This window comes from Paenibacillus sp. FSL W7-1279 (assembly GCF_037969845.1).
Taxonomy (GTDB): Bacteria; Bacillota; Bacilli; order Paenibacillales; family Paenibacillaceae; genus Paenibacillus_AQ.
Map to the genome: position 1 here is coordinate 1,328,187 of NZ_CP150215.1, position 57,671 is coordinate 1,385,857.

Sequence of the window (57,671 nt, forward strand, 5' to 3'; positions counted from 1 at the left end):
TCATAAATGCGTTTGTTTGCTTCGAATTGCTGACGCTGTTCCAATAAGTTCATTCGTGGCAAATCTCCTTTCAGGCTTTAATAACAACTCTATCCTAATCGAAAGTGCTGCTTTCAATCTTGCTCTATTTTTGAATGCTTTATGGTGTTTTGACATCGGAGGATCGGAGGAACTAGTCAATATACAAATAAGGAGGGATATCGCATATGTTGAAGCTTCTAGCGGCAGACGGCATTGATTCTGAAATTCAGGCTCACTGTCGACTGATCGCTTCGGTGGGCGATACGATCGGCATGCATACGCACGACTTCTTTGAATTGTTTCTTATCCTGAAGGGAAGCGTTGTGCATGTCATTAATGGCAAAAGGCAGCTGCTGCAGGAAAATACACTCGTGTTCATACGGGACCGGGACGTTCATTACTATGAGCAGACGACGGATAGCGATTGCCAATTCATCAATCTGTCGTTCAATCGAGAGGTCCTGGACGACCTGATTGCTTTCTTGGGAGAAGGGTTCCCAAGCGAAAGACTGCTTGATCCGGCTATGCCGCCGTCGACCGTGCTGTCCAAAATGGAGAAGGAATACGTGCGGTACCGGCTGGACCAGCTCAGTCTGATCCCGCAGGAGAAGAAGCTGGCCGTCAAAGCGGAGGTAAGAGCCATCTTGACCGACCTGTTCTCCAGGTACATCAAGGCCGAAGCGGATCCAATAGATCTTACCGGACAGCCGGAATGGTTTAAGGCTCTGTGCAGAGATGCGAAAGAGAAAGAGCACTTCACACGGGGAACGGCTGCGCTTGTTGAGCTGTCGGGCAAATCGCATGCCTACGTATGCAGAATGTTTAGGAAGCATCTCGGGATGTCCCCGACCCAATACATTAATGAATTGAGAATGTCCTATGCCGAGAATTTGCTGCTGAACACGGATATGGAAATCGTGGACATCAGTCTTGAGATCGGACTTGACAACGTCAGCTACTTCTACGACTTATTCAAGCGGAGGCATAATTTAACGCCGTATCGGTATCGCCAATTCGGAGCTATTCAGAGATAGTATGCTAATTTTCGGTGAGATTATAAACTTTTTTATGTATTGACGATAAAAATAGTATGTGTTATTTTCTACTTAGCATAATAACTTGTGAGACATCATGATGATCATATCTATAGGGGACGGTAGAGAAAGCAAATGTGTTTTCGACGAACGTTAGGATATAGTCTGGGGGTGAAAATGAATGCGCTTACATATGTAGCTAGGCTCATGCTTCCTCGAGCCATAGCACCAACAGAATCCGATCACAACATGTTAACAGTCAGGAGGTGTTCATTTGAAAACAACCAATAACAGGCTGGTGGCCAGAATCGTCAAGCACCGCTATCTCTACCTTATGGTGCTTCCCGGCTTTCTGACGCTGTTAATCTTTCACTATTTTCCGATGTACGGAATATTAATCGCTTTCAAAGATTTCAACGCATCCAAGGGGATTTGGGGAAGTGAGTGGGTAGGGGTAAAGTACTTCACTTCTTTTTTTAACGATCCGATGGCGTTCAGGGTATTAAAGAATACTTTGCTTCTCGGTTTGTATACTTTATTTTGGTCATTTCCGGCACCGATTATATTAGCACTGTTGTTTAATGAATTGAAAAACAAGGGCTTTAAGAAGCTTGTGCAGACGGTTTCTTATTTCCCGCATTTTATATCGGTCGTCATTGTTGCGGGGATGCTTAAGGAATTTACGGCGAGAGACGGTTTGTTTAACCATATTGTCGGCTTCTTCGGCGGAGACCCGATCATGTTTCTTCTCGAGCCTGACTATTTCCGGACCATCTTCATCTCTTCCGGCATATGGCAGGGCGTCGGGTTCGGCACGATCATCTACCTTGCTGCATTAAGCGGAATAGATCCTACGCTGTATGACGTAGCCGAGGTAGACGGCGCAGGCCGATGGAAGAAGGTTTTGCACATTACATGGCCGTCACTCAAACCGACCACCATAATTTTGCTGATTTTCGCCGTGGGGGGAATCCTCGGAAGCGATTTCCAGAAGATTATTCTGCTTTATTCGCCTGAGACTTACGAAGTAGCGGATGTCATCGGATCCTATGTTTATCGGCAAGGTATACTGGGCGCGCAATACGAGTACACGACGGCCATCGGATTATTCATGTCGGTTATTTCCTTTACGATCCTTTACTTGACCAATTGGTTAAGCCGGAAAGTATCAGATACGAGTTTGTTCTAGGTGGTGGAGTGTTGAAAAAGGCTAGCTTGGGTTCCAGAGCTTTCGATGTATTCAATGTTGTTATCATGCTATTCATCCTGATTGTCGTGCTGTATCCGATTCTGAACATTATCGCGACATCGCTAAGCGGCACGCGTTACATCTCTTCCGGGAGCGTAACCATTTGGCCCAAGGGATTTAATCTGGAAGCGTACACGACGGTATTTCAGGATCCGTACATTTTTAAAGGGTATCTAAACTCGATCATTTATGCGACCGGCTCTACGGGCATCATGCTGCTGTTTACGGCATTGATGGCTTATCCACTCACGATCCCGGGATTTGCGGGCAAGAAATTTCTTACCCTTTTCCTCATGATTACGATGTTTTTCGGCGGCGGTTTAATCCCGACCTATCTGCTTATGCGCGGTCTGAACCTGTTGGATACGGTCTGGGTCATGATTCTCCCCGGCGCGATCAGTGCTTATAATGTGTTTCTATTTCGGACCTTCTTTCTGAATATTCCTTCTGAACTGAAAGACTCCGCCTATATCGATGGAGCGAGTGATTTGGTGGTTCTTTTCAAGATCATACTGCCGTTGTCGAAAGCGCTTTTTGCAACCTTTGCTCTATTCGGTCTGGTTGGAAGCTGGAACAGTTGGTTCGAGGCTTTGATTTATCTGCGAGATCAGGATAAGTATCCGTTACAGATGGTGCTCCGAAACTACCTGTTTACCTTGGATACGACTGCGATTCAAGGACGAGTAGGCGGCGGATCCGTTGCCATCAATGCCCCGGGGGAAATGCTTGATCCGAAGGCGGTACGAATGAGCGTCATTATTATTACCATGTTTCCGATCATGTGTATTTACCCGATCTTCCAGAAGCATTTCACCAAAGGGATATTCGTCGGCTCCATCAAAGGCTAAAGCAGCGGAGCGGCGGTGCAAGCAAGCTGAGTGTGCAGTCATTGATGACAGTTAATGAATAGCAGATTTGAAGAAGAAGCGGTTAATTGTGCAAATTAGGGGGAAATGGAATGAACAAATTGGCAAAGAAGCTTGTCCTCGGATTGTCCCTACTGATGGTTTTTTCCGGATGTTCGAATAATTCCAAAAATACGGATACCCATGAAGAGAATCAAGAAGTCATGCGCTTTTCGGTCACGCTGCCTGCGAACGGTGTGGATAATCCGAACAGTCTGGTAGGCAAGGAATGGCATAAACGCATGGAAGCTTATATGGGCAAGAAGGTGGAAATTGAATATAACTATATTCCGTCTTCCGAATATGACGAGAAGGTCAAACTTATGATCGCAAGCGACGATCTGACAGATTTCTTCGTGACGCCTTTATTCTATGATACGACCGAAATGGCCGAACAAGGCCAGCTTCTCGAGTTAGGCCAGTATAAAGATTTGATGCCGAACTATATGAACTACATTGGCAAGGTAAAAAACGGGATGAAGCGGGTTACGGATGCCGACGGCAACATGTTCACCTTTAAAGAAACCTCCACGCCTAGATTCCCCGAGGATCGCGGCATGCTCATCCAGAATACGTCTGCCTACCGCTATGACGTGTTCGAGGCCAATAACATCAAAATTCCGGAAACACTCGATGAATTTTATGGGGCTGCCAAAAAACTTAAAGAGCTATACCCCGACAAATATCCCGTTGCGACAAAGTGGAACAGCTTGAGATCGTTGTTCTCCGCGAACCATATCCGGGATGAAATTTTCTGGGACGGCGAGAAATACGTATACGGGGTTCTGGAAGAAGGGTATAAAGATGCGCTGCAGTTTGCGAATAAGCTCTACGCGGAGAAGCTGTTAGATCCGGAGTACACGATTGATACAGATGATACGTTGAAAAGAAAAGCGTTGAACGGCGACAATCTCATGTGGCTGACGCAGTGGTTTACGACGCCAGCTGAGTATACGAGAACAGCGGGCGACGGCAAGATATTCGCAGTTTCGCTGTATCCCGACAATCCGAAGTACGGAAAGGCCTGGCAGGAGGTTGTAAACGGCAATACGCCTGACTTGGGCTGGGGAGCCTACGGCATAAGCTCAAAAGTGAAAAACCCTGAAGAATTGATCAAATTCATCGATTATCAGTATTCGGATGAGATGATCCAGCTCATCACTTGGGGAATTGAGGGCACGACCTATACGATCGGAGAAGAGGGTGTTCCGACCTTTGTCGACTCGCTGAAAACGGCCAAGGATCCATGGTTGGAGGGCGATAAATACGGCATGCGCGCAAGTCGGAACCATAACCCTGGATTGCAGATGGTGAGCGATGCAAGAGCGTTCGTCGATTTTGCCGCGACAGACTATACGGTATTTAACGGCAAATACGAAGAGGTGCCGATTGAGAAAGCGCAATTCCTGACGAGTCTGCCCATGCCCGAGAACGACTATGTTCCTTCTTGGTTGAGCGAGCCGTCGATTCAACTCACGGGAGATGAAAGCCAGCGGATCTCGGAGATCATGAACCCGATTAAGACGTTCGTTACGGAAGAACAGGCCAAATTCGTAGCAGGTAAGAACAGCTTCGATCATTGGCAGGCATTTATCGATAAGGTCCAAAAAATGGGGAACATTGATGAAGCGCTGAAAATTTATAATGACGCTGCACAAAGAGCTCTAGCCAACTAACAGAGATTGTCCCTCCGTTCCCGACCGCCGCCGGCGGCAGTAAGTCGCAGAGCGATAGGATTAAAGATAACGAAACCATAGGATGTGAGAAAGCTTGAGTGAAAAAAAAGAGATTTTATTTCATGCCGAAAAGCTGCTAAACAAAAGACATCAATTTATGATGACGAAGCTTTCCTCTATAGATTTTTCCGGTTTTACAACAATGGAACAACTATTCATCCATGAAATGGATGGGCGACCGTTTGAGCGCATCGCCCCGGGTCAACGGTGGGGGGAAAAGTGGGGATACGGCTGGTTCCGCTCGATGATCGTCGTTCCTCAGGAGGCTGAAGGCAAACGTCTTGTGGCCTTGCTTGATATTGGATCCGAAGCGACCGTATATATTAACGGCATTGTGAGCGGCGCAAAGGACCTTAACCATCATTACGTAACGTTAACCCGTTCGGCGCAAGCCGGCGAGCGATTCGAAATTATCGCGGAAGCGTACGCCGGCCAAACGGATTCTCAGCCGATGTTCGGAGAGTCGCAGCTCTGCATTTTTGAAGAGGAAGTCTACCAATTTTTCATCGATATGGAATGTTTGTACGATCTTCGCAATCATCTCGATGCCAAATCCCTTCGCGTTGCGGAGATTGATCGTTGTTTGACTCAGGTGTTTGCCACGATCGACCTGACCCTGCGTCAGGAATTATTGGAAGAGAACGTAAAGCAGTGCCGGCAGATGATGGAGCCGCTCTTGGCCTGCATGAACGGTTCAACGGCGCCGACCCTGTACCTTATGGGACAGTCCCACCTGGATGTCGCCTGGCTGTGGCCGATCGCGGAAACGAAGCGGAAAATTGCGCGGACCATGTCCAATCAGTTGGCGCTCATGGACGAATATCCGGAATACACTTACACCCAAAGCCAGCCGTATTTGTTCCAGGTGGTCAAGACGCTGTATCCGGAGTTGTATGGGCGCATTAAACAGGCGGTAAAGGAAGGGAGAATCATACCCGAAGGATCCATGTGGGTGGAGCCCGATACGAATTTACCCAGCGGCGAGAGTCTGATCCGCCAGGCGCTGCACGGCAAGGGGTTCTTCAAGGACGAATTCGGCGTGGACAACGAGATGCTGTGGCTGCCTGACGTATTCGGTTATTCCGGCAACCTGCCGCAAATCATGAAGGGCTGCGGGATCCATTATTTCGCGTCTACAAAATTGTTCGGTACTTATGATAATGTAGCGGACCCGTTCCCGCATAATACGTTCCTGTGGGAAGGGATCGACGGTTCGCAAATTTTGACGCATCTGATGAACTACGGCGATTACTACCCGATTCGGATCAATCCGTCGTTCTTGATCCATCAGTGGAGCGATCGTGTGCAGCTTGAGGGAATTTCTACGCGACTCACGCAGTTCGGACACGGCGACGGAGGCGGCGGCTCCAATCGGGATGATCTCGAATTTATGCGCAGGCTCGGTAATTTGGAGGGCGTTCCCAAGACGAAGCATGGCTCGCCGATCGAATTTTTTGAGGATCAGATCGAAAAAGGCATCCCTGATGCCAAATACGTAGGAGAGCTCTATTATCCCGCCCACCGCGGGACGTATACGACGCAAGCGATCATCAAAAAGCTGAACCGAAAGGCGGAAATCGGCTTCCGCGAGGCGGAGCTTTGGGGAGCTGCCGCGGAGCTGCTGGTTAATCGGAACTACCCTCACGAGGATCTGGACCGGCTATGGAAGACCCTGCTGTTGCACCAATTTCACGATATTCTGCCGGGCTCCTCCATCCATCGTGTCCATGAAGAGGCGAAGCTTGAGCTGATGGCATTGAATGAGAATGTGTACGACATGGCTACGGATACAAGGAATGCGCTCACGGACGATGATGCCTCCCGGGTTACCGTCTTTAACTCGCTATCCTGGTCGAGAAAGGAATTGGTCGCGTTGCCAGCCGGCGTTCATGGGATTGCGGACGGGAACGGAGCGGTTATGCCGGTGCAATTGTACGAAGGCGTTCGTTATGCCGAGGTAGAGGCGCCTTCCATGGGCTGGTCGACGTACAAGGCTGAAGCGGAAGCGTCGGATGCTCCAGCAGCATCGGCGGTCCTTGCAACGGAATCGAGTCTGGAGAACGAATGGATTGCACTCGAATTGAACGAACAGGGCGAGCTTACTCGTATTTTTGACAAGGAGACCGGCACGGAATGGGCGGCGGATCGCTGCAACGTCATGCGAATGTATCGGGATCAAAATTCGGATTTCGATGCGTGGGAGATCGATCGGCGCTACCGCTTGGCACCCGTCGAGCTGAATACGAGCGCCAAGGTATCCGTTACCGCGAACGGCCCGCTCTTCGCGAATATTCGGGTTGAGCGCGAACTGAACCAATCGACCCTGGTCCAGGATATCCGGCTTTGTGCCGGCAGCCGCCGGGTGGAATTTCATACGACGATTCACTGGCGCGAGAAGAACAAGCTGCTAAAAGTCGATTTCCCTGTTCGCGTTCATGCGAACGAGTCGCTGCAGGAAATTCAGTTCGGTTACGTCAAGCGGCCGAATCATGCTTCGCGTCCGCATGATGCGGATCGATACGAAGTTGTTCAGCATAAGTGGTCGGCGCTTGCAGAAGCGAATCGCGGCTTTGCGCTGCTTAACGACTGCAAATACGGGATCTCCGTCAACGACAATACTCTGAGCCTAACGCTGCTTCGGGCTCCGACGTGGCCGGATGAGACGTCCGATCAGGGGACGCATCATTTTACATATGGATTTACTTTCTGGAACGGAGCGTTCCTGGGCAGTCCTGTCGTACGGGAAGCCTATGAGATGAACTATCCTATCAGCCTCGTGTCTGGAGGAGGCCGGGAGGAGCAATCGTTGCTCTTTGTCGATCAAGCCAATGTGATCGCGGAGACGGTCAAGCTTGCCGAAGACGAATCGGGCGATTGGATCGTGCGTCTGTACGAGAGCAAGGGAGCCTCCGTAGCGTGCGGGCTTCACTTCGGCCTGTCCGTTGCGATGGTTTATGAGGCAAATATGCTGGAGGAGAGAATGGTTGAATTGCCGCACGAGGGCGGAAATGTATTGCTACAATTCGGTCCGTTCGAGGTGAAGACGATTCGGCTCCAACGGAGTGGGAGGAATAAAGGATGAAGCTGAAAGAAGGGCAACGCCTAGTCATGATCGGCGACTCGATCACGGACTGCGAACGTAAATATCCGTACGGGGAAGGGTTGTTCCAGGGCGTCGGCAAAGGGTATGCCGCACTTGTGGACGGGATGCTGCAGGCGGCATATCCCGAGCTCTCCATTCGCGTGACGAATATGGGCATCGGCGGCAATACGGTTCGGGATTTGCAGGCCAGATGGCAGACGGACGTACTGGATCTGAATCCGGATTGGTTAACGGTTATGATCGGCATCAACGATGTATGGCGGCGGTTCGACCAACCTGCTATCCCGGAGTCGCATGTGAGCCTTGAAGAATATGAACAGACCCTGGAAGAGCTGGTGCGATCGGCACTTCCCGGCTTGGAGGGACTCGTGATTATGACACCGTTCTATCTGGAGCCGAATGACCAAGATCGCATGCGCAGCCGGATGGACGAGTTCGGACGGGCTGCCAAGCGGGTTGCGGAGCGGGTAGGTGCATTGTTTGTGGATACGCAGGCTGCTTTCGCCAGCCATTTCGAATACGTGCATCCGACTGCGCTGGCGTCCGACCGGGTGCATCCGAGCTTGACGGGGCATCTGCTGCTTGCGCGCGCACTGCTGGAGGCGATCGGCTTCGATTGGTCGCGCATGCGAGTCGGATCCTGACGTCAACTGCACTTAGTTGTAGCGTTCCTACTTTATATTGTGGGGCTAGTAGAGCCAGTGCTTCCTTCATCAGCATGGAGCAGGTAATCCGCTAAATGCTTGCAGAGCTCGGTGCGAAGTTTCTTCGAAATTCGCGCCGAAGCTTACATCCGCTTATGCTTGTCGATCCGTATGTTCTGATTGAAAATGTACGTCGCTAGGTCCTTTTTTTATTGCTCGATCCGCGTATGTGTTCCTCTCCAAGTTGAGAAAGGAGGTGGTTATGGAGGCGTTTCGTACCCATGGCTGTAGAAATAGGGTTCGAACAGACGGTATCCGGTCAGCAACGATATCATTCTATCAAAATTACTAGAAGTCGGGAGGTAAGAGTTATGAAGATGAAGCAGTGGAAACGTGCGGGAATTTGGACATGCATCATACTGACGGTCATGACGGCTCCAGGCGCCGTGGTGACGGCGCAGGCTGCGGAAAGCAGCGCGGAGCCACATCTGAGCAATGCAAAGAAAACGGTTCAGGAGCCGTTCATGATCAAGATCGTGGATGCCGAGACGGGCCGGGGCATTCCTCTTGTTGAGCTGAAGACGACGAACAACATTCTGTATTACACGGACAGTGCCGGTATCGTGGCTTTCAACGAGCCCGGCCTAATGGATCAGTCGGTCTTCTTTCATTTGTCGAGCGACGGTTACGACTTCCCTGCCGACATGTTCGGCAATCGCGGGCAGGCCGTACAGATCACGCCCGGGGGCATGCTTACGATCGAGATGAACCGGGTCAACATCGCGGAACGGCTGTATCGGGTTACGGGACAGGGTATATACCGCGACAGCGTACTGCTTGGTTTGAATGCGCCGATTCAGGAGCCGCTGATCAACGGTCTGGTCATGGGACAGGATTCCGTGCAGACGATCGAGTACAACAATAAGCTGTACTGGTTCTGGGGCGATACCGACAGACCGGCTTATCCGCTGGGGAATTTCCGCGTAACGGGAGCGACTTCGAGTATGCCGCAAAACGGCGGGTTGGATCCTGACGTCGGCGTAAATCTGAACTATTTTACGAAAGACGACGGCTTCGTCAAAAGCTTGGTGCCGCCGCTGCCCGACGGCGCCGGTATAGCCTGGGTGTTCGGTTTGATGACCGCCGAGGACAGCACAGGACAGGAGCGTCTGCTCGCCGGCTACAGCACGCATAATCCCGATCTCACCGCCTTCGGCATTCTTGTCTTTAACGACAATACGAAGGAGTTTGAGCAGGTCGTCCAGTTCCCTTCCAAAGACGATTGGCGCCATCCGGGAGGCCAAGCAACCTATTATGAAGAGAACGGGTCGGGTTACTGGCTCTTTACCGAACACCGGATGCCGAATTTGCGAGTTGCCGCCAGCTATGACGCCATCATCGACTATACTCAATACGAATCGTTTACGTGCTTGACGCCGGGAACGGCATACAACGGGGCTCAAACGTCGCTGGAACGAGACGAGGACGGCAAGCTCGTATGGGGCTGGAAAAAGAACACGCCGCCGCTTACCCAAAGTCAAGAGAAGGAACTGATCCAACTAGGGCTGATCCAAGCGGATGACCCGCATTATTATCAGTTGAAAGATGCCGATACCGGCGAAGCGGTGGAAATCGCCTCAAGCTCCGTCGAATGGAACGATTACCGGCAGCGTTACGTGATGATCGGGCAGCAGCTGCAGGGCAAGACGTCGGTGCTCGGGGAAATCTGGTACGCGGAGGCTCCGGCCCCTCAAGGCCCTTGGACTACTGCCAAAAAGATCGTAACGCATGACAATTATACTTTTTACAACGTGGCCCAGCACAAAAACTTCAACAAGGAAAGCGGCCGAATTATCTATTTCGAAGGCACCTACACGAATACGTTCACGGATCATATCCCGACACCGCGGTATAACTACAATCAAGTCATGTATAAACTCGATCTGGCGAATCCGGAGTTAGGGCTAGAGCCGGTTCAAGTAACGACCGGTATATAGCGTTAGAGCGCCAGACCGTTATTGATGAACGAATAAGGACCTTTCCGTAAGCGCTGTGGGGCTTTACCGGAGAGGTCCTTTTCGACTTGAGCTTGTTCCTGCAGAACAGGCATACCTAGCTGCCGCTTCTCCATGATAAGCTGGGAGGAACGATATCTTTAACGGCGGAGTCCCCGTGGATTTCCCGATACTGCTTCGGAGTAAGATTCGTGAACTTCTTGAATGTGGCGAAAAAATGCCCTTTGGATATGAAGCCGCATTGATCTGCGATCTCCAGCACCGAGAGCTGGCTGGATATCAGTTTCTCCTTCACTCTCTCGATTCGTTCCTGAAGTATGTACTCGGACAATGACACGTTCATGATCTCTTTGAAAAGCTGCCGGATATAGCTCACGGAGAAGGAAAAATTGTCGGCTACCTGCTCGATCGACAATTGCGCATCCTGCAAGTGGTTGTCCACGTACTCTTTGATCTCCAGGACGATTTCTTCCTTGCGGCTTGAAGATTTCGGAACCTCGGTCTCGGACGCGAGCATTGTCACGATGCTCTCCAGCCATGCTTGATACTCGGACAGCGTGCTGTACCGCTCGAGTAATTGATGAATGCTGCTGATTTCGTGCAGGACGCTGGATTTGTTGAAGTTCTTGAGCAGATCGTAGGTAAAGTAGGTCAGGTTAAGCTTGCAGTCGCGATAAGGAAGTTCATGGACGTGCTTCATATGCTGACGCAGCAGAGCGAGCGCGCTCTCCGGGCGGCCGCGGCGGATCGACTTGATGATCTCGGCTGTCTCCAGCGCCTCAGACGCAGAAGGATACCCTGCCATAAACTCTTCATAATCGCTCTCCAGAAAAATTTGCTTCTCTCCGTTAAGAAATCGCAGCTTCGTCAATTCGTAGATATGATCATAGATGTTTCGGATATTGGCGCCGAAGTCATAGGCATTGCTGACTGCGGTGGTTGTATCAACGTTCAGGATACGTGCAACCTGATTCTGCGTCTCCTCCAGAAGACGTTGTAGTTGAAGCCCGCCGGATGCATGGCCCCCAACGACCAGAATGATATGGTCGCCGCCCATATCCAAGCCTTCGGCCGCATAAGAACCTGCACCAATCACTTCTTCGCTAATATTGCGTATGGCGTACTTGATCAATTTCCGGGAAGGGAAATCGTAACGTTCGCAAAAGACCGTATAGGCTTCGATCCGAAGGACGGCCAAAAACAGAGCTTCACAGGAGGCCAGTTTGGTCTTGGTCTGAATATATTCGTAGCACTTGGTACCCGGCGTACCGTGGAGCATCCACTGGGCGAGAAGCTCCGTTCGAACGAGCTCGGATTGGTTTCTCATGGATGCATGAAGCTGTTCCACATTGTTCAGAAGCATATCGATGCCGTCATTGATCCATTGGATATCCGGCCTGGCATCTGACGTGGCATTTGCGAATGCAACCTTTCCCTTCAGCTTTTCCGACAAGAAGGTGATGGAGCGCAAGGAACGGCGAGAACTCCAGAAGAACAACAAGGAGAGGAGTGCCAATAGAAGCAATGTATACGTTATCAATTTTTGCTGGAATAAGGAGATATGGCGTGTCAAAATATGATACTCGTTCGAGTAGTATACCGACCAATTTTCAGTAGTCAGCTTGGCTGTATTAACGAACCATCTCTGATGCGGGAGCCGAACTTGAAAATCGCTGTCCTGCTGCTCCCGGCTCGCTTGATATAGCTGTCCGCTCAGCGCGGGATTAGACACGCCCAATAGAAGTTGCCCGTGCTCGTCCAGAATCCGAATGTCTTGTTCCGAGGAGACCGTTTGGCCGAACAAAAGCTTCGACAGCAGCGGTTTGTCAACGAGCAGCACGAGATAGAAGTCGGACGGCTTCTTGGGGGTTGCAGGCAGAATAAGGGCCAGGGAGTCCGAGCCATCCAGCGAATGATTAAAGAAGCGCAAATATTGGGGGTGGAATGACTCCACACGCTTCAGCATGCTCTGGTCGGCGAAGGATTCATTGCGGACAATTCCGACTTTGGAATCGACGACAAGATCGAGCTTCAAATTAATTAGATAGGATCGCTGGATGAGCGGTTCGGTGGACATGAAATTGGATTGGGCGACGAGTGCAGCATGGTTGATGAGCGGATCGTTGCTTGTATTGAAGAACCAGTTCTGAATATTCTGATCGGCGTACATGCTGAGCCCGTTAGCTTTCAAATTGCCGAGAATCATTTCGGCCTTCGAAGCCAGGTTGTTGACTTCGTTCTGCGAACTGCTGCGAACCTCCAGCATGGTGTATTTTGCGAATTCCGCAGACAGTAGATAGACGAAAGGAATAATGGAACAGATCAGAACGGTGGTCAGTAAAAGAAAGGTTCGAAAATAGGTCTTCTGTAAAATAGGTTTGATCCTCATATAATGCCAGCACCCCTTGCTGATGGATTGACGGTTTAAGGGTATAACGTAACTGTTCGATAGAAGAAACGAACCGGGACCTCCTTACTCAATCATATCCTGACCCTTGTGTGAAGTCCTCATTTTGACAAAGTAGAAATTAAGATGATACCGAAAGTCCGATTACCGCACAATCCTTAAGTTGAGTACCCTTTGTGACACAATGAGGACTATTCCGAAATCCTCCTTCCATACATAATAAACACTGTCAGGATTTGGCCACATCGGACAGACCAGATCGAATGGAGGGATACTATAAATTGAGAATGTTTAGGGATCTTGTAAAGAATCGGAGCTTGTATTCGATGGCGATACCGGGAGTCATCTTTCTCGTTGTCTTCTCCTATATTCCTCTGTCCGGACATCTGCTAGCGTTCAAGGACTTTCAGATCAGCAAAGGTATATGGGGCAGTGATTGGGTGGGGCTGGATAACTTCCGCTTTTTTTTCTCCAATCGGGATTGGATTCAAGTTACGGTCAATACGGTTTATTTAAATGCGCTGTTCATTATTTTCGAGATGGTTTTTGCGCTTCTCATTGCTCTCTTCTTGAATGAGATTCGCTTGAAATGGTTTAAACGTACGATACAATCCGTCGTCTTCCTTCCTTACTTCATTTCCTGGGTTGTCGTAGGGTATATGACATTCATTCTATTCAACAACACGGACGGTCTAATTAACCGCGTGCTGAGCATGAGCGGACTTCAAGCCGTCGATTGGTACCAGACCCCGTGGGTATGGCCGATTATTCTAACCTTAACGCGAATCTGGAAGAGTGCCGGTTACTACTCGATTATTCTGATCGCTGCCATTACCGGGTTCTCCTCCGACTATTATGAGAGCGCTCGCCTGGACGGAGCCACGAGGCTGCAGCAGATGAAATACATTACGCTGCCTTTGCTGAAGCCGCAAATCATCATTCTCGTCCTCTTGGGAGTCGGACGTATCTTCTATGGTGATTTCGGTATGATCTACGGAATTATCGGGGACAACGGGATTCTATTTCCGACGACCGATGTCATCGATACATACTCCTATCGGGCGTTAAGGCAGCTGGGCAATTTTAGCATGTCATCGGCTATCGTGTTCTATCAGTCTATTATGGGGCTTATCGCCGTCGTTTCGTTTAATGCGCTGGTTCGGAAAATCGATAACGACTCCAGATTATTTTAGTTTTGAGAAATCCAATGGGAGGTGAATTCCATATGAATCGTCCGGTTGCTCTGATCACGCCCCCACGAGTTCGACGGACAAACGGGTTCTCCGATAAAATGGCGGTGTTCTTATTCGGACTGTTTTTGATTCTATTTGCACTGGTTTGTTTGTTTCCTTTTTGGCTGATGGTCATCAATTCGTTCTCCAGCACCCGAAGCTTGGCGGTGAACGGATACTCCGTATGGCCGGATGAATTTACGCTGGAGTCGTATCGCTTTCTCCTTCAGGGCAAGCAAATGTTTACCAGCTATGGCATCACCATTGCGGTAACAGCCATCGGAACCGTATTCGGCCTCGTTGTCACCGCGTTGTTTGCATACGTGCTGGCCCATCCGAAGAACCGATACGGCGGCTTCCTCTCGTTCATGACCTATGTGCCGATGGTCTTCGGCTCGGGGCTCGTCGGCTTCTATCTTCTCGTTGTTCAGTGGCTGCATCTGAAAGATACGCTATGGGCGCTTGTGCTCCCCTATGTCATGAATCCATTCTTTGCGTTTATCCTGGTCTCGTTCTATCGCTCGTTGCCTTATGAGCTGAACGAATCGGCTAATATGGACGGCGCCGGAGAGTGGACGATCTTCTTCAAAATTATCCGGCCGATCTCAACGCCGGTTATTGCGACGATCAGCTTGTTCTATGCGCTGCAATATTGGAACGATTGGTGGCTGTCGCTTCTGTTTATCGACAACAGTGATATGTACCCGCTTCAGCTGCTTCTTCGGCAGCTCATGTCGCAGATGCAGCTCACGTCGCTTAATCACGGCAATGTGCTGACGCTGCCGCCGGCGGAAGGGGTCAAGTTGGCAACGGTATGCCTGACGATCGGCCCGATTATACTCGTCTATCCAATGGTCCAGAAATATTTCGTTAAAGGTCTGACCCTCGGCTCGGTGAAAGGTTAAGATTGGGGCTCTACGCAAATGGCTGAGCGCGTTATAGACTGGCCAGCCGCTTATACATAAGTTGATAATTTGAAGGGAGTCATTTACATGGCCAAATCAAAACGCAAATTCTTGGTGACAGCGCTGCTCGGACTAGCCATCGCTTTGTCCGGGTGCTCCGGATCCGGCGGGGGCGCCTCCGCGCCGGGCGATGCCGGGGAAACCGGAGATCCGTCCTTTGAACCGGTCACTTTGGAGGTTGTCATTCCGGGGGCAAAAGGAGCTAATTATGACGAGGTGCTGGCCGAAGTCAACAAGCGATTAAAAGCCGAAATCAATACGCAGGTTAAATTTACATTTGTCGACTTTGCCGATCTAAATCAGAAGACCAACGTCATGCTGGCTTCGGGAGAGAGCGTGGATTTGATGTTTGATGCCCCGTGGCTGCATTTGGACACGATGGCTTCCCAGGGCTATTACGAAGAATTAAGCGAACTGCTGGACCAATACGGCCCTAATGTGAAAAAGACGAGGCCGCAACAAATGTGGGACGCGAACAAAATTAACGGTAATATCTACGGCGTTCCCTTAGGAAGCGCCTATACCCAACAGAGGTCGATCTTCATCCGAAAGGACCTGAGGGAGCAGTTAAACTTGCCGCCCGTAAAGACGTATGAAGATCTAAAAGCTTATCTCTACGCCGTTCGTGACAGTAACTCCGGCATCACGCCGCTCCTCGCGGGCGCAGACGACGTCACCTACAGCTGGGTCAACTGGCTGATCCGGGACGATACCAGCGTCAACATTCGTCCAACGAATTTTGCTGGCGCCAGCTTGATGCTGTATTACAAGGGCAACGATGGCAAGGTCTACAACTTCTTTGAAACCCAGGAACCAAAGATCTGGTCGGGCATCCAGGATGTCCGCAAGCTGTTCGTTGACAAAGTCATGTCGCAGGATGTCTTGACGAATAAAAGCGGTCCGGGGGACATGCAGCTCCAGAACAAAGTCGCGGCCACGCCCCAAATGGCCTTTGGCATTCCCAAGACGTACAACGATCAGTTGAAGCAGGTCGTGCCCGATGGAGAGCTGGAAGCCGTCCGTCTATTCGATCTGACCCCTGGAAAGAACCTATCCAATTACAAAATGGATAATTTCATCTGTATTGTGAAGACGAGCAAACATAAAGACCGGGCGATGATGTTCCTCGATTGGGCCAACCGGCAGGAGAATTATGATTTGTTGGAGCACGGCATCGAAGGCGTGAACTGGAAAGCGGTCGGCGAGCATCAATACGATACACTGAACAACGATGGCGGCATTGTCTCGTTCCAGCTCATGTTGAATCCTGCGTTAGAGCGGGAGTGGGCCGGTATCGACGAAGAGACCCGAGAGTATAGTCAATTCATTACGCAAGCCGACAACTTCACGAAGGATATTATGACCGGCTTCACTTTCGATCCGACGCCGGTGAAGAACGAAGTGGCCCAGTTCGCGACCATTCAGGCCAAATATTATAGCGGATTATTTAACGGCGCGCTTGATCCGGACGAATACTTTGCCAGATTCAAAACGGAAGGCGAAGCGGTGCTGAAGAAAATCCAGAATGAGCTGCAGAATCAGGTCGACGCCTTCTTGGCAAAATAGACCTACCGTTCCGCAAAAAAAATGACCGCTTCTGGTAGGAAGCGGTCAGCCTGTTGAAAAACTTCAACAGGCTTTTTTTAAATTATAAAATATATAAATTTCAGCGAAGCTGAATTCTGTAATCGCTAGAAAAACGACATTCAAAAAGTCTGTCTTCTGTGAAAGTACGTCGATCGACGTTTATCTTATTATTTAGGGATCGATGCGAATTGATTTCCTGCAGATGAGGCCCCCTTAAAGAAAATCAGAACCAGCTTTTGAAGGCTGACTTTACTTTCCTAAATTAGAATCGTTGGGCGACTTCCTTAGCATGTGCGATTGCTTTTTCTTTAATAGCCGGAGCTTGCTCCGATGATGCCGTTCCTTCAACCAAAATCGCCTCAGTCGATATCCCATAGAACTGTAAAACCTTATTCAAATAACTGTATCCCATTTCAAGTGGGGCAAGAGGACCTTCCGAATAAATGGAACCGCTAGCTTGAATATGCAAGGCTTTCTTGTCGGGCAATAGCCCTATAGGACCGTTTTTGGTATATCTGAACGTCTTCCCCGGAATTGAAGTCGCATCCGTGTATGCTTTCAAGACTGGCGGGACCGAGAAATTCCACATCGGGGAAACATATACGTACTTATCAGCGGTCACGAATTGATCAACAATCGCCCCAAGACGGTCTACTTTTGATTTCTCGGCATCAGACAGTTGATTGAACGATGAACCCGTCCGAAGCTTTTCCCAACCGCGTAAAACATCGGCATCGATTTGTGGAATATTCTCTTGGTACAGATCCAAATGAACCACTTCGTCGGTTGGATTTGCTTGACGATAAGTTTCTATAAATTCTTCCCCTACCGCGAGACTAAATGATGACTGGGAATCCAGGGGGTGTGCGGTGATGTACAGTACTGTTGTCATGAATCCAAACTTCCCTTCTGTAATAATATTAGATACGCTTTACAGGTTAATCATATAATATATATTTCTTTTGGGAAGTACGCACAATAATGTGGTATAGTATTAAAAAAGGTACTGTAAGGGAGACGGATGTATGCAAAAGGACCCTATCCAATGTCAATTCGTTGTGGCGCTGGATTCGATCGTCGGCAAATGGAAGCCGATGATCCTTTATCATTTGCTTAAAGGTGAACCTTTGCGGTTCAATGAGCTAAGAAGATTGCTGCCGGATATCACGCAAAGGATGCTTACACTCCATCTGCGCGAATTGGAGGAGGAAGAGATCGTTAAACGAGTCATCTATCCGCAAATCCCGCCGAAAGTGGAATATTCCATCACGGAATACGGTAAGAGCCTGTCTCCGATTTTGGAATCCTTACATCAATGGGGAGTGGCTCATGTCGAGCGAAAGCAGCTAAAAAAGGCGAATAACGAACAAACAGAGACGGACTAGCGTTCGAGATTGCGCTAGTCCGTTTCTTTCTGCATCGATTCGCAAAATATAGCGAAAATGCTCTACAAAGGGACAGGGGAACACTTGACGGTCGTTCCGGCCAATTGTTCGGCTATTTGCCGATGCCATAAATTTGAAATTTGGTTATTGACTAATCAATCACAACTTGCTATAGTGTGATCATAAGTTAGTGATTGATCAATCACAAATAAGAGGAGTGTTGATGAACATGAAAAAAGCAATTGTAGTGGGTGCAACGGGTGGTACTGGTGCTGTTATTACGGCTGAGTTGGTAAAAAGGGGGTTGCCTGTGATTGCATTTGGACGGTCGCGGCAAAAGCTGGAGGAGCTTGCAAGAGAACTCGGCAATCCTTCACATCTTACATTAGCAATCGGGGATGCATACCGGCCGGATGACATTGTATCTGCGGCAAAAGAGGCGGAGGTATTGTTCCATTGTGCGAACGTCCCATACCACGAAATGGAGAGTAAATTGATTCCGCTCGGCGAAGCCATCATGGAGGCTGCCAATCGATTAAGCTTGAAGGTTGTCGCAATAGACGGAATTTACCCTTATGGAAGAAGACAGATGGATTGGGTAACCGAGGAGCATCCAAAAAAACCTCATACCAAAAAGGGTAAAGTGCGCCTTGCTTTTGAGCAGATGATCTTTAGCAGCAGATGGAAGAATGTGTCTGCGATGATTGTTCGTTTGCCGGACTATTACGGACCGACTGCAAATCAAGCTTCCTATCTGGGAGGGACACTCGAAGCGATCGCCGCAGGCAAAATGGCATTTTTCATCGGAAACATGAAGGTTCCTCGCGAATATGTGTACTTGCCTGATGCGGCAGTTATGATTGTAGAGCTTGCGAGACAGGATCAGGCATATGGTCAAAATTGGAATATTCCCGGGGCGGATATTATTTCCGGTCATGAGATTGTCCGCATCGCCCAGCAAGCCTCCGGTATGAAGAAGCCTGTTATTGCTCTTGGCAAGGCTGGATTGTCGCTGCTCGGTCTATTCGTCCCCGTCATGAAGGAGATTGTCGAAATGCTTTACTTAACGAAGGAGCCGCTGCGCCTAAGCGGGGATAAATATAAGCGTTTTATCGGCCCAATTCCGGCTACGAAGCCGGCGGATGGAATTGCCGCAACGATTCGCGCACTGCAGAAAAAACGATGAACATTTTTATAAATAAGTAATTGATTGATCAATCATAAAAAGGAGTGAAAGCTTATGCGGAGGCTAACTTGGAAAGGGAAGGTCGGTATAGCGGGGTTGGGAGTGGCGATTCTGCTGGGTGTGTTGGTTGGCACGTACTTTTGGCAAATTCGCATGCAAAAACCATATGAAGTAAATATGGGCGAAATGCATCACATGGAAGGGATGGCGGGCCATCAGCATGGAACCGCCTCTGCAGCAACCCACCAGGCTTCACTGGCGACACGGTCATGCGAAGCAATTACAGAGGGGGAGAGCGACGCGCCCGTACGCGAGTTTCGGCTCACGGCCTCACAGAGCGAGAAAAAATTAGATAATGGTGATATCGAGAAGGTTTGGACATTCAACGGCCTCACGCCAGGACCAGAAATTCGAGTTGCCGAAGGTGAAAGAGTCCGTGTCGTGCTAGACAACAAGGACATTCAAGAAGGGGTTACCATCCATTGGCACGGGATTGTTCTTCCTTGTTCGCAGGATGGAGTAGCGGGTGTGACGCAGGATGCCGTAAAGCCCGGAGAGCAGTATACGTACGAATTTATAGCAGACTCTCCCGGAACGTATTGGTATCACTCTCATCAGGCTAGCTCCATCCAGGTTGAAAAGGGCTTGCTGGGGAATTTCATTGTCGATCCTCAGCAGGATCGGTTCGAATACGATCAGGAGGAAACGATACTTATCCAACAGTTAAATGGAACTTATCTCATGAACGGTTCAACAAAGGGAACGCATATCGAGGCGGCTCCCGGAAAGAAAGTCAGACTGAGGATGATCAATGCTGCGAACGAAACGGAAACGATTCGCGTCGACGGGGCCTCTTACCGAATAATTGCGATGGATGGCCATGACCTCCACGAACCGGGGATGCTGGAGCATTATAAATTTCTAATGGGAGCGGGCCAGCGTTATGATCTTCTCTTTGAGATGCCGCGGCAAGGTAAAGTTGTCGTCACGAGTGAATCAGGTTTGAATGTGACACTCGGGACCGGTAGCGAACCGGAGATCCGTTCGGATCACAGCTTATTCAGATGGACCGACTATGGAGAACCAGATCCGAATGCTCCTGTAGACAAATTAACCTACGATCAGTCCTATACCTTAAAGCTCGATCAGAATCTGTTCATCAACTCCATTAACGAAAAAAGTTTTCATGAAATACCACCTCTGGTGGTCAAGGAAGGCCAGCGTGTAAAAATGACGATTACGAATGCTGGCGGAGGGGACCACCCTTTTCATTTGCATGGGCACATATTTCAGGTGCTAAGCCATAACGGCCAGGCTTTGAGCGGAAGTCCCGTATATCTTGATACATTATTAACGCAAGAAGGTGATACTTACGAGGTGTACGTAAAGGCGGATAACCCGGGACTATGGATGATGCATTGCCACAATCTGATGCACGCATCTATGGGAATGAGCATGATGTTCAATTATGAAGGTATTTCGACGCCATTTCGGGTCGGGACAAAATCGGGAAATTTACCGGACTTATGATCGGTATGTTGTTCGAATTTGTGTGAATTATTTCATCGAAAAAATGCACTATCAACCTTGATAATGCATTTCCTCTAGCTAATCTATTCTGATATGAATTGTTTTTTTATTGCTTCACAATCAAATATAATACTAGTAAGGATGGTGGAGTCATTTCTCATAGAGCCAAGTTGGCTCTAATTATTTTGGACTCACTAATTCCTCACCCTTGACCCTCCAGATATCCGCACCGACTACAAAAGTATTGGATTCTTTATCATATGTCACTTCCTGCGCATCAAGCGCCTCGTTTAGACTCGTTGCAACGATATGAGCATTCTTGATTTTGTAAATTGATGTTTGGGCAGCAGTACCAACGGTAGCAATAATTTCATTGGTTCCGTCCTGGTCAACATCTGCTTCCACCGTATGCGCTTCAATTTGCAATACTTTTGGAGAGTTTGTATCCGTTTGAATATAGTAACTAATTGGGCAATTAGCTCCACATGCTCCTGTTACTTTTATATAATTCTTATCAAGTGCATTAACTAGACTAATTGTGTATTGATCGGTATTTTCAGCAGAGTAACCAACTTGACCAATTTCAAAAATATTCGTTCCAATCTTTATAGCTGCAAAAATATTTTGATCATCTTGATTTTTTTGATAATAATAGGTAGTGTAATTATCTATCTCTTGTTTGAGTATGACTTTAGTCAAGTCTGTTTCAACATTTTTTTTCAGTGGTTTTTCTAGGTCCACTTCTGTGAAACTTAGGGAATATGGCATACGATGTTCGCCGATGTCAGATTCATCAATTGTTGAATTAGATACGAGGACATCAGACGCCTGATTGCAACCGGCGAGGAGACAAAATACTGTTAACAACGCTATTCCTATTCTTCTCACGTAGTACCCACCTTTTTTCGTGGTGTTTTAGTTTACAAATTTCATTATATTGGATATATGAATTCGAAAAGTTGATACTATGTATTTCTTTAAATAAATTTTAGTAACAATTTAGGTCAAATAAGGATTTAACTAAAATATCTCCAGTGGATATTATCCCCTAATAAAGATGATTTATGGGATATCTTTTTAAAGAGTCTCCTAGGTGGAGAATATATAAAGTTCTTAGAGAGAAGTAAACAGTGAATATGTAAGGGGCAAACTAATGAAGAAAATAAAATGGATGCTAGTAATATGCTGTCTCCTCTTTATATTGAGCGCTTGTAATATTGTCGATTCCGATTACCAACAGATGCAAGGAGTCGTAAAAGAAGTCGATTCCCCAAATAACAGAATACTACTCATAGCCAATTTAACAGAGGGGGATTTAAAGAAAGATACGCAAGAAGTGATCAAATCTGGCGAATATAGGGAAGTCGTATGGGTGAGTAAGATTGATCCCTCAAAATTTACAGTTGGTGAAGAAATCATTGTTTACTATGAGACTAGGGAAGACTCTTATCCTGGCAAGATGGCAGCTAAAAAATACGAGAAGCTAGAGATCCAATAATATTGCCGATTTAAGCAGCACATTATAAAAAAAGTCCCAACACCTCCGCCAGCACCAGCTAAAGCTAAACCCTCCGCTTACTATTACGACCTCCTGTGTAGTGGAGGGGATCGAGTTTAAGGTAGACCATGCAAATTATACTGGTCAGAGAGTAAGAATTACCGCTGATACAGATCAATTAGAATCTCAGCCGCCAATTAGAGCAGTTAAAGAAATAGAAATAATCCAATAAAATGAATCCATATACACCCATTTAATGAAATAGGGAATCATGTTGTTAGTTATTCATAGGTAGAGGATTTTGCACGTGCCTTAATCCGAGGCTCAACATAAACGAAAGTGCGGTTCTCCGGTAATTAACGGCTTCACAACGTTATAAAACGCCTTCTTATGCGTAGGACTTGCGCCCAGCTCGATAATACCAGCTGGGCGCATTTTTGCGTTATTAAATAGCCGCCAGCCATCATCATGCAATGGAAAGTTTCTTCAATAATATAAAGAGGAAAAAACACCATGAATTCGAATATACTCTAGAAACTATACGAAGAGAGGGATACGCTAATGGATATGCAGACGCTAGCAGAGAGAATGAGTGCCGGCGTGTTTAACGATATTCTGAAACGTGACTTTTCACAGGACATGATTTCTGAATTAGAACAGATGAACGCGGTCCAAATGGAAAACAAACTGAAAGACATATTAGCCGTACCGATAGGTATATCCAAGCAGAGGGTATTCGAATATCTTCAATTGTATTATTCGGCCTCTTGGCAGAATCTTTTCATGGAGCTGAATATGCCCCGTGCGTTAAGTCTTTTGGAGGTTGGTGCCGGTGATGTTGTTTACATTCCAAAGGCTTTAGATGCTTATTCCAACAACATGGGAACCTATGTGACTGCCAATCTCAACAGGGATCTGACACGAAACTTTCAGGAGAAAACGAAAGGGATGGACGTCAGTATACGGGTTGTTGAGGACGATGCAGCCAATGTCGGTTTATATTATCCGGAGTCCTCTTTTGACGTTGTCGCTTATCACCACGCTATTAACGATATCATCCAGACCATTATCGCGGATCGTGAGGGCATTGATACAGTAAATCAAGATTGGTGGACAATCGAACCTCAAATGTTACAAACTGTTATGGATTATCACCGAAAAGGCATATTGAAGGATGCAGCATATCATGCGTTTATCCAAATCATTGACACAAGCCGTAAGCAGTTAAAAAGAGGGGGATACATGATATTCGATAACATTACTTATTCTGGATATGATGAAATGGGGTATTCCTCTGAATTCCACAGCAACTATATCCAACTGGCTAGAAGCTGGATTAGCGAAGCGAATCTAGGATTGGAAGAGGTTGAAGTCGAATCGTATGATAAGCAATGGTGGATGATACTGAGAAAAGTGTGATGACTGGTTGAAAAAGGAAATGCGGTCGGCAATAATAGAATGGGCTCCAATTCCAAATCCATATAATTATCATTGTCAGGAGTTGATACAGAAGTGAGTAAGCCTGTTATGCAGGTCGCTCTGGTCGTCGGACCGGATTGCGACATGGAGAGCCAAGCGGTAAGGGCGGCTCTGGAGTATTTCGGGGTGCGCGTCTTTACATACTGGATCGGGACGCCGAATGATCTGATCTCCGTCTTGTCAGGCGTTGATCTATATGAAGGCACCGATATGATCCTGTTGAATTTTCACGGGGATGAAGGCAGCTTGATTATGCCGGAGCTCGGCGAAGAGGTATACGAGGAGGAGGAGCCGAAGGGCGACTTCGGGGCAGATGAGGTTCGGCGCTATGCGAAGCTGGACGGGAAGACGGTAATCGCGAACGGCTGCTCGCTGGGGGATCCAGCACTGGCCGAAGCTTTCCTGGAGCGGGGCTGCAAGATGTATATCGGGCCGGATGACTATCCGGACGGCAACGATGCGCTGATGTTTGTTCTGCGGCTGTTCTATGAGATTGTTCAGCAGGGACGGGACGTGAAGGAAGCCTTTGCCCAAGCTGTAGCGATGAGTGATGAACTATCCATGTACCGTTTGTATGAACGATAGCAATCATAGATAAAGATTCCACACCCCTGCTCATGTCTTGCAGGGGTGTGTGCAAATATAAGTACGATCGAGCACCTCTCGTATCTAGATTACCCGTTCTATCCATTCTTCTCCTCGAAATATTCCTGATACTGGCTCGGCGTGACGTGGGCGTACTTCTTGAAGATGCTTATAAAATACTTGTAATCGCTAAATCCGATATCCTGCGCGATGGTATAAACTTTGTTATCGCCTGACTTCAGTAATTCGATCGATTTCTGGATGCGATAACGGTTAAGAAACTCATTAAACGTATAGCTGGTCTCTGCCTTGAATTTCTGGTTCAGGTAATAGGCGCTTAATCCGATCTCCTCCACGAGATCATGAATGCTGATCTTCTTGGCATAATTCTCCTGTACATAGGCGATCATTTTGGCCACGTATTTTGAGGTTTTGGTTTCCTTCTCCAGAAACTTGCTGTTAAGAATCTCCTCCTTTTCCTGCGGATGATTCGAGATCACTTCATATTTGCGGATTAAATCCACTTTAGCTTTGGCCGATTCGAGTGCCGCGACCAGCTGCTCGTCCTCTAAGGGCTTTACCAGAAACTCGCTCACGCCTAACTGGAGCGCCTGCTGCGCAAGGTGGAATTCATTATAACCGGAGATAATAATGCTGCTGAAGGTATGCTGCTTGAGGCCTTCCCGAATCATCGAGATGCCATCCATGATCGGCATGGTGATGTCGGTTATGACGATATCCGGCTTGAGCTCGCAGATCTTCTCGTAACCATCCTGACCATTCAACCCTTCCTCAATGACGATGCAATCGTATTGAACCCAATCGATGCTGAACCGGATGCCCCTGCGAATCATATCCTCATCTTCGACCAGCAGTACTTTAAACATGATATCCACTCCATTCGTAAGGAATTGTTAGTGCCACGCAGGTGCCTTTTCCTTGCGCGCTGTCAATGTGGATGCCGGATTCTTCACCATATAGAAGAACTAAACGACGGTGAACGTTATACAGCCCGATATGCTGCGTCGTGTTTGTCTGGCTTTGCAAAATCTGATTCACTTCCTGCAGTTTCTCTTTACTCATGCCTTGCCCGTTGTCGCGAACCTCCAGAATGAGCTTGCCGTTGGAGGTGTAGATGTTAATCTCAATCAGCACATCACTTTGATTCTCATAGCCATATTTGATAGCGTTTTCGATAATCGGCTGCAGCAGAAGCTTGGGGACGTATACATCCAGCGTTTCCTCCGCTACGGCAATCCGGTATTCCAGCCGATCATTGAACCGAATTTGCTGCAGCTTTAGATAATCCCGTACATAATTCATGTCATTCTTAAGTTGAACATTGCGATCATGTCCGATGCTGTACCTTAACAAGCGGGATAGAATCAGCACGATGTCCTGGGCCTGATTGGCATCGATCTTAATGGCATAGCGCAGGGTTTCCAGAACATTAAAAATAAAATGCGGATGGAACTGCGATTGCAGCTGCTTTACCTCAATAATGGTGCGAAGCTCCGACAGCTCTTTATTTTTCTCGATCAATTCTTTCAGCCGATCCAGCATCACATTGTACTCATCGCCCAGAATTTGAAACTCGTCATTTGTCTGAATATCGACATAGCCATTGAAGTTACCTTCGCGCAGCTGTGCCAAGGCATGAATTAATTTATCGATGGATTCGGAATTGCGCGTCGACATTTTGTTCGCCAGGAACTGGATCAACACCCACAGCAGCAGGCTGGCCGCAAGGACAAAGAAAGACACCGTATAATAGGTGTATTGCTCCGATTTATAGGAGTTCAGCGTAATGACTTGAATCGGTGTGTCAGGGATTCGTTTGGCATACATATAATACTTGCCTTCGTTCAGCAGAACATGTCCCCTGTTATCGAGCTTGGGGCTGAATTTGTTGAGAACCCCTTTGGTCACATTGCTGGTCGTGGCAATTATGGTGTTATGTTCATCCGTGATCATGGCAATCTCATTATTTTGTTCGAAAATCATCTTCTGAATGTCGGATTCATACAGCTGATAGATGATATAGCCTATCGTCCGCTTGTCCTTCACGATGGCTTTGCCAAACGTGTAGCTCGTATCGCGGTCATGCGAATAACGAAAACTGTTCATTTCGGTAAGCGTGTCGCCGGGCCGCTGATCGATCCGATGAATGAGATTGCCGAAGGCAAAATTGGAATACAGTGCATCCGCCGGGGCGGAGCTTGCCAGAAAGACCCCGTCCGTATTGACGATATGAAAAATACTCTTTACCTTCTGCCGGTTGTTGAAATCATAGAAGGCAGAGTACACCTGTTCGCTGCCCAGATGCGAGCTTACATAATTGATCACGGTAGGAGAAACGGCCATCCGGTGAATCTCCTCGTCGTACTGCTGATACACGCCGGAAATGGACTGACTGATGGACTGGGCGGCTTCGGTCGTTTTTTGGGTTAGGTTCATTCTGCCATTAATAATCGTGAACGCCAAAAACAATACGATTAAGATGGAGAACGGGATCATCGTATAGATGCGAAATAAATGACGGGTTGATTCCTTGAAATTACGATAATGTGTTGGTTTCATGCTGCCCTCCATCTGCGATAAGGCCCTCGATCCTATTATACTGACTCGCGGTAACCGCAGATAATCCAAATACATCCAAGCCGGACCTTCATGCTGCAGGTGCCGACTTGGATGTAGTCTTTCGTTATGAGTTCTTCTCTTCACATTACATGGAAACTTCCTTTTGTCCGGAGAGCTTCAGGAAGACGAGCAGCGACACGACCGTAATGACGGTAAGAATGGTTGACAGCGCTGCCGCCACGCCGTAGTTTCCGCGGATGACCTCGGTGTAGATGGCAACCGTTACGGTCTTGGTCTTGCCTGTATAAAGAATGATCGAGGTGCTTAGTTCGGTGATGATGGTAATCCAGCTTAAGATCGCGCCGGAGACGACGCCTGCCAGCATCATCGGAAGCGTGATCTTGAAGAACGTCTTCATCTGGGAAGCGCCCAGACTGATCGCCGCTTCCTCGATCCCATCGTTAATCTGATGCAGAATGGCCGCACTGGATCGAATCGTATAAGGCAGCCGCCGGATGACAAACGAAATGATCATGATGACGGCTGTTCCGCTTAGCGCCAGCGGCTTATTGTTGAACGTGATCAATAGAGCAATCCCGAGTATGGAACCGGGAACGATATACGGGAACATTGTGAAAATGTCCAATGTGTTCGTCAGTGCATTCTTCCTGCGAACGGTTACGTAAGCAATCAGTATCGCTAACAGAATGATGGCGACCAGCGAGACGATGGCCAGAAAGAACGTGTTCAGAATGACGCCGCCAATATTACTGAAAGCCTCTTGATAGCTTTGGAGCGAAAATCCTTTTACAAAGATTCTGCCGTTGGATTTCAGGAACGAAGTATAGATGACATAGAGCTGCGGCAGCAGTGCGATTAACGTATACAGATAGATAACGGCATGAGCCGCAATGTTGCCGATCCCCTTCTTCTTCTTGGCTTCGATCGGATGCAGTGCACTCATCGTAAAGGATTTGCGATTGGCTACGAATTTTTGCAGTAGAAATATCGTGGTGGCGAACAGAACGACGATGACACTGATCGCTGCCGCAAAGCCGTCGTCGCCCCCGACCTCACTGATGAACTCGTTAAAGATCAGTACAGGCACGGTCTTGTATCCCTCACCGATCAGCATCGGCGTACCAAAATCGGCAAGCGCACGCATGAAGACGAGCAGGCCGCCTGCCAGCAGGGTTGGCGTAATGAGCGGAAGGAGCACTTTGCGCATTTTGCCTAAGCCTGTATAACCCATGCTCTCGGCTGCTTCCATCAACGATTGATCCATATTCTTCAGTGCGCCGGACACATACATGAAGATCAGAGGAACCATCTGCAAGGTTAAGACCACCAAGATCCCCGTAAATCCGTAGATATCCGGCATCGTAATGCCGAATGTGCTGCTAACGAATTTCGTAATGACGCCGCTTCTGCCCAGCAGCAGGATCCAGGAGTAAGCGCCAATGAAAGGAGCCGACATCGAGGAGATCAGAATCATGACCCGAATGGCCGAACTGCCTTTAATCTTCACCGTTGCCATGATGTAGGCCAGCGGCGTTGCGATAATGGCGGCAAGCAAGGTAACGCTGACGGTAACTTTCACGCTGTTGAACAGCGCGTTTAAATAATAGGGCTTACTGAAAAACTTCGTGAAATAGGCGAGGGAAAAATCGCCTGTCGTACCGTTGTACACACTCTTGAACAGCATCGTAAACAAAGGCAGAGCGAGAAAAAGAATGTAGAACACAAAGATCAGTAACGAAATGTTGGTCCAGACGTCAAATCGTTTGCGCGTCTCTCTCATAGCCGAGCGCCCCTAGTATAGTTCAGTTCGCCTGCCGCATCATAGACATTGATCTTCTCTTTTTTCACTTTGAGATAGATGACTTGGCCAGGCTCGAGGATCTGTGACGTTTTCGATTCCTGCGTGATCTCCATGCGTTGACCGGACGACAAGTCCACAAAATAATGGGTGTTCTGCCCCAGAAATACGCTGTGCACAATCGTTGCTTTCATGCCGGTTTGGTCCTCGGTTAGAATGAACTCTTCCGGCCGAACCGAGATTTGAACGTTAAGTGTATCAGCCTTGGCATCGGATTTCGGAACCTCGATGTTAGACAGCTCTTCCATATAGCCGGAGCCGAAGTGCAGGACATGGCTGTCTGCCAATTTGGTTAAAGTACCGCCAAGAATGTTGGTACGGCCGATAAAGGTTGCTACGAATACGTTTGCAGGACGCTGGTAAATCTCCTGTGGCGTTCCGAGATGCTGAATCACGCCGGATTTCATGACCGCGATGCGGTCGGATACCGCCATGGCTTCCTCCTGATCGTGCGTAACGTAGACGGTGGTAATCCCGACTTCTCGTTGAATGTCTTTAATGGCATTACGCATGTCGACCCGAAGCTTGGCATCCAGGTTGGATAGAGGCTCATCCATCAGCAGGACATCCGGGCGGATGACGATCGCTCTGGCTAGCGCAACGCGCTGCTGCTGGCCGCCGGACAGATTCTTCGGCATACGATCTTTATAGGGCTCAATCTGAACGACCTTTAAGATCTCATCCACCTTGGCGTTAATCTCCGCTTTGGATAATTTTCGATTCTCCAGTCCGAACGCGATGTTTCCTTTGACGGTTAAGTGAGGGAAGATCGCATAGCTCTGAAAGACCATCCCGATATTCCGCTTGCCCGGTTCCACCTGGTTAATGACGCGCTCGTTAAAATGAATGGTTCCGCCTTCAATGCTGTTGAAGCCGGCGATCATGCGCAGCAGTGTCGTCTTGCCGCACCCGGAAGGCCCGAGAAGGGTGAAGAATTCACCCTTTTTAATCTCCAGGGACAGCTCGGGAATGACGGTTGTGTCGCCGTATTTTTTGATTAAGTCTTGAATGGTTATGGTTACGCTCATGGTTGTCACCTGATTCTATAGTTTATTTAACGCTAGTGAACAAATCGACATAACGCTCTACGATCTCGGATTTATGCTCGCTGACATAGTCTGTGTCTTCATCAATCATGTGAATTTCTTCATAAGGCTTCATGTGGTCGCCAAGCTTCGTATCCTGGCGGAGCGGACGATTCGTTAATTGCGTCCCGAATGCATCCTGAGCTTCTTGAGACAGAATGAAGTCGATGAATTTCTTGGCGTTGTCCATATGCGGTGCATCTTTGATAATGGCAGATCCCGCATCCAGGAATACCGCGCCTTCTTTTGGATATACGATTTCTACCGGAGCTCCGTTCTTTACATAGGTGCTGGAAGGGTCTTCATAGGTAAGGCCGACCACATATTCACCGTCTGCCACGCTTTTGTGAACAGCACCGGAACCGCTCGCGATTTTGCCGTCCAGGTTCTCGATCAGCTGACCGACGTAGTTCCAGCCTTGTTCATTCTCATAATCGCCGCCCATCGCTTTCAGCATATTGGTTAACTGGGCGAAAGCGGAGCTTGAGCTTGCCGGATCAGCGGAGGCAATCTTCCCTTTGAGCTGCGGGTTCAACAAATCCGCATAACCTTCGATTTTGATGTCGCCGATCAGATTTTTGTTCACGAGCAGCACGCTGCCATCCGAGATATAAGGAGTAGCGAAGCCCGACGTATTGCGGTGACCTTCCATTAAGTTCTTGTCTTCAGGTGATACGTAAGGCTCGTATAAAGCTTCATTTTCACGGAAACCGGCCATAGAACCGCCGAACATCACGTCAGCGTAAGGGTTTTGCTTCTCGGACTGTAAGCGCTTAATAATTTCGCCGGTACCAGCCGTTACAAGCTCAACCGTAATCCCGGTCTGCTTCTCGAACATCGGGATGATGGTCTTGATGATCTCTTCGCTATTCGGACTGTAGATGACGAGTTTATTAGACGAAGCCGAGTCGGACTCGCTGCTTCCGCAACCGCTTAGCGCCCCCATAATCAACACGCAGGTTAACAGTAAAATCGACAGCTTTTTCATGTATAATCCCCCTTGAACAAAGTTCATTTCGTAATTGCATGTTCATTGTAGCAAGCTTGGTACCGTTTACATAATCCCATAATCCGCAAACATCGTCTAAAATACGCAACCTAATTTGGAGTAGAAGAGATCTGGGCCGATATACTTTTAAAGAATTCTTTCAGACTCGTTAGGGCAAGATATGGTTTGGAACAACGTCTGGCAAGATGGAGCTGTTCCTATCACAATGTCGAGGGAGTGAGATGGATGGCTAATAAAAACGATCGTAATCAAAAGGTTGATTCTGACCGCGACACGACCAACATGGATATTGAGGCTGGAGAAGCTTTAGGAACAGCTGGCGGCGGCGCGGTGGGTGCTGCTGTAGGTTCCGTTCTGGGTCCAATCGGCACGATTGCCGGCGGTATCGCAGGCGCAGCATTGGGAAACAAAGCTGGCGACGCTGTAGACAATGACGACAACGATTCAAAATAAACGGCGTTAACACTACCATCTGTACGAGTACAAATAAGAGGACCCAAGGAATATAGGTGCCCTCAATAATTTGAGCTGTTATGTAGATAAGAACCGCGCTCTCGCGCGGTTCTTTAATTTTACGTATAAGTTCAATGTAGTAGTAAATTTCAACTTCCTTCGCTTGACATATCACTACGTGATGTAGTAGGTTATAATCACTACATCGTGTAGTGATTAAGTTCGTTATGGACGCATAACGACGTAAAGAGGTGTTCACCGTGAACCAAGTTCAAAAATTATCGGATACCGAAATGGAGCTAATGGAGGTGATTTGGGAGTGTACGCCGCCTGTCACATCCACCGAATTGCTCGCTCTGTTTGCCGAGAGAGGTAGGGAATGGAAGGCACAGACCATCTCCACCTTCTTATCGCGTTTGGTGGACAAAGGGGCGCTCACGGCTACAAGGGATGGGCGGACCAATAAATATACGCCTCGCATTTCGCCTGAAGATTATAAGCTTATGGAAACGCAGCATGTTCTGGACGGATTATATCAAGGCTCGGTTAAAAATCTAATTTCAGCTTTGTATGACGGCGAAAAGCTTTCAGATGAAGATATTGCAGAGCTGAAGCAATGGTTTTCGCAAAAGTAGGGGGGCTTATGAATACGATTCTTGAAACGCTGTTTACCCTTACCGCTGCTGGAAGTGCCGTCGTAGCCAGCATGCTTGTCCTGCGGATCGTATCCGTCCATGCCTTTCCTACAAAGTGGCGTTATGGAATGAACAAAATGGCAATAGGCTTTTATCTTTTACCCGTAGTCCTTGGTATTCAGTGGATCTTGCCGCTTTTTACATTCAATGCAACAGCAACCGTTCCCATCGTGAACGAGCTGCCTTCAACTGTGCAGCATGCGCTGCCCGGTCCATATTCAGGGATTCATCCGGAGCCGCTCATCCGAGATCAGACCATATCAGCAAACATAGCACTTCCCCTGATTGTCCTATGGGCAGTCGGCGCTATAGCTTTTGCTGCATGGCAGATGTATTGTTATCGCAGATTTTTAAAGAAACTAGAACATACACGTACCAACGTTCCGACAAGCAGCGAAGCAGCCAAACAGCTCTCCTTCATTAAGGAAGCCCTTGGTGTGAAAAGCAGTGTCAGGCTTGCCTACAGCTCCATCATTCGGAGTCCTGTTCTTGTCGGCCTATGGAAACCAACCATTTATCTCCCTATAGAGAATACCGTTAACGTGGACATGGTGATCCGACATGAGTTGATCCATCTGAAACGGAAAGATTTATGGGTCAAAGCGTTCACGCTCGGAGCAAGCGCCTTGCATTGGTTTAACCCTTTGGTTCACATTCTTCGCAAGGACATTCATATATGGAGCGAGCTGTCTTGTGATGAAGAGGTCGTAAAAGAGATGTCCTATGCCGAGCGAAAACGCTATGGGGAGACGATCTTAAGCGTCATGGCAGGATCAAGGAATTTACCCGTGCAATTCTGTGCCTCCTTATCCGGTGACGGCAAACAATTAAAGAGGAGATTAATGATGATGCTGAATGTAAAGAAACAAAAAAAGAAAACGATGTATCTCACGATAACAGCGGTGTTTTTGGTTGCTGCAATTAGCACATCCGCAGCGGCATGGGCTTCTAACCATACGCCCAGAGTCATTGGAAATGAGGAAAGTCATGCTGAAGCTCAACCACAAGAAGCTGCCCCTAGGCCGGTACCTCCTGAAACCGTCGTTGAGAGTGAAGGAAACGATGTTGAAACTCAGCTGGAGGAAGCTCGTCCTGCACCTGTTGTAGAGCATAAAGGAAGCAATGTTGTAGCTCCTCCACAAGAAGCTCGTCCTGTACCTGTTGTAGAGCATGAAGGAAGCAATGTTGTAGCTCCTCCACAAGAAGCTCGTCCTGCACCTGTTGTAGAGCATGAAGGAAGCAATGTTGTAGCTCCTCCACAAGAAGTTCGTCTTGTACCTGTTGTAGAGCATGAAGGAAGCAATGTTGTAGCTCCTCTTCAAGAAGCTGCTCCTTCGGAGGCGGTCGTTGAGAGTGAAGGAGACCAAGATGTAGCTCCTCCAACAGTTCGTCCTATAGACGATCCACACGAGCTCCCCCAGGTAGTTCCATCACGGTAAAATTTATAACGCCTGAAGAACTTGCCGAGTATGATTTTGATAAATAAGAAACCTCATTTTAAAAAGAGCACTGTCATTAGGACGGTGCTTTTTTGTGGCTTGTATCACTACTTGCTAATGTTGATAAAACTAAAGGAGAAGGCGATTAATCTAAATTGTCTTCATACAGAATGGCTCAGATAGCATCTGTAGTTGTAGCTGTATAAGCCCGCCTATGGTACGATATGAAGGATTGGCAAGCGACTCAGCTAGCGAATCATGCGATCATAGACATGAGATTGGGGATAACATCTTGAAGACGTTTAAGAAAGTTTACATAGAAATTACGAGTATTTGTAATCTGGCCTGCACGTTCTGCCCGCCGACGGAGCGCAAGGCCAACTTCATTAAAGTGGAAGACTTTGCGAGAAGATTGGATGAGATCAAGCCGCATACGAGTTACATTTATCTGCATGTGAAGGGGGAGCCGCTGCTCCATCCGAAGATCGATGAGCTGCTGGATATCAGCCATGAAAAAGGGTTCAAGGTCAACATTACGACCAACGGCACGTTGATCGCGAAGAACCGGCATAAGCTGCTGGGCAAGCCGGCCTTAAGACAGATGAACTTCTCGCTCCACAGCTTTGACGGCCATGTCGGGTCCACGGACCGTGAGGGATATTTGCGGGAGATTCTATCCTTTGTTCGTGCTGCCGAGGAGCATAAAGTCATCTTCTCGTTCCGTTTGTGGAATCTGACCCAGGACAACCAAACGAACCTAGAGAAGAGCCGCAATCGCCAGACACTCGAAATTTTGGAGCAGGAATTCAACCTGGACTACCGAATCGAGGAAAAGGTTGAACCCGGCGGCGGCGTGAAGGTCGCCGACCATGTCTATCTGAATCAGGATTATGAGTTTCAGTGGCCAAGTCTGACAGCCCCGGAGGATGAAGGCAAAGGCTTCTGCCATGCGCTTCGCAGCCAGGCGGCCATTCTGGTAGACGGGACGGTCGTGCCGTGCTGTCTGGATGGGGAAGGGGTCATCAACTTGGGCAATATCCATCAGAAGTCCTTCTCGGAGATCGTTGACGGGGAGCGGGCGAACAATCTTGTGGATGGATTTTCGCGCCGGGAAGCTGTTGAGGAGTTATGCAGAAAATGCGGGTATCGGCAGCGGTTTGGGGCATAACTGGAACTGGATATAAAGACGTAGTGTACATTTAGAAAATAGGAACAGTGCCGTCATAAAAAACGATCCATAATATAATTGGATCGTTTTTTGTGTAATGATTTAGTTTATTATGGGTTTTTCGCATATTCAGCCTTATAATTGGATAAACATGATTTTTCAAGCTGGAGTTACTCTTTGAATTACTTAAAAACAGGAATTCGGGGAGGCAGTATAAATGAATAACAACCGTGATCATGAACGAGAAGAACTTGAGAACAAACTAAGGAAAGAGTATGAAAAAAATGCAATTTTAAATTTTTCACAATCCATTGGAAAAACAATGATTGGTCATCAAACAGGATGCTTAACTACGCTAATAGCAATATTTATCATATTCCTAATTTTCTTCTTGAATAAGTAAAATCAATGATCCAAAGAAAGGGGGGTTGAATGAAATTTTGCGGTAGATAATAGCCGAAACGAGAGGCGGAGAAAAATTCCGCTTCTTTTTTTGTGCTAATGTATGGTATCGTTATATGTTATGACGTAAAGGAACGGCTTGTGGAGACTCTATATGAGATGCCCCATGTTACGTGATGAGACAATATAGGTATTCACCTTAAAGGAGACCCCATGACATTTCAAGATTTAAATATATCCCCCGTGATTCTCAAGGCTTTAGCGAAGGAGAATTACAAGACGCCAACGCCTATTCAGGCTCAGGCGATCCCGGCTGTGTTGGCCGGCAGAGATTTGCTGGGCTGCGCGCAGACCGGAACAGGGAAGACCGCCGCTTTTTCGGTACCGATGATTCAGCTGTTGAACGAACAGCCCCCTAAACCAGGGATGGCGCGCCGTATTCGCGCGTTGGTGTTGTCGCCGACCCGGGAGCTTGCCCTGCAAATTTCGGATAACGTGAAAGCCTACAGTCAGTTCACAAAGCTGCGGTCGACGGCCATTGTTGGCGGCGTTTCGCAAAAAACACAGGAGCGGGCGCTTCAGCAAGGAGCGGACATCCTCATTGCTACGCCAGGCAGACTTCTGGATCTTATGAATCAGAAGCGTGTCGATCTGCAGCATGTGGAGATTCTGGTGCTGGATGAGGCTGACCGGATGCTTGATATGGGCTTTATTCATGACGTAAAACGAATTATTGCCAAAATGCCGAGCAAAAGACAAACGCTGTTCTTCTCGGCTACCATGCCTGCGGAGATTACCCAGCTTGTCAAAACCTTATTGCAAAACCCTGTAAAAGTAGAGATTACGCCGGTTTCATCAACGGCCGAACGGATCAAGCAATCGGTGTACCTGCTGGAAACAGGAAATAAGCAGAAACAGTTGAATGAGCTGATGAAGGACCCATCCATCGTGTCGGCCCTGGTCTTCACACGTACAAAGCGCGGGGCTGACCGGGTTGTTCGCGATCTGACGAAGGTGAACATCTCGGCACAAGCCATTCACGGGAATAAATCGCAGGTCAGCCGCCAGACGGCACTCAAAAATTTCAAAAGCGGGGAAACCCGGGTTCTGGTGGCTACGGATATTGCGGCGCGAGGCATCGATATCGACGAGCTGTCGCATGTCATTAACTTTAACCTTCCGAACATTCCGGAAACGTATGTTCACCGGATTGGCCGGACGGGACGTGCGGGACTGAGCGGAACGGCGATATCGTTCTGCGAAGTGGACGAGGTGCCTTTTCTCCGGGATATCGAGAAGTTAATCGGCAAGTCCATTCCCGAAGTGAAGGACCATGCCTTCCCGATGTCAGGATCATTAAGAGCCGCCAAGGTAGACCGATCGCCGAAATCGGGCTCGGCCAAACCCGGCAAAGCCAAATCAGCAGCAGTTAGACCAACTGCTAAACCGAAGGCCGATGCCACCCGTAAGCCAAAGACCGACACGGCTCGTAAACCGAAATCAGACGCGGCTCGCCATTCGAGCACGAATTCGGCACGTAACCCGAAGGCGGAAGCTGTTCTTAATCCGTATTCAGAGATGGCACGTAAGTTCAAAGCGGAAGCGGTTCATAACCCTAAGGACGGTCAAGCCCGTAAGCGCAAGTCCGGTGGATTCAATAAGGGAAGCAAGACCGGCAGACCCCAGTAAGAGGAAAAGACGCGTAGGCGTTCCCGGCATCCCTGTCAATCATCCTAAACTTAAAAAGCACCCTGTTCCACTTGTGATGTGGAAGGGTGCTTTTTTTCGGAATGGAATGGGAATTACGAGCTCTTTCTCCCCGCCAGAAACAGGAACAGTGGAATTCTGCGCCTGCGCTCATAGGTTTCCTCGTGTATGAAATGTTCTCGCACGGGACGGGATTCCCTAAGCTGCTCCACGATAAAGCCGGCTTCCTGCATCGCCCTGAAATAATCCTCGACGGTTCGATGGTACTTGTGAACGGTACCGCCGAGCCATTGCTGCTCCCGGTAGCCTTCGATGAAGTAGTTGTCCACCACCCAATTCGTTCTGGTACCGGACGGCTGAAGCGTGGAGGTAATAACGGGATGCTCGACGGAGAAGACAAACCTGCCGCTTGGCTTCAAGCTCTGATAAATGTATTGAAAGACGCGCTCGATATCCTGCAGATAATGAATGGCGAGCCTGGAGAGCACCAGATCATAGGAATCGCGGGGATATGTAAAGTCCTCGAGCCTCGTGTGTACAACGGTTCCGTTGCAGCCGGCGAGATTGTTCGAAGCAGCTTCCACCATATTACGGGAACCCTCGATTCCTACATATGATGCACATCCTTTTTCCAACAATTCCACGCCAAAGCCAGCATCGCCGCAACCCAGGTCTAATACAAGCTGCTCTGAGACATCTCCCAGCAGCTGCCAGATGACGGGCTTTTCCAATGTATCGTTGGCGTTCTCCTGCCCTTGCCGTCGCTGCATGTAGTTCTCGAAATTCGTATCGTTGTCATAAAAATCGGATCCGTTATAGCTCATAGGCACCTCCTGCTTGGAATGATCCTTACACTCGATATTTCAGAAGATCAGCTAGCCGTGCTAATCCACCTAACACAGCCGTCTGCACAATCCGGGGCGGTCCCGCGAGGTACCCATCCATAACTCTCCAAGCGGCACCAAGCCATAAAGGGTTCGACGGAATCCCCTTGTTGTTAAGTTTGCCTTCACATTCCAATTTGTGAATAAGCTCAAACATGTTCCAATGTTGTCCCGGAGGGCGAATCTCATGCAGGGCAACCAGTCGGTCTGTGCTAACATTCCAGAATTGGTGAATCTGAGTCGGAAGGATGCGGGCCTGCCCCCCTTGCTCCACGATCGTCTCTTTTCCGTCAATCACAAATCGCATAACCCCCTCTTGTACAGTAAATGTTTCTTGCAGAACCGGATGCCAATGCGGGCCGTTCATCGGGCCTTGCTTAACAATCGTATGTTGTACCAAGAGATAGTCCCCTTGGTCGTCGGTGCCGCTGTCGAGTAAGGTTACGGTTCGACCATCAGGATGAACAAGGGTTTTTCCTGTCACATGACTCACCTCAATCCGTTATTTTGGATAATAGGGGATGATTTCCTTATGGTTCATTATAACGGAACGTTCCTCCCGGAATAATACCTAGGCTATGATTTAAGATATAAAATATCGTGCCGATATGAACCGGGCTATTCCTCCCAAAGTGGAATACGCTTTATAGCGAATCTGCGACACGCTGGTTCCCGTACTCGAAGCGATGTATAATTGGGTACGATTCATAATCAAAAAAATTACAGTTGGCGGGTGTAGAATTGCAAATTCAAAAGATAAAGAATAGAAGTTTCTTGTTTACCAACCATATCCCTACTGGATGGGATTTAAATGTTCAACTGATTATGGGAGACCGGAATAATTACATTATCGATACGGGTCTGGGCTCACGGAACATCGAGCCTGTCAAAGAATACATAAAGCATGACAGCAAGCCAACCATTGTAATCAATACGCACCATCATTGGGACCATATCTGGGGAAATGGCTCGTTCCGAGACTGTATCATCATATCTCACAAGCTATGCAGGGAAATGATGGAGTCGGGCTGGGAAGGCATGATCCAGAAAAACATGAGGTTTGTTGAGGGCGAGGCAGAATTGGTTCTTCCCAATCTGACATTTGATAACGAATTATATTTTCCGGAAGACAACATACGGCTCATTTATACTCCTGGCCATACCGTGGATTCCATAAGTGTGTTGGACGAGTTAGAGCAGGTGATCCATGTAGGCGATAATGTAGGTGACTCCATGGATGAAATTATTCCAAGCATTTATGTTGAACAAGATCTTTATATACAAACGCTTTTGAAATATAAAGAAATGGATTTTGACACGTGTATATCGGGTCATAATGTGATGTTGGATAAGCAGGTCATAGAGCAGATATTGAGCAAGCTTTAGGATCTGGGTAGAGCTATATTGCCGAAAAGCAGATAACCGAGTGCAACGGGAATAACCCCGTTTTCACTCGGTTTTTATTTATCGGCAAGGATGCATTTATACCTCGGTTATATCACCACGTCGCTCGGACGAATCCGTTGCGTAGTAAACGGATGGAGCTTGGCATGGTGGATATTCCTCCTTACAGAATTAATGCTGGAACCTATTTTGCGGTCTCCTGTAAGGTGAGAGTCAACAGGTTAAAAACAACTAAAGTTGCTTAGTTGCATTCAGAGAACAATTGGAATATCTGTGTGAATGGAAGTTGGTTCATCAGCGGAAACATCGTACCCCCTTATCAACAACGGTCCGTATCGTGTAAAGTAATAAAATAAGAAGAATCCAACGAGTTGGAGGTGTGTTAATGAGCAACCTGTTGCAGGTTAGAGTGACCGGAATCCTGATTGAAGACGAACATATTTTACTGGTCAAACAGAGCGTTTCGTCAGAACGTGGCTGGTCGCTTCCAGGAGGAAGGGTAGAGCAGGGGGAAACCCTGGAAGAAGCCATGGTTCGGGAAATGGTAGAGGAAACCGGGCTGACCACCAAAGTGAAGAAACTCCTGTATCTATGTGATAAACCAGATTCATCGCCATCCCTGTTACATATTACTTTTTTGCTGGAACGCTTAGAGGGTGAGATCCGACTCCCATCGAACGAGTTCGACTCCAATCCCATAGGTGATGTGGTCTTGGTCCCAATCGCAGATCTAACAAGCTACGGGTTCACCGAGAAGTTCATGACGATCGTTCAGCACGGATTTCCCGAGTCCGGAAGCTATCAAGGACTCAAGGTTAATATTGGATTGTAGAGGAGGCACTGGTTCCATGAAAAACGTATTTATTGTGCGGCATTGCAAAGCAGAGGGACAAGCTGCCGACGCTCCGTTAACCGGGCAGGGCATTCAGCAAGCGCTTGAACTTGCGGAGTTTCTCTCGGATAAAGGGATTGATCATATTGTTTCGAGCCCTTACCGTAGAGCCAGCGATACAATAAAACCGTTGGCGGATCTCATTGGCGTGGAAGTCGTGATGGATGAGAGATTAACGGAGAGAATTCTATCGGGTCGCAATGAGCCTGCTTGGCGGGAGATGCTTCGCCGAACTTATGATGATTTGGAGTTGTGTTATGAAGGCGGGGAATCAAGTCGTACAGCCATGCACCGCGCCGTTCGTGTAGTGGAGGAGATCCAGCAGAACTCCAGCCAGAATGCTGTCATCGTGTCGCATGGCAATCTGATCTCGCTTCTGCTGAAGCATTACGACAACCGAATTGGATTCAGGGAGTGGGAGGGCTTGTCCAATCCTGATGTATACCATCTTAGCTTTCTGCAAGATGCACCCGGCATACAACGAATATGGACCTCATGAAGGCTTGAAACGCTTATGTAAAAAAGAATTCATAAGCGTTTATTCCCTATATTTGACGACAGGTCGTCCCCTATAATGGAGTTGCACAGATATCCAGCTTGCTCGCCTTGAGGAGATTACAATTCTCATAACAAAGGATAAACGCAATGTAGACCAGCTGTGTGCATGGGTTCGCAACAACATTAGAGAGATTATGAAATAAAGGGGATACGAAACATGGCCAAAACAAAACGGGGCCGCGCACTCTGGAGTATGCCATCACGTGGCCGCGGCACATGCCCGGTATGCAGCACTTCTCGCATCAAGCTCCTTTACGTCGCCAACAAGTCGGACGGCACGGCGCTGAAGGTATGCAAGAGATGCCAGAATGCCGATCAGTCCAGAGTCGACGCTGCTGTCGTGTAAGACGCGGTTCGTCGGTTAACTGCATGTGAATACGAAACTTGAGAAACGATAGTCATGCAGCAGCCCGCTCCTTTATAACAATGGAGCGGGCTGCTTCACGTTCTGTGAAGTTCAGGCGTTACTGAAGGTTTACTTTGAATTTCGGATGGGATAATATCTGATTTAATGAAACATAAATTAGATGTTCGTCAAATTGTGTAGGGAGTGAACATATCCATGCAATTGGATAAGGTGGTTAGTTATCATAAGGCGCTTGCAGACCCGACGCGAATCAAAATGCTGATCCTGTTAGCCGAAGGCGAATTGAACGGACAGGTGCTGGCCGAGAAGATCGGCGTCACCCCGGCAACGATTACGCACCATGCAGCAAAGCTGCGGGAAGCGAGCCTGATTAAAGAGCGCAGGGATAAGAACACGATCTATTTTTCGCTAAATGATTATTTTATCGCAAATAGCGCGAGAGCGACGGAGAATTTGATCTATCAGAGAGTAAGGCCCGCAGGCGTTCCGGAGCGCTTGGAGGAAGACGATCAGCGGACGAGGGACGCTGTCGTGAAGAATTTTTTCACTTCCGATGGAAAGCTGAAGAGCATCCCTGCCCAGCTGAAGAAGAAACTCATCGTGCTTACGCATATGGTATCCCGACTTGAGAAGGGACGTAAGTACACCGAGAAGGAAATCAACGAGTTTATTCAGGGTTACCATGAGGACTTTGCGACTCTTCGCCGGGAGTTCATCATGCATCATTTCATGTTCAGGGATAATGGGGTATATGAGCTCAATCCGCAAGAGATGTGGGCACGGTGGGAGGATCTATCCTCATGAAAGAGGATTCGCCGCTATCGGAGCAACGGATAGAGGATGCTAAAGCGGGGGATTTTGAAGCTTACCGGATGATTGTCCATCAGTATTCCAATGCCCTGTTATCCGTTGCGTACAGTGTACTGGGGGACTTCCACGAGGCGCAGGATGCCGTGCAGGAGGCGTTTTTGAAGAGTTACCGTAACCTGCATACGCTGAACGATCCTGCCAAGCTTGGCAGCTGGTTATATGCGATTGCGCACCGGACCAGTCTCGATTTTGCCAAAAGAAGCAGGCGAACGCTCCCGCTTCATGAAACGGCTTTATCATCGGACAATATCACCCCATGGCTGGAACAATATGTGATCCATGACTCCGTCTGGGGAGCCTTGCAGGAATTGGAGGAGAAGAGTAAAACCGTTGTCGTCCTGCATTACTTAAGCGAGTGGTCCATGAAAGAGATCGGACAGTTCCTTAATATGTCGGTATCTGCGGTTGAAAGCCGTATACGACGTGCCAGAGAAGTTTTGAAACAGCATCTTGCCCGTGATTTCGAGCATTATTTCCATACCCATCGTCTGGGAAGGGATTTCGAGCAGCAGGTCTCGGAGCAAGTCCTTAAGCGAGCCGGTCATTTCTATATTCCAGTCACGGATAAGAGGCAGGCGACCGCATGGTTTATTCTGCATTTTCATCTGGCAACCAGCAGGCACGGAAATCCGGTACTGGAATCCGGACAGGAATTGTATTTGCTCGAATGTCAGCATCACTCACCGTCCAGCATGCCAGTACTCACGTTCGAAGTAGCGAGCGTTGGGCAGTTAGGGCACCGGCTGCATCAACAGGGGGTTAGAAGCGAGCCGATCCGGGAGGATAATGTATTCGGCAAATGGCTGGCATTTTACGATCCCGATGGCAATAAGTATCTTGCGATTGAAAAACATGGATAAAAAATATAGACTTCGTGACGGAATTGATCCGGCTCCATCGTCTATATATTGAAACCACATTAAACAAGAGGTGAATAGGATGACGACAGACAACCAATTAAACGAAGTGCCCAAGCTCCAATCCGTGAACAAGCCTTTGCTAAAGAAGGTTCATTGCAATTATCTCCCGGTAAGGAATCTTCCGCTGGCGGTAAAATGGTACTCTGAGCTATTTGGCCTTACTGTGAGAAAATGCGACGACACGGGCGCTATCCTGATCCTAGGGGACGGACAGTGGCTATTCCTGCTGGAAACACTCGATAACCGAACAGCCAACTTTGTAACCAACCAATGGGATGGGGAGAACTATGAGATGTTTTCGTTAACCTTCGAGGTCGAGAACATTACCGAGTTGCACAAACGGCTGCGGGAGAACGGAGCAGAGGTCGAGCCGCTGGTTGATCACGGTTCCTGCGGATTGCAGTTCAAATTCAAGGATGTGGACGGCAACAAGTTTAATGTTTGGCAGGATGCACCCACGAGCTGACGGATAGAAGACGGGAATGGATAGGCAAGCGCTGGCTTTCATAAGGCAGATGGCTTGCCTTTTTTTTGTTGTTAAAGCGCCGGGGCCATCTTTGCTGCTGGGTATGGCGCCTCTAATGTTACTCATAATCACGGGACAAGCGTCGTAAATGTAGGTGGTAGTCTAATTCTCCGGCAACGTTTACAATAGGGGATATAGGGATTAAATGCCAAGTGAGGTGATTGGATGGAATTCTACCGCTGCATGAACCATCCCGAGAGGGAGGCCGTCGCTCAGTGCACTCGCTGCGGGAAGCCAGTGTGTCAGGAATGCCATAATTCGGAGACAGGCCGCTGCCGCTACCGGTGCGGTGAGATGAACCCCGCTCCCGGTATGCCGGGACGGCAAAGGAACGTATGGGTGACCGTGATCATCTCCATACTGGCCATTTTGGGCGGCCTTGCGCTGCTGCTGCTGACGATTTGCGGCGCAATCTTATTTTCTTATTAAAATAACGCGTGCCTATTTCCGGTTAGATTGCTTTTCCAATTCAAGTTTTGATATCAAGGAGTGGACAGATGGAGTTTCCTGTTTATGTGTACCTGGGTTCCTGGCGGATTCATCCGCACGTGCTGTTTGAATCGCTGGCCTACTTTATCGGCTTCCGCGTGTATTTATGGACCCGCAGGCCGAGCGGCATGACGAAGCTGATGAGCCTGCAGATTCTGGCTGGAATCATTGCCGGCGCGGCCATTGGCTCCAAGCTGCTATTCTGGCTGGAGGATCCGGCCGCCACCTGGGAACAGCTGCGCCAATTCCATCTGCTGTGGGGAGGCAAGACGATTGTAGGCGGTCTTCTGGGCGGGTTGATCGGCGTTGAGCTGACGAAGCGCTTGGTGGGATGGAAGCATTCCACGGGCGATGATTTTGTTTATCCGCTGATGCTGGGCCTGGGACTCGGACGGATCGGCTGTTTTCTGACCGGTCTGGATGACCATACCTATGGTACGCCGACGACCTGGTTCACGGGTGTGGATTTTGGCGACGGGGTTTATCGCCACCCGACTCAGCTGTATGAGATCCTGTTCCTGATCGTGCTTGCCTTGCTGCTGCTTCCGCTGTACCGCCAAAGCCGCGGCAGATCCGCTCGCGAGGGCTACGTGTCCGGGCGGATGTTTCAATGGTTCATGGCCGGGTATCTGCTGTTCCGCCTGGTGATCGACTGGATCAAGCCGACGCCGCATCCTTACCTGGGACTGAACAATATCCAATTAGCCTGCATCGCGGGCCTCATCTATTATGCGTGGCTGATCGGCGGCAGAAACCGGCTTCGCCGATCGATGCCGGGTTCCCAACTTCCAAGCTGACCAAAGGAGTCTTGATTATGCCAAAAAACCGGCCTTATCTGTATCATGAACTGACCAACAGCATATGCACGACCTGTTACCGCAAAGTGGAAGCCAAGATCATCGAGGAGAACGGCATGATCTACATGCTCAAAAGATGCCTCGTTCACGGTCCGGAAAAAGTGCTGATCGCAACCGAGGCCGATTATTACCATCAGACGCGAAAGTTCATCAAGCCGTCCGAAATGCCGCTCGTCTGGAATACGCCGATCCGTTACGGCTGTCCTTACGACTGCGGACTCTGTCCGGACCATGAGCAGCACAGCTGCCTCACGCTACTGGAGATCACGGATCACTGCAACCTGCAGTGTCCGATCTGCTTCGCGGAATCGTCGCCGCATCGCACTTCCTACAGGTCGCTTGCACAGATCGAATTCATGCTCGACCGGATCGTCGAGAACGAGGGGGAGCCCGACATCGTGCAGATCAGCGGCGGCGAGCCGACGACGCATCCGGATTTTTTTGACATCCTGGACATGTGCAAGAGCCGCCCCATCAAGCATATTATGGTGAACACGAACGGTATCCGCATTGCCCAGGACCGCGATTTTGCGCGGAGGCTCGCCGAATATATGCCCGGCTTCGAAATCTACCTGCAGTTCGACAGTTTTGAGGCGCATGTGCTGAAGGAGCTGAGAGGGGCCGACCTGCGGCGCATCCGCCAGCAGGCCATTGACCATCTGAATGAATTCAACATATCCACGACGCTGGTCGTCACGCTGAAGAAAGGCCTCAATGACGGCGAGATCGGAGACATTATTCAGTACGGACTTCAGCAAAAAGCAGTGCGCGGCGTGACTATTCAGCCGATTCAGGCCGCAGGCCGGCTGGAGGGGTATGATCCGGCAACCGATCGGCTGACCGTGAGCGAAGTCCGGCGGATGATCATCGATCAGTCCGAGGTGTTTACGGATGCGGACATTCTGCCGGTGCCTTGCCATCCGGATTGCCTGGCGATGGGCTACGCATTGAAGCTGGGCGGGGAAGTGCTGCCGTTGACGCGGATGATCGACCCGGAAATCCTGCTCGAGGGCGACAGCAACACGATTGTGTTTGAGCAGGATCCGGTCATCCGAAGCAAAATGTTCGAGCTGCTGTCAACGGGCCATTCGCCGCAATCCTCGGCGCTCTCCCTGAAGAGCCTGCTCTGCTGTCTGCCGCTGGCCGCCGTACCGGAGCAGATTACCTATGACAACGTCTTCCGGGTCATTATCATGCAGTTCCTGGATGCCCATAACTTCGATGTCCGCTCCGTCAAGAAATCCTGCGTCCACATCATGCATCCCGACGGACGGATGATCCCGTTCGATACCTACAACATGTTCTACCGGGATGACAAGGAAGAGCTGCTGAAGGAGCTGAAGGCAGAGGTTGCCACGGCCTGGGACCGGTAAGCCGTTCTAAGGCAATGCACTCCATGCCTATGAAACGAAAAGTCGATCCGAGCTTACATAGGGAGGCGATACATTGTGCAGAACAATAGTCCTGAATCTGATAAGTTGTCTCCATTTCAGTTGGATCTGAACATGAAGATTGATAACGCCGGAGCGGACGAACGGTTATGGAATTCTCCATTGGAGGAGCCGTTCCGAGTGTCGGGCTTTGCCTGGCTCGACGTTGAACATAAATATCGCAGGCTGCCTACCGTACCTGATGTTCCCATAGGGCCGGAGGTGGATGCATTAGCGAACTGCACATCAGGTGGTCAGATCCGCTTCCGCACGAATTCGCGAAGCGTCTCGGTCCGCGTGCGGCTGACCGCAGGATCTGGCATGTATCACATGCCGCCAACGGGGGAGTGCGGAGTGGATGCTTATATCGGCGGCCCGGGCGAGTGGAAACATGCAGGAACGGCCCGTTTCCAGCCAGGTCAGGTAGAGTATGAGAGCAGCCTTTTCAATGTCGAGGACCGCAAAGTACGCTCGTTCCTGCTCAACATGCCTTTATACCAGGGCGTCGAGGAGATATGGATTGGAATTGAACCAGAAGCGGAGGTCTGGGCACCGGAATCCTATGATTCTTCCAAAAAAGTGATTGTATACGGAACCTCCATTACCCAAGGAGGATGCGCGTCGCGGCCCGGCATGTCGTACACGAATATCTTAAGCCGCAGGCTGCATCTGGAGTTTGTCAACCTGGGCTTCTCGGGGAACGGCAAGGGAGAGCCGGAGCTTGCCGAGCTGGCCGCCCAAATCTCGGAGCCGGCCTGCCTCGTGATTGATTATGAGGCGAATTGCGGGGGGACCGAAGCTTATCGGCAGACCTTGCCGCAGTATATCGAGACTTACCGGAAGTTCCATCCCCAGGTTCCCATCATCCTGGTATCCCGCATCCCTCATGGAGCCGAGTCGTTTATGCCGGAGTTTCGCGAAGGACGGCTGGTGCGGAAAAAGTTCCAGATGGATCTGATCCGGCAGCTGACCGAGGACGGAGACCATAACCTAACATTTGTGGATGGATCGGATTGGTTAGGTGACGATCCCGGGGAGACGACCGTTGATGGGGTTCATCCGACCGACCTTGGCTTCAAGCTGATGGCGGATGGGCTTGAGCCTGTGCTAAGGCAAGTGATTGGTGATAGAGCCGCTGCAGCAGGGCGATAGGGCAGCTAACCGTGTCCATAGGTTAGCGTATCGGTGTATGTAGGTGTATGTATGGAGATTCATTATCGCAATGAAACGTAAATAAGGTGAATCATTAAGTTACAAAGTCCGTTCCTGGTTGGAACGGGCTTTTGTCTGTGCCCTCGCCTAATTCAAAAACTTTTGATTGTTTGCCTAATAAATGGGATGTTATGATAACAAATAACTAATAAATAATAACTAACCGATTATGCTAAAGGATGTGTGCAGCTTATGGCAGGAAAAGTCACGATGCAGCAAATTGCCGATCATCTCGGACTTTCAAAGTTCGCAGTTTCTAAAGCGCTTTCAGGTAAATCCGGCGTCAGTCTGGAGACAAGGGAGAAAATCGTGAACGTCGCGACTCAACTCGGCTATTTTGCCAACAAGCCGCCGAAGGCCGGAGGCAAGAAAAACGAAACTAATGCCAGCGGCACCCTTGCCGCAAGGGAAACCGTAATCGTGCTCGTTCCGAATGTCCGTTATCAGACACGTGATTCGCTGTATTGGGGGCGAATTATCGATGGAATCACAAATGAGCTTGAGCTGAGGGAGACGGGGATGGTCATCGTGACCGACCAATTCAAGGACAGCTTTGCGAACCTGATTAATCCGAGCGGGGTGAGAGGCATCATCGGCGTCGGATTCATCTCGTCGCAGCTGCTCCTCGAAATCCGGAGCCTGGATATCCCCTTCGTATTGATCGATCATGAAGATCCGCTGATTCCGTCAGACTCCCTGTTCATGAACAATGTGGAGTGCACGAGACGGGTAACCAATTACTTGACGGGGTGCGGGCATCGAAAGCTTCAGTTTGTAGGCAACGTCCGGTTTTCGCGCAGCTTCACCGATCGTTATCAAGGGTACCGCTCCGTTCTCGGCGAGCAGGGGATCCCGCTGAATCAGAACGAGGAGCTGCTCAGCTTCGAAGGGGACAACCGTTCCGAAATGACGGAGGCGCTGGAGATGATTATAAGTCGGATGGATGAACTGCCGACCGCTTTTGTGTGCGCGAACGACTCCATTGCCATCTGCATTATGACGGTCCTTGGCAAGCTGGGTACCAAAGTGCCTGCCGATTGCTCGGTTACCGGCTTTGACAACATTGAGGATGCGGCTTTTGCGACCCCGTCGCTTAGCACCATCCATGTCAACAAGGAGGCGTTCGGACGCAGGGCGGTGGAGATGTTGATGAGACGGGTGGAGCAGCCGGATAGTCCGCTGGAAAAAATACTGCTTGCCGGCGACTTCATCCTCCGCGAATCCACGGCTTATGCCAAGAAGGTCGATTGAGATGAATATGCGCGGCTGCATTGCCCGTCTATGGAAGGAGCGGCCGGCCGGGCGTCTGGACCGGAAGCTGTTTGTGGTCTTTTTGTTTCTGATCATCCTGCCGATCGGACTCATCACGTATTTTGCGGCAGAACGCTATACGGCCACCATCGAGAATAATACGGTCGCCTACGTGTCCCAGCTGTCGAGCAAAATGATGGGCAAGCTGGACGATTACGTGACCGATATGATGAAAATTTCGATCATTCCCTCGTACCTCAACGAAATTCAGTCAGGGCTTGAGCTGTCGAATCGGCATTACCAGGCGGAGGGGCAGCCGAATGAATCGGCTAGCCTGAACGAGAGCGAGCTGAAGCTCCAGATCACGCGTAAGGTCGAGCGGAGCATCTACTTCATGAACAACATAAAGGAAGGCACGAGTAACGTGTATCTGTTCGACCTTTTCGGCAACCCGTACTATGTGGTCAAAAGCGGCGGGAACCGTTCTAATCTGCAGCAGTACTATGACAACTGGCGCAAGCTCGCCACGGCGGCCGGCGGCCGGCCCGTGCTGGTCAGCACGCAGGAGATCGCCGTGTCCGCCGGCAGCAAGCAGTATATGTTCACGGTCGTCCGCGACATTATCGATAAATCGTATCATTCCATCGGAACAATTGTGGTGGATGCCAACATCGGCGTGATCGAGAACATTGTCACCGACCTGGAGGAGACGACGCACGGCACCACCTTCATCCTGGATGACAACGGGACCGTGATCTATGACAGCGAGAAGAAATATTTGTCCCGCAGCATGACCGACAATAAGGCGCTTGCCCAGGCCACCGGAACCGAAGGGAGCTTTCGCCTTGACGTTGGCGGGGAGGAGCAGCTGGTCGTCTACCGGAAATCCGAGCAGACGGGCTGGCTGATCCTGATTACGGTGCCGGAGCGTCAGCTGATGCAGGATGCGCTTAAGACCCGCAAAATTACGATCGCTGCGGCTGTCGGCGTTACCAGCTTTGCCCTCATCATTTCCCTGATTCTGATTTATGCGCTGACAAGACCGCTGCGGTCCATCGTACATCTGATGAAGCAGGTGCAGACCGGCAAGCTGGATGTGGTGTTCCCGGTCCGAAGGCGTGACGAGGCAGCGCTGATCGGGGTTTCGTTCAACCGGATGATGGCACGCATCAAACAGCTTATTGATGATATTTACACGATCGAGAAGCGGAAGAAGGAGGCGGAACTGGAGCGCCTACAGCACCAGATCAATCCGCATTTTATCTACAACACGCTGGAGACGATCCGGATGACGGCCGTCCTTCATGATGATCATGAGGTGGGGGATATGGTTCAGCTGTTAGGCCAGCAGCTCCGTTACAGCATTCATGCCGGCAGCGAGGTCGTGGAGGTGAAGCACGAGTGGGAGCATGTCAAAGCCTACATCGAGCTGCTCAATTACCGTTACGGCGAGCGGTTCATGCTGATATTGCCGGATGATCCGGCAGCTAATTCCATTAAGGTGATGAAGCTGCTGTTTCAGCCGATTATCGAGAATGCCGTCAATCATGGCTTTGACGAGAACAAACCCGTGCTCCATCTGACCATTACCTATGCCATGGACGGCACGGACCATGTTTTTACCGTGACGGATGACGGGTTAGGCATGTCGGCAGAAGCGCTTGACAGGCTGCGCCACGTGCTGGATCAGGCGCAGCCTCAAGGTACGGACGGCCGGGGGGTCGGGCTGCGCAATGTGCATGAGAGACTTCAGCTCCGATACGGCAGACCTTACGGCCTTGCCGTAGACAGCGAGGAAGGGCAGGGCACTTCCGTTCGGATTACATTTCCCGCGGACCATACAGAAGAACCGAGAACAGGAGGACTTGCGAATGCTTAACATTGCAGTGGTGGATGATGAGGAACGGATCAGGTTAGGGCTGGGCAAGCTCATACAGGATGCAGGCGAGCAGTACCGCGTCGTGGGGACGTTCGCAAGCGGTCAGGAGCTGCTGGATCAATGGCATGAGCTGCAGCCCGATCTGGTCATTACCGATATCAAAATGCCGCAGATGAACGGGCTCCAGCTAATGGCGAATATCAAGCAGATGGCCTGCCATACCAAATTCGCCGTGCTGAGCGGTTATAACGATTTCGAATATGCCCGGACCGCCATGCGGCAGGGAGCCCTGGAGTATTTGCTCAAGCCGGTCAATATGAAAGAGCTGCTTCGCATGCTGGAGAACGTCGACGAGCTGGTCAAGGGCGAGCAGAACGAGCGCAAGCTGGAGTCGGACGATCTGGCGAGCTTCCTGTTAGGCGCGGATCAGCGAAAAATGCCGGGGCATTTGTTCGAGGAAGTCTGCGACCGACTGGATCAGCAGGCGCTGTTCCACGGATATTATGCGGTCATCCTGCTTCGCACATTCCCGGAAATCGTGGAAGAGAGGCTGCTTGAATGGACATCGGCTTGGGGGGCTGAGCGGAAAATTATTGACTGCGAAGGGGAACGGCAGGCGATCCTGGTGTCCATTGCAGAGTCCAGCCATGCGAATATCGTAAGGGAATGGGCTGCGATGCTCCTGCAGCAGCTTCCCGCGGGCACATCGGCGAAGGCAGGCATCAGCGGCGTGTTCAGTGGAAGCCGATGGCTGCCGCAGGCCTACAGGGAAGCCGCGAGCGTGCTGGAGCAGGCTTGGTATAGCGACGAAAGGCGCTGCTGTGGGGGTGAAGGCAGACCGCCGGTTCAGAAGGAAGAGCGCTACCGTCTTGTCCGTTCGCTGGATAAGCTGCTGCTTCCGGCACTGCGTGCCGGCGAGTATGCGCGCTTGCCGACGGCGCTGCGGACATGGCTGGATGAGACGGCTTCCCTGCAGCCGGGCTGGGCCGAGCTGAGAGAGGTTTGTTTTGCCCTGGAGTCACATGTGGCGGAAGAGATGAAGCTGAGGGGCATTCCAGCAGGGGATGTGGATTGGAGCCTGGAGCCGGGGAACAGCGAGAATTGGCGCTCCTTCGCGGGCCAGCTGAAGAACGCTGTTGAGCAGGCTGCCGGGCTTCTGGATCAAGGGAAGAGCGAGCACCGGGCTGTGGAGACGATCAAAGTCTATATTCAGCAGCATTATACCGAGGAAATAGAGCTGCAGCACCTCGCCGATCTGGTCTATTTGACCCCGAGTTACTTGAGCAAGCTGTTCAAGACCGAGACGGGGGAGACGATTACCGACTATTGTATCGCCGTGCGAATCGAGCATGCCAAGCGGCTGCTGAAGGAGGATCACGGGCTCAAGACGTATATGGTCGGCGAACGCGTGGGCTACCCGGACCCGGCTTATTTTAATAAAGTATTCAAAAAAATGACCGGGAAAACTCCAAAGGAGTACCGTGATTTTGTTAGGTGACTGTTATCTAAACTGAGGACAATAAAAGCAAACAAAGTCTATTATTTTTCGGGGCGCTGTCTTTTATAATGATTGAAAACGGTACCATTTCATCCAGAAAGCGAGGAAGGGAATTGTTCAATTTCAGTTATAAAACGCAGCGCTATCTTATTCTGTTCGGTTTCCTTGCCATTCCGGTGCTCTTGTCACTGACCTTCTCTTATTATCCGGCACTATCGCTGTTGTATTACAGCTTGACGGACTGGTCGGGTCTCGGCTGGGATATGAACTTTATCGGCTTTGACAACTACGTCGAAATTTTTACGAAGCCTGAAGTGTTCAGTTCACTCAAGAACAATCTGTATTATCTGGTCGGGGGCCTCATCCAGGTCGTGTTTGCCCTCTATTTTGCCGTCATTCTGACAAGCAAGCTGAAGGGGAGAAACGGCTTCCGGGTTGCTTTGTTCCTGCCGTACGTGCTGCACAGCGTGGCCACGGTTATCATGTTCAAGAACGTATATCACATGGAGTACGGCTCTTTGAATACGCTGCTCGGCGCGCTTGGACTCGAATCCTTGCAGCAGAGCTGGCTGGGCGATAAGGGGATCGTGAATTTTGCCCTGGCGTTCATCTCGATGTGGAAGTACATGGGACTGAACATGGTTATTTTTATTGGGGCGCTCCAATCGATTCCGGGCGACCTGTATGAGGCAGCCTCGATTGACGGGGCATCGGGTTGGCAGAAGTTCCGTTACATCACACTGCCTAGCATCCGGGGCGTGCTGGAGCTGATGCTCATCCTTACCTTGACGGGCGCGCTCGAAGCGTTCGATATTCCGTTTGTGATGCTGCTCGGGGCGAACGATACGTCGACCTTCGTCATTAAGACGGTGGATACGGCGTTCAAGTATCAGAACTTTGGACTGGCTTCGGCGATGGCGGTTGTGCTGCTAATTATCGTGCTGCTGTTCATTGTCATCCAGCGGAAGCTGCTGTTCAGAGAGGAGAAGCAATCATGAGAAGGGAACGCTCGATCGGCTTTACGATGTTCAACTATTTCACGCTGGTTGTCGCTTTGTTCGTGGTCTTTTTCCCGATTTACTCCATTTTTGTAGGGGCGTTCAAGACCCAGGTGGAGTATTATCAATCAGGCCTTAGTCTACCGGATAATTTTTTAAACTTCGAGAACTTTAAGCGGGTAATCGATATCGGGGATTTGGGACTTGGCTTTCGCAATATCCTGATCGTGCTGGTCATTTCGGTTGTCGGCAATATCCTGTTTGGCACCATGGTTGCTTATGCCGTCGGACGGTTTGAGTTCAAGATGAAAAAAGCCATCATGGGCATGTATCTGGTCGCTCAGGTCATCCCGATGGTCACGACACAAGTGGCTACCTTCAGCGTCATCCAGAGCCTGGGGGCCTACAACACGATGTTTGCGCCGATTCTGCTGTACTTAGGAGCCGACGTGCTCCAGATCGTCATCTATCTGCAATTCGTGAACAGCATCCCGCGGGATTTGGATGAGAGCGCGATGCTGGAGGGGGCGTCCTTGTTCAAAATCTACCGTTCCATCATCTTCCCGCTGCTTGCGCCAGCTACGGCCACCTTGGTCATTCTGAAGAGCATCTCGATTTACAACGATTTTTACACGCCGTACCTGTATATGCCGAGTCAGGACCTGAAGGTGGTGTCTACCGCGATCTATTCCTTCATCGGTCCGAACGCGGCGCAGCTGAACGTGATCTCGGCAGGCATTCTCATTATTTTCATTCCGACGGTCGTGTTGTTCTTGTTCATGCAGCGGTATATTTTTGCGGGGGTTACGAACGGAGCGGTCAAATAACGAACACTAGACTATGTAGAAGAGGAGACTCGATATATGAATTCGACAAACACGTGGACGGAAAAAGTATGCGGCATGACTTGGGGGTGGACCGGCGTACGGGGCTCCTGGACGGGACCCGAGGCGGAACTCTCCATGGAACGCATGGCGGACATGAACGTGAACTGGGTGGCCATTGCGCTGTCTGCCGTGCAGGCAACGCCGCAGTCGACGGAAATCCCGTTCCGGGAGGAACCGACGGTGACGGATGATGAGGTGCGATGGGCCATCCGCAAGGCGAAGAGCCTGGGCCTGAAGGTGTGCTTGAAGCCGGTCGTGAACGTTGCGAACGGAACATGGCGAGCCCACATTAACTTCTTCGACGAGGAGGTTCCCGGTGAACCGAGCTGGGCCGAATGGTTCCGCTCCTATGGGGAATTCATTCGCCATTATGCCGAAATCGCGGAGGAAGAGCATTGCGAGATGCTGTGCGTGGGCTGCGAGATGGTGCAGGCCGACAAGCGGGATGCGGAGTGGCGGGCCCTGATCGGGGACGTAAGAAGCGTCTACGGTGGGCTGGTGACGTATAACTGCGACAAATATCAGGAGGAGCGCGTGGGTTGGTGGGATGCGGTAGATATCATCTCCTCCAGCGGCTATTATCCGATCGACCAGTGGGAGGAGCAGCTGGACCGGATCGAAGGCACGGTCCGCCGATGGAACAAGCCGTTCTTCTTCATGGAAGCCGGCTGCCCGAGCCGCGAGGGATCCCCGGCCCGCCCGAACGATTGGTCGCTGCCCGGCGGCCCGTCGGAGGAGGAGCAGCGGCGGTATTATGAAGCAATGTTCGCGGCCTGCGCCAAGCGGGATTGGATGCAGGGGTACATGCTGTGGGATTGGCCGGCAAAGCTGTACGGCCTGGAGGAAGCCTCCCTGAACGATGATTATTGCATGTACGGCAAGTTGGCCGAGGAGACGGTAAAGACATTTTATGCTGCGGGAATTCGGGTTTAGATTGTTATCGGCTGGACTTACCGGGTTCGCCAGGTAGCTGAGCTTAAGAATATAGGGTTGGTATCGCACCGCTTGCTTCTTTAGACGCGCGGTGCGATTTTGCTATAGTTAAGGAGATATTCTGGAACCTAACAAGAAAATGATATGTTAGCATAATTTATGACAATAAAAACAAAAACACTTCATTTGTTTTGGGCGTGTTAGCGATTATTATTTGGGATGTAAGCGATATCAGTAAGCGCTTCATGAGAAAACAGGAAGCGTAATACATTCATAGTACAGGGGGAAGACGAAATGAAAAAAAGATTCACGATGGCACTGCTTCTGCTCTTAACCGTATCATCCATTTTGGCCGCCTGCGGAGGAAATAAAACGAATAATGCAGGCACTGAGACGCCGCCGAGCAATAACGCAGGCAGCGAGCCGACCGAGGCATCCGGCAAAACGGAGCTTGGCGGCAAGCTGAAGGTGCTGACGCACCGAACCGACCTGGTGAATGACGGCACGCTGGACAAATACGTGGAAGCATTCAAAGCAAAATATCCGAAGGCCGAAATTGAATTCGAAGGATTGACGAACTATGCGACGGATATTCAGGTCCGTCTGACCACGGGAGAAGCCGGCGACGTGCTGATGATTCCGACAGGCCTTGCCACCTCGGAGTACAGCAAGTATTTTGAACCGCTGCCGGACGCGATGTTTGAAGACGTCTATTTTGCGGACAATACCCTCTTCGAAGGGAAACGCTATGGGATCTCCACGGGCGTGAATACGCAAGGGATTGTGTATAACAAGAAAGCATTCGAGGCAGCGGGCGTTGACAAAGTGCCAACCACGCTGGATGAGCTCTACGGGGCTGCGGAGAAGCTGAAAGCGGCGGACATCATTCCGCTGTACATGAACTTCGGGGCTCAATGGACGATGGGCAACTGGGCGGATAACTCCGCATGGTACGTGAACGGGGATCCGCAGTTCGCCTCGAAGCAGGTAGCCGAGGAAGCGCCGTTCCAGGTGGATAATGCTTGGGGAATCCTTGCGAATATTGGACGCACCTTCGTGCAGAATGAATGGGTAGAGAAAGACCTGTACACGAACAACTGGGAGATTTCGAAGGGCGAAGTGGCTTCCGGCAAAGCGGCGATGTACTTCCTGGGCAACTGGGTAATCCCGCAGGTGATCGGCGCAGGAGCAGCTTCGGAGGATATCGGCTTCTTCCCGCTCCCGTATGATAATAGCGGCAAGTACAACGCACCGCTCGGTTCGGATTATTTCATCGCCGTCAGCAAAGACAGCAAGAACAAAGAGCTTGCCACGGCTTGGGTCGATTTCTTCGTGAAGGAATCCGGCTATGTGGAAGATTCCGGCTTCATGCCGATTATCAAGTCGGCAGAGTCCTCCATATCGCAGCTCGCCGAATTCCAATCGTTCAATCCGACGTTGATCGAGAGTGAAGCGACCGATCCGAAGTTTAACGAGATCGCGAACAAGGCACAAATCGGTATCGGTACCGGCGATTATGTTCAAGAATATATTGTGGCAGACGATCTGCAGGCTGCGTTCGACAAGCTGAATGCGAAGTGGAAGGAAGCCAAAACCGCACTGGGCTATTAATCTGGAGGAACCAACAGGTTCAGCCGTAGTGCTGCTCGAGCGGCCTTATCCTGAGGTGATCAGGATAAGGCCGTTTCGTTACGAGTATAGATGGATTGAAGGAGAGCGGATATATGAAGAGGATATTGTTGCTGGGCGATTCCATCCGGGAGGGATATGAGCCTTATGTTAGAGAAAGGCTGGCGGGCCTTGCAGAAGTCGTGGCACCGGCGGAGAACGGGCGCTTCTCGTTTTATACGCTGTGAAGGCGCTTGTGCCGATGGGCATTACGATTCATGATCTGAATGCCAGGGTCAAAGAGGATCTGAGCGGTTATTTGTCGGATGACCGCCTTCACTTGAATCAGGAAGGATACCGGATGTGCGCCGACTCGGTGGTGGAGATGCTCGGTCGCTATCTGTGACGTTTGGGCCAGGCCAATGAGCCTTAAGGCGCGAATCTATGGAATCTTTACCAAAAATGGCATAAGTCTATTATAGGTTCTAACAAATTTGTTACATCCTACTTGCGTTATGACGATATTATAGAATAATATGAAGGGGCGCGGCTTTCATAGAGGGGACCCGCGCTTTTTTGCTATCTAACTTGCCTGGACACCTTCTTATCGGAAGCCCCCCCTGTAAGAGAGTGTTATGACGCGGAAGGCCGGCATGCCTTAAGGGTCTACAGGCTTGGGATGCGCATTTTCATATTTTCCATGTATAATAGAAGAAATCATTCAAATAGGAGCTAGGAAATGAAAAAGCTAGGAAGAAACGATCTATGTCACTGCGGAAGCGGGAAAAAGTACAAAAGATGTTGTCTTGAAAGAGATGAACGCACGGTATACGGTAAAGTCATCCAGTTCCCTGGTGCGAGAGCAGCAGAGCCTAAGCTACAGGTCGATCAATTGCGGCAGATGATTAACGACAAGCTGGGATGGATGGACTGGAACGCTGATGAGCATCGTGAGCTTGCAGAGTCTGTGTTTCCTCAAATCTGCCGGGATTACGAATTGCAGGATGATCAGCAGCTGTTTCAAGTGTTCAGCCTTCTGATGGTCTGGAACAGCTTCTCCCGAGAAGCCAATCCGAAGTACCGCAAACAGGGCGGATATGCAAGTGCGTTAGAATATATAGTAACTTCATCGCTTAACATTTCAACAACGAAGTCTGATATCGCGAAGAAGCATGAGGTTTCCGTAGCTACACTGACCCGCAACAGCGGACAGATTCAAGATTTCATGGA

The 57,671-nt window shown here is 49.5% G+C and carries 54 protein-coding genes (2 of these 54 cut by a window edge); 43 read left to right on the forward strand and 11 right to left on the reverse strand.

What is annotated here, in order from left to right; translation table 11 throughout:
• Positions 1-53, reverse strand: the 5' end (the start) of a protein-coding gene (locus MKY82_RS05650; RefSeq protein WP_194541109.1) for a DUF1861 family protein. Its footprint begins 889 nt before the window's first position; 53 of the gene's 942 nt are visible here — the first part of the coding sequence; it begins with the start codon at positions 51-53; the stop codon falls past the left edge of the window.
• 153 nt (positions 54-206) lie between these two features.
• On the opposite strand from MKY82_RS05650, the gene MKY82_RS05655 reads away from it, so the two are divergent.
• The 7 genes from MKY82_RS05655 (at position 207) to MKY82_RS05685 (ending at position 10,689) form a co-directional block, all read left to right on the forward strand.
• Positions 207-1,055 (forward strand): helix-turn-helix domain-containing protein, encoded by an 849-nt coding sequence (locus MKY82_RS05655; RefSeq protein ID WP_194541110.1) that lies wholly within the window; start codon positions 207-209, stop codon positions 1,053-1,055.
• 274 nt (positions 1,056-1,329) lie between these two features.
• Positions 1,330-2,244 carry an ABC transporter permease subunit gene (locus MKY82_RS05660; protein ID WP_194541111.1) on the forward strand — a complete coding sequence of 305 codons (915 nt, stop codon included), beginning with the start codon at positions 1,330-1,332 and terminating at the stop codon, positions 2,242-2,244.
• Positions 2,245-2,255: 11 nt separating this feature from the next.
• Positions 2,256-3,152 carry a carbohydrate ABC transporter permease gene (locus tag MKY82_RS05665; RefSeq protein WP_194541112.1) on the forward strand — a complete coding sequence of 299 codons (897 nt, stop codon included), beginning with the start codon at positions 2,256-2,258 and terminating at the stop codon, positions 3,150-3,152.
• Between the two features lie 110 nt (positions 3,153-3,262).
• Positions 3,263-4,885, forward strand: a complete 1,623-nt coding sequence (locus tag MKY82_RS05670) for an extracellular solute-binding protein (RefSeq protein ID WP_194541113.1) — start codon at positions 3,263-3,265, stop codon at positions 4,883-4,885.
• A 94-nt stretch (positions 4,886-4,979) separates the two neighbouring features.
• The gene (locus MKY82_RS05675; protein WP_339295701.1) at positions 4,980-8,027 is read left to right on the forward strand and encodes a glycoside hydrolase family 38 C-terminal domain-containing protein; all 3,048 of its coding nucleotides are present in this window, start codon (positions 4,980-4,982) and stop codon (positions 8,025-8,027) included.
• Positions 8,024-8,692 carry an SGNH/GDSL hydrolase family protein gene (locus MKY82_RS05680; protein WP_194541115.1) on the forward strand — a complete coding sequence of 223 codons (669 nt, stop codon included), beginning with the start codon at positions 8,024-8,026 and terminating at the stop codon, positions 8,690-8,692. Before MKY82_RS05675 ends, MKY82_RS05680 begins: the two co-directional genes overlap by 4 nt.
• A gap of 371 nt (positions 8,693-9,063) precedes the next feature.
• A complete protein-coding gene (locus MKY82_RS05685; protein ID WP_339295702.1) occupies positions 9,064-10,689 on the forward strand; it encodes a hypothetical protein in 1,626 nt (541 codons plus the stop codon).
• A gap of 115 nt (positions 10,690-10,804) precedes the next feature.
• Here the strand turns inward: MKY82_RS05685 and MKY82_RS05690 are convergent, their stop codons facing one another.
• Positions 10,805-13,096: a helix-turn-helix domain-containing protein gene (locus tag MKY82_RS05690; protein WP_339295703.1), complete on the reverse strand. Its 2,292-nt coding sequence runs from the start codon at positions 13,094-13,096 to the stop codon at positions 10,805-10,807.
• 299 nt (positions 13,097-13,395) lie between these two features.
• Here MKY82_RS05690 and MKY82_RS05695 point away from each other — a divergent pair, with 299 nt between their 5' ends.
• The 3 genes from MKY82_RS05695 (at position 13,396) to MKY82_RS05705 (ending at position 16,877) form a co-directional block, all read left to right on the forward strand.
• Positions 13,396-14,307, forward strand: coding sequence for an ABC transporter permease subunit (locus MKY82_RS05695; protein WP_194541118.1), 912 nt, complete (start codon positions 13,396-13,398; stop codon positions 14,305-14,307).
• A gap of 32 nt (positions 14,308-14,339) precedes the next feature.
• Entirely contained in the window at positions 14,340-15,251 is a 912-nt protein-coding gene (locus tag MKY82_RS05700) for a carbohydrate ABC transporter permease (RefSeq protein ID WP_194541119.1), read from the forward strand.
• Positions 15,252-15,338: 87 nt separating this feature from the next.
• Positions 15,339-16,877, forward strand: coding sequence for an extracellular solute-binding protein (locus MKY82_RS05705; RefSeq protein WP_339295704.1), 1,539 nt, complete (start codon positions 15,339-15,341; stop codon positions 16,875-16,877).
• 283 nt (positions 16,878-17,160) lie between these two features.
• On the opposite strand, the gene MKY82_RS05710 is transcribed toward MKY82_RS05705, so the two are convergent.
• Positions 17,161-17,790: an NAD(P)H-dependent oxidoreductase gene (locus MKY82_RS05710; RefSeq protein ID WP_339295705.1), complete on the reverse strand. Its 630-nt coding sequence runs from the start codon at positions 17,788-17,790 to the stop codon at positions 17,161-17,163.
• A gap of 133 nt (positions 17,791-17,923) precedes the next feature.
• Here MKY82_RS05710 and MKY82_RS05715 point away from each other — a divergent pair, with 133 nt between their 5' ends.
• The 3 genes from MKY82_RS05715 (at position 17,924) to MKY82_RS05725 (ending at position 20,999) form a co-directional block, all read left to right on the forward strand.
• Positions 17,924-18,283, forward strand: a complete 360-nt coding sequence (locus MKY82_RS05715) for a winged helix-turn-helix transcriptional regulator (protein ID WP_339295706.1) — start codon at positions 17,924-17,926, stop codon at positions 18,281-18,283.
• A 229-nt stretch (positions 18,284-18,512) separates the two neighbouring features.
• On the forward strand, positions 18,513-19,469 hold the full coding sequence (locus MKY82_RS05720) for an SDR family NAD(P)-dependent oxidoreductase (protein ID WP_339295707.1): 957 nt from the start codon (positions 18,513-18,515) through the stop codon (positions 19,467-19,469).
• Between the two features lie 54 nt (positions 19,470-19,523).
• On the forward strand, positions 19,524-20,999 hold the full coding sequence (locus MKY82_RS05725) for a multicopper oxidase family protein (RefSeq protein WP_339295708.1): 1,476 nt from the start codon (positions 19,524-19,526) through the stop codon (positions 20,997-20,999).
• A gap of 180 nt (positions 21,000-21,179) precedes the next feature.
• Here MKY82_RS05725 and MKY82_RS05730 read toward each other — a convergent pair whose 3' ends face one another.
• Positions 21,180-21,887 carry a hypothetical protein gene (locus tag MKY82_RS05730; protein WP_339295709.1) on the reverse strand — a complete coding sequence of 236 codons (708 nt, stop codon included), beginning with the start codon at positions 21,885-21,887 and terminating at the stop codon, positions 21,180-21,182.
• Positions 21,888-22,152: 265 nt separating this feature from the next.
• Here MKY82_RS05730 and MKY82_RS05735 point away from each other — a divergent pair, with 265 nt between their 5' ends.
• The 3 genes from MKY82_RS05735 to MKY82_RS05745 all read left to right on the forward strand — a co-directional run bounded on the left by MKY82_RS05735 (position 22,153) and on the right by MKY82_RS05745 (position 24,561).
• Complete coding sequence (locus tag MKY82_RS05735; protein ID WP_194541124.1) at positions 22,153-22,497, forward strand: DUF3221 domain-containing protein; 345 nt, start codon at positions 22,153-22,155, stop codon at positions 22,495-22,497.
• Positions 22,498-23,058: 561 nt separating this feature from the next.
• Positions 23,059-23,916, forward strand: coding sequence for a hypothetical protein (locus MKY82_RS05740; protein WP_339222015.1), 858 nt, complete (start codon positions 23,059-23,061; stop codon positions 23,914-23,916).
• A 93-nt stretch (positions 23,917-24,009) separates the two neighbouring features.
• Positions 24,010-24,561 carry a delta-aminolevulinic acid dehydratase gene (locus MKY82_RS05745; RefSeq protein WP_339222017.1) on the forward strand — a complete coding sequence of 184 codons (552 nt, stop codon included), beginning with the start codon at positions 24,010-24,012 and terminating at the stop codon, positions 24,559-24,561.
• Positions 24,562-24,659: 98 nt separating this feature from the next.
• Here the strand turns inward: MKY82_RS05745 and MKY82_RS05750 are convergent, their stop codons facing one another.
• From MKY82_RS05750 to MKY82_RS05770, 5 genes are all read right to left on the reverse strand, one after another.
• Positions 24,660-25,448 (reverse strand): response regulator, encoded by a 789-nt coding sequence (locus tag MKY82_RS05750; RefSeq protein WP_071221356.1) that lies wholly within the window; start codon positions 25,446-25,448, stop codon positions 24,660-24,662.
• Complete coding sequence (locus MKY82_RS05755; protein WP_194541127.1) at positions 25,441-27,141, reverse strand: sensor histidine kinase; 1,701 nt, start codon at positions 27,139-27,141, stop codon at positions 25,441-25,443. Before MKY82_RS05755 ends, MKY82_RS05750 begins: the two co-directional genes overlap by 8 nt.
• Positions 27,142-27,286: 145 nt before the next feature.
• A complete protein-coding gene (locus tag MKY82_RS05760) occupies positions 27,287-28,942 on the reverse strand; it encodes an iron ABC transporter permease (protein ID WP_194541128.1) in 1,656 nt (551 codons plus the stop codon).
• Positions 28,939-30,048 carry an ABC transporter ATP-binding protein gene (locus tag MKY82_RS05765; protein WP_194541129.1) on the reverse strand — a complete coding sequence of 370 codons (1,110 nt, stop codon included), beginning with the start codon at positions 30,046-30,048 and terminating at the stop codon, positions 28,939-28,941. Before MKY82_RS05765 ends, MKY82_RS05760 begins: the two co-directional genes overlap by 4 nt.
• Before the next feature lie 22 nt (positions 30,049-30,070).
• Positions 30,071-31,093, reverse strand: coding sequence for an ABC transporter substrate-binding protein (locus tag MKY82_RS05770; protein WP_216533081.1), 1,023 nt, complete (start codon positions 31,091-31,093; stop codon positions 30,071-30,073).
• Positions 31,094-31,339: 246 nt separating this feature from the next.
• Between MKY82_RS05770 and MKY82_RS05775 the strand changes: the two genes are divergently transcribed.
• The 6 genes from MKY82_RS05775 to MKY82_RS05800 all read left to right on the forward strand — a co-directional run bounded on the left by MKY82_RS05775 (position 31,340) and on the right by MKY82_RS05800 (position 36,960).
• Positions 31,340-31,567: a glycine zipper domain-containing protein gene (locus tag MKY82_RS05775; protein WP_194541131.1), complete on the forward strand. Its 228-nt coding sequence runs from the start codon at positions 31,340-31,342 to the stop codon at positions 31,565-31,567.
• Between the two features lie 260 nt (positions 31,568-31,827).
• The gene (locus tag MKY82_RS05780; RefSeq protein WP_194541132.1) at positions 31,828-32,202 is read left to right on the forward strand and encodes a BlaI/MecI/CopY family transcriptional regulator; all 375 of its coding nucleotides are present in this window, start codon (positions 31,828-31,830) and stop codon (positions 32,200-32,202) included.
• Between the two features lie 8 nt (positions 32,203-32,210).
• A complete protein-coding gene (locus tag MKY82_RS05785; protein WP_339295710.1) occupies positions 32,211-33,701 on the forward strand; it encodes a M56 family metallopeptidase in 1,491 nt (496 codons plus the stop codon).
• Positions 33,702-33,993: 292 nt separating this feature from the next.
• The gene (locus MKY82_RS05790) at positions 33,994-34,869 is read left to right on the forward strand and encodes a radical SAM/SPASM domain-containing protein (protein WP_194541134.1); all 876 of its coding nucleotides are present in this window, start codon (positions 33,994-33,996) and stop codon (positions 34,867-34,869) included.
• A gap of 217 nt (positions 34,870-35,086) precedes the next feature.
• The gene (locus MKY82_RS05795; RefSeq protein WP_339222026.1) at positions 35,087-35,272 is read left to right on the forward strand and encodes a hypothetical protein; all 186 of its coding nucleotides are present in this window, start codon (positions 35,087-35,089) and stop codon (positions 35,270-35,272) included.
• Between the two features lie 212 nt (positions 35,273-35,484).
• A complete protein-coding gene (locus MKY82_RS05800; protein ID WP_220686413.1) occupies positions 35,485-36,960 on the forward strand; it encodes a DEAD/DEAH box helicase in 1,476 nt (491 codons plus the stop codon).
• A 113-nt stretch (positions 36,961-37,073) separates the two neighbouring features.
• Here MKY82_RS05800 and MKY82_RS05805 read toward each other — a convergent pair whose 3' ends face one another.
• Both MKY82_RS05805 and MKY82_RS05810 read right to left on the reverse strand, forming a co-directional pair.
• A complete protein-coding gene (locus tag MKY82_RS05805) occupies positions 37,074-37,802 on the reverse strand; it encodes a class I SAM-dependent methyltransferase (protein WP_339222029.1) in 729 nt (242 codons plus the stop codon).
• A gap of 25 nt (positions 37,803-37,827) precedes the next feature.
• On the reverse strand, positions 37,828-38,346 hold the full coding sequence (locus tag MKY82_RS05810) for a cupin domain-containing protein (protein ID WP_220686411.1): 519 nt from the start codon (positions 38,344-38,346) through the stop codon (positions 37,828-37,830).
• Between the two features lie 257 nt (positions 38,347-38,603).
• Between MKY82_RS05810 and MKY82_RS05815 the strand changes: the two genes are divergently transcribed.
• From MKY82_RS05815 to MKY82_RS05915, 21 genes are all read left to right on the forward strand, one after another.
• Complete coding sequence (locus tag MKY82_RS05815) at positions 38,604-39,248, forward strand: MBL fold metallo-hydrolase (protein ID WP_194545059.1); 645 nt, start codon at positions 38,604-38,606, stop codon at positions 39,246-39,248.
• Positions 39,249-39,651: 403 nt separating this feature from the next.
• Entirely contained in the window at positions 39,652-40,098 is a 447-nt protein-coding gene (locus MKY82_RS05820; RefSeq protein ID WP_339295711.1) for an NUDIX hydrolase, read from the forward strand.
• 16 nt (positions 40,099-40,114) lie between these two features.
• Positions 40,115-40,657, forward strand: a complete 543-nt coding sequence (locus tag MKY82_RS05825) for a histidine phosphatase family protein (protein WP_339222034.1) — start codon at positions 40,115-40,117, stop codon at positions 40,655-40,657.
• A 216-nt stretch (positions 40,658-40,873) separates the two neighbouring features.
• Complete coding sequence (locus tag MKY82_RS05830; RefSeq protein ID WP_074961888.1) at positions 40,874-41,062, forward strand: hypothetical protein; 189 nt, start codon at positions 40,874-40,876, stop codon at positions 41,060-41,062.
• Positions 41,063-41,278: 216 nt separating this feature from the next.
• Positions 41,279-41,887: a metalloregulator ArsR/SmtB family transcription factor gene (locus tag MKY82_RS05835; protein WP_339222036.1), complete on the forward strand. Its 609-nt coding sequence runs from the start codon at positions 41,279-41,281 to the stop codon at positions 41,885-41,887.
• Positions 41,884-42,813, forward strand: a complete 930-nt coding sequence (locus tag MKY82_RS05840; RefSeq protein ID WP_339222038.1) for a sigma-70 family RNA polymerase sigma factor — start codon at positions 41,884-41,886, stop codon at positions 42,811-42,813. The genes MKY82_RS05835 and MKY82_RS05840 overlap by 4 nt, the downstream gene beginning before the upstream one ends.
• 79 nt (positions 42,814-42,892) lie before the next feature.
• Complete coding sequence (locus tag MKY82_RS05845) at positions 42,893-43,339, forward strand: VOC family protein (RefSeq protein WP_339222040.1); 447 nt, start codon at positions 42,893-42,895, stop codon at positions 43,337-43,339.
• Between the two features lie 225 nt (positions 43,340-43,564).
• Positions 43,565-43,828, forward strand: coding sequence for a B-box zinc finger protein (locus MKY82_RS05850; protein ID WP_339222042.1), 264 nt, complete (start codon positions 43,565-43,567; stop codon positions 43,826-43,828).
• Positions 43,829-43,896: 68 nt separating this feature from the next.
• Positions 43,897-44,685, forward strand: a complete 789-nt coding sequence (locus MKY82_RS05855) for a prolipoprotein diacylglyceryl transferase family protein (RefSeq protein ID WP_194541142.1) — start codon at positions 43,897-43,899, stop codon at positions 44,683-44,685.
• Positions 44,686-44,702: 17 nt separating this feature from the next.
• Positions 44,703-46,118: a radical SAM protein gene (locus tag MKY82_RS05860; protein WP_194541143.1), complete on the forward strand. Its 1,416-nt coding sequence runs from the start codon at positions 44,703-44,705 to the stop codon at positions 46,116-46,118.
• Positions 46,119-46,193: 75 nt separating this feature from the next.
• The gene (locus tag MKY82_RS05865; protein ID WP_339295712.1) at positions 46,194-47,327 is read left to right on the forward strand and encodes an SGNH/GDSL hydrolase family protein; all 1,134 of its coding nucleotides are present in this window, start codon (positions 46,194-46,196) and stop codon (positions 47,325-47,327) included.
• Positions 47,328-47,579: 252 nt separating this feature from the next.
• Positions 47,580-48,638, forward strand: a complete 1,059-nt coding sequence (locus tag MKY82_RS05870) for a LacI family DNA-binding transcriptional regulator (protein WP_220686405.1) — start codon at positions 47,580-47,582, stop codon at positions 48,636-48,638.
• A 1-nt stretch (position 48,639) separates the two neighbouring features.
• On the forward strand, positions 48,640-50,517 hold the full coding sequence (locus MKY82_RS05875) for a sensor histidine kinase (protein ID WP_339295713.1): 1,878 nt from the start codon (positions 48,640-48,642) through the stop codon (positions 50,515-50,517).
• Positions 50,510-52,015, forward strand: a complete 1,506-nt coding sequence (locus tag MKY82_RS05880; protein ID WP_339295714.1) for a response regulator — start codon at positions 50,510-50,512, stop codon at positions 52,013-52,015. Before MKY82_RS05875 ends, MKY82_RS05880 begins: the two co-directional genes overlap by 8 nt.
• Before the next feature lie 113 nt (positions 52,016-52,128).
• The gene (locus MKY82_RS05885; RefSeq protein WP_071221331.1) at positions 52,129-53,013 is read left to right on the forward strand and encodes a sugar ABC transporter permease; all 885 of its coding nucleotides are present in this window, start codon (positions 52,129-52,131) and stop codon (positions 53,011-53,013) included.
• The gene (locus MKY82_RS05890) at positions 53,010-53,840 is read left to right on the forward strand and encodes a carbohydrate ABC transporter permease (RefSeq protein WP_339222053.1); all 831 of its coding nucleotides are present in this window, start codon (positions 53,010-53,012) and stop codon (positions 53,838-53,840) included. The genes MKY82_RS05885 and MKY82_RS05890 overlap by 4 nt, the downstream gene beginning before the upstream one ends.
• Positions 53,841-53,876: 36 nt before the next feature.
• Positions 53,877-54,833: a 1,4-beta-xylanase gene (locus tag MKY82_RS05895; protein ID WP_339295715.1), complete on the forward strand. Its 957-nt coding sequence runs from the start codon at positions 53,877-53,879 to the stop codon at positions 54,831-54,833.
• A 294-nt stretch (positions 54,834-55,127) separates the two neighbouring features.
• A complete protein-coding gene (locus MKY82_RS05900; protein WP_220686400.1) occupies positions 55,128-56,444 on the forward strand; it encodes an extracellular solute-binding protein in 1,317 nt (438 codons plus the stop codon).
• A gap of 113 nt (positions 56,445-56,557) precedes the next feature.
• Complete coding sequence (locus MKY82_RS05905) at positions 56,558-56,689, forward strand: hypothetical protein (RefSeq protein ID WP_259445447.1); 132 nt, start codon at positions 56,558-56,560, stop codon at positions 56,687-56,689.
• 14 nt (positions 56,690-56,703) lie between these two features.
• Positions 56,704-56,847: a hypothetical protein gene (locus MKY82_RS05910; RefSeq protein ID WP_235613143.1), complete on the forward strand. Its 144-nt coding sequence runs from the start codon at positions 56,704-56,706 to the stop codon at positions 56,845-56,847.
• 333 nt (positions 56,848-57,180) lie between these two features.
• Positions 57,181-57,671, forward strand: the 5' portion of a protein-coding gene (locus MKY82_RS05915; protein ID WP_071221327.1) for an SEC-C domain-containing protein. 88 nt of this gene lie beyond the right edge of the window; only the first 491 of its 579 coding nucleotides appear in the window; its start codon is at positions 57,181-57,183; its stop codon lies beyond the right edge, outside the window.

Excerpts from the sequence above, each read along its gene's own strand:
- MKY82_RS05655 (WP_194541110.1), top strand. The coding sequence starts at position 207 with ATGTTGAAGCTTCTAGCGGCAGACGGCATTGATTCTGAAATTCAGGCT.
- MKY82_RS05670 (WP_194541113.1), top strand. The coding sequence starts at position 3,263 with ATGAACAAATTGGCAAAGAAGCTTGTCCTCGGATTGTCCCTACTGATG.
- MKY82_RS05680 (WP_194541115.1), top strand. The coding sequence starts at position 8,024 with ATGAAGCTGAAAGAAGGGCAACGCCTAGTCATGATCGGCGACTCGATC.
- MKY82_RS05685 (WP_339295702.1), top strand. The coding sequence starts at position 9,064 with ATGAAGATGAAGCAGTGGAAACGTGCGGGAATTTGGACATGCATCATA.
- MKY82_RS05690 (WP_339295703.1), bottom strand. The coding sequence starts at position 13,096 with ATGAGGATCAAACCTATTTTACAGAAGACCTATTTTCGAACCTTTCTT.
- MKY82_RS05700 (WP_194541119.1), top strand. The coding sequence starts at position 14,340 with ATGAATCGTCCGGTTGCTCTGATCACGCCCCCACGAGTTCGACGGACA.
- MKY82_RS05705 (WP_339295704.1), top strand. The coding sequence starts at position 15,339 with ATGGCCAAATCAAAACGCAAATTCTTGGTGACAGCGCTGCTCGGACTA.
- MKY82_RS05710 (WP_339295705.1), bottom strand. The coding sequence starts at position 17,790 with ATGACAACAGTACTGTACATCACCGCACACCCCCTGGATTCCCAGTCA.
- MKY82_RS05715 (WP_339295706.1), top strand. The coding sequence starts at position 17,924 with ATGCAAAAGGACCCTATCCAATGTCAATTCGTTGTGGCGCTGGATTCG.
- MKY82_RS05720 (WP_339295707.1), top strand. The coding sequence starts at position 18,513 with ATGAAAAAAGCAATTGTAGTGGGTGCAACGGGTGGTACTGGTGCTGTT.
- MKY82_RS05725 (WP_339295708.1), top strand. The coding sequence starts at position 19,524 with ATGCGGAGGCTAACTTGGAAAGGGAAGGTCGGTATAGCGGGGTTGGGA.
- MKY82_RS05735 (WP_194541124.1), top strand. The coding sequence starts at position 22,153 with ATGAAGAAAATAAAATGGATGCTAGTAATATGCTGTCTCCTCTTTATA.
- MKY82_RS05740 (WP_339222015.1), top strand. The coding sequence starts at position 23,059 with ATGGATATGCAGACGCTAGCAGAGAGAATGAGTGCCGGCGTGTTTAAC.
- MKY82_RS05750 (WP_071221356.1), bottom strand. The coding sequence starts at position 25,448 with ATGTTTAAAGTACTGCTGGTCGAAGATGAGGATATGATTCGCAGGGGC.
- MKY82_RS05755 (WP_194541127.1), bottom strand. The coding sequence starts at position 27,141 with ATGAAACCAACACATTATCGTAATTTCAAGGAATCAACCCGTCATTTA.
- MKY82_RS05760 (WP_194541128.1), bottom strand. The coding sequence starts at position 28,942 with ATGAGAGAGACGCGCAAACGATTTGACGTCTGGACCAACATTTCGTTA.
- MKY82_RS05765 (WP_194541129.1), bottom strand. The coding sequence starts at position 30,048 with ATGAGCGTAACCATAACCATTCAAGACTTAATCAAAAAATACGGCGAC.
- MKY82_RS05770 (WP_216533081.1), bottom strand. The coding sequence starts at position 31,093 with ATGAAAAAGCTGTCGATTTTACTGTTAACCTGCGTGTTGATTATGGGG.
- MKY82_RS05775 (WP_194541131.1), top strand. The coding sequence starts at position 31,340 with ATGGCTAATAAAAACGATCGTAATCAAAAGGTTGATTCTGACCGCGAC.
- MKY82_RS05785 (WP_339295710.1), top strand. The coding sequence starts at position 32,211 with ATGAATACGATTCTTGAAACGCTGTTTACCCTTACCGCTGCTGGAAGT.
- MKY82_RS05795 (WP_339222026.1), top strand. The coding sequence starts at position 35,087 with ATGAATAACAACCGTGATCATGAACGAGAAGAACTTGAGAACAAACTA.
- MKY82_RS05800 (WP_220686413.1), top strand. The coding sequence starts at position 35,485 with ATGACATTTCAAGATTTAAATATATCCCCCGTGATTCTCAAGGCTTTA.
- MKY82_RS05805 (WP_339222029.1), bottom strand. The coding sequence starts at position 37,802 with ATGAGCTATAACGGATCCGATTTTTATGACAACGATACGAATTTCGAG.
- MKY82_RS05820 (WP_339295711.1), top strand. The coding sequence starts at position 39,652 with ATGAGCAACCTGTTGCAGGTTAGAGTGACCGGAATCCTGATTGAAGAC.
- MKY82_RS05825 (WP_339222034.1), top strand. The coding sequence starts at position 40,115 with ATGAAAAACGTATTTATTGTGCGGCATTGCAAAGCAGAGGGACAAGCT.
- MKY82_RS05830 (WP_074961888.1), top strand. The coding sequence starts at position 40,874 with ATGGCCAAAACAAAACGGGGCCGCGCACTCTGGAGTATGCCATCACGT.
- MKY82_RS05835 (WP_339222036.1), top strand. The coding sequence starts at position 41,279 with ATGCAATTGGATAAGGTGGTTAGTTATCATAAGGCGCTTGCAGACCCG.
- MKY82_RS05840 (WP_339222038.1), top strand. The coding sequence starts at position 41,884 with ATGAAAGAGGATTCGCCGCTATCGGAGCAACGGATAGAGGATGCTAAA.
- MKY82_RS05845 (WP_339222040.1), top strand. The coding sequence starts at position 42,893 with ATGACGACAGACAACCAATTAAACGAAGTGCCCAAGCTCCAATCCGTG.
- MKY82_RS05850 (WP_339222042.1), top strand. The coding sequence starts at position 43,565 with ATGGAATTCTACCGCTGCATGAACCATCCCGAGAGGGAGGCCGTCGCT.
- MKY82_RS05855 (WP_194541142.1), top strand. The coding sequence starts at position 43,897 with ATGGAGTTTCCTGTTTATGTGTACCTGGGTTCCTGGCGGATTCATCCG.
- MKY82_RS05860 (WP_194541143.1), top strand. The coding sequence starts at position 44,703 with ATGCCAAAAAACCGGCCTTATCTGTATCATGAACTGACCAACAGCATA.
- MKY82_RS05870 (WP_220686405.1), top strand. The coding sequence starts at position 47,580 with ATGGCAGGAAAAGTCACGATGCAGCAAATTGCCGATCATCTCGGACTT.
- MKY82_RS05875 (WP_339295713.1), top strand. The coding sequence starts at position 48,640 with ATGAATATGCGCGGCTGCATTGCCCGTCTATGGAAGGAGCGGCCGGCC.
- MKY82_RS05880 (WP_339295714.1), top strand. The coding sequence starts at position 50,510 with ATGCTTAACATTGCAGTGGTGGATGATGAGGAACGGATCAGGTTAGGG.
- MKY82_RS05890 (WP_339222053.1), top strand. The coding sequence starts at position 53,010 with ATGAGAAGGGAACGCTCGATCGGCTTTACGATGTTCAACTATTTCACG.
- MKY82_RS05895 (WP_339295715.1), top strand. The coding sequence starts at position 53,877 with ATGAATTCGACAAACACGTGGACGGAAAAAGTATGCGGCATGACTTGG.
- MKY82_RS05900 (WP_220686400.1), top strand. The coding sequence starts at position 55,128 with ATGAAAAAAAGATTCACGATGGCACTGCTTCTGCTCTTAACCGTATCA.
- MKY82_RS05905 (WP_259445447.1), top strand. The coding sequence starts at position 56,558 with ATGAAGAGGATATTGTTGCTGGGCGATTCCATCCGGGAGGGATATGAG.
- MKY82_RS05910 (WP_235613143.1), top strand. The coding sequence starts at position 56,704 with ATGGGCATTACGATTCATGATCTGAATGCCAGGGTCAAAGAGGATCTG.